We start from the raw sequence: 56,643 nt of genomic DNA, 5'->3' as shown, positions 1-56,643 counted from the left end.
GGCAACGCCGCCTTTGGCAACCCGTTTGGCCAGGGTCGCTTCCAGCTCCAGATTGGGGTAGACGTCGAACTCGATCACCGGGCTGAAGCGCTGGAACTCGCCAATGGTCAGCTCTTCCAGCGGCTTCTTCACCTGGATCGCGTAGACCACGGTCTCGCCGACGATATGGTGGGCCTCACGGAACGGAATCCCTTTGGCCACCAGATAGTCCGCCAGCTCGGTGGCGTTGGCGTAGCCGCCCTGGGCCGCCGCCATGGTGCGCTCGCCATTGACCTTCAGATCGATCAGCACCAGCGCCGCCATGTCGAGGCAGTCGTGCCAGGTATCGAGGGCGTCGAACAGCCCTTCTTTGTCTTCCTGCATGTCCTTGTTGTAGGCCAGCGGCAGCGCCTTCAGGCTCATCAGCATGCCCATCTGGGCGCCGACCACCCGGCCGGTCTTGCCACGGATCAGCTCCAGTGCATCCGGGTTCTTCTTCTGCGGCATCAGCGACGAGCCGGAAGTGACCGCATCGGAGAGCTCGACAAAGCCAGCCTCGCCGGTGTTGTAGAAGATGAGATCTTCGGCAAAGCGCGACAGGTGGGTCATGGAGAGGGACGCCACGTGCATCAGCTCCACCACGTGATCCCGATCGGAGACCGAATCCAGACTGTTGCGGGTGGCGCCGGCAAAGCCCATGTCGAGCGCCAGGGCTTCGCGGTCGATGGCGTAGGCGGTGCCCGCCAGCGCGCCGCAGCCGAGCGGGCTGGTGTCGAGGCGCTTGAGGGCATCCTGCAGCCGGGAGTAATCCCGCTCCAGCATCTCCACATAGGCCAGCGCCCAGTGGGCGTAGGTGACCGGCTGGGCCCGCTGCAGGTGGGTGTAACCGGGCAGCACCGCAGCCTGATTGGCACGGGCGGAGGCCACCAGCCCCTGTTGCAGGGCAGTGATGGAACCGAGCAGCAGCTCGCCCTGCGCCTTGCACCAGAGTTTCAGGTCGGTGGCGACCTGATCGTTGCGCGAGCGGCCAGTGTGCAGTTTCTTGCCCAAATCGCCGACGGCGGCGATGAGCTGGCTCTCGACCCAGGAGTGGATATCTTCGGCGTCCGAACTCAGGATCTGCTGGGGATCTTGCTGCACCGAGGCGAGCAGCACTTCCATCGCCTGCTGCAACTTGGCCTGTTCACCCTCGGTCAACACGCCCACCTTGACCAGCGCTTTGGCCCAGGCCATGGAGCCTTGAATATCCTGCTCCGCCAGCCGGTAATCAAACCGCAGCGAATCGTTGAACTGCTTGAACCGGCTATCGGCTCCCTGACTGAAGCGTCCACCCCAAAGTGCCATACTGCTCTCCTTGAATGCGTTGTCGGCAGCGCCCTGGCGCCTGCCATATTGGCGCGGCCCCTTGGCCTGCGCGCAAAAATCTTGCTCTGTATTTTTCTGCATAACAGTGCGGTGGTGAGCGACGCTGTTGCCGTTAAACATGTCACATCCAGCAACTACGAACCGACCCCCTCTCCCTCTGGGAGAGGGCTAGGGTGAGGGTAATACCCCCTCATCCCCGACCCTTCTCCCCTTGTTTTTCCAGTAGGCGGGAGAAGGGAGAAAATACGTCAGCATCATATTCACACAGCCCCTGTTATCGCACAGAAGCGGCCGGGGCGCTGCCGCTCTTGTCACACCGCCGATGATGGCTCAGGGGCCATACCCTCGGCCTATAGAAGAGGGGGCCATGCCCCCTCAACGGAATCAACGGGTTATCGCGCTTGCTTAGCCGTGGGTGTGATCGCCACCGATGGCCTGATGCTGCTCCTTCATGGCGCGGATCCGGCTGGCCAGGGTGTAGAGACGGATGAAGCCTTCGGCATGGCTCTGGTCGTACACTTCGTCGGCGCCGAAGGTGGCGAAGTCTTCGGAGTAGAGGCTGTTCGGCGACTTCTTCTGCACCGCGGTGACCTGCCCCTTGTACATCTTCAGCACCACTTCACCGTCGAGATCTTCGGCGATGGCGTTGGCAGAGGCGACGATGGCCTTGCACAGCGGGGTGAACCAGCGACCGTCATAGACCAGGTGGGAGAACTCGGCACCCAGCTTTTCACGCCAGGCGCGGGTCGGGCGATCCAGTACCAGCTCTTCCACGGCGCGCAGTGCGGCGACCATCACGGTACCACCCGGGGTCTCGTAGCAGCCACGGGACTTCATGCCCACCATCCGGTTTTCGGTGATGTCGATGCGGCCCACGCCGTGCTTGCCGGCACGCTCGTTCAGGGTCATCAGGATCTGGTGCGGGCTGAGCGGCTGGTCGTCAACGGCCACCACTTCACCCTGGGCCACGGTCAGCTTGACGTACTCCGGCTGATCCGGTGCCTGCTCGGCGGGCACGGTCCACTGCCAGACCGCTTCGGACGGCTCGTTCCAGGTACTCTCCAGCTCGCCACCCTCGGTGGAGATGTGCCAGGCGTTGGCGTCGCGGCTGTAGATCTTCTTCAGGGTCGCCTTGCAGGGGATGTTGCGGGTCTCCAGGTAGGCCAGCAGATCTTCCCGGGAGCGCATGTCCCACAGACGCCAGGGGGCGATCACTTTCAGCTGGGGCGCCAGCGCGGCCACCGCACCTTCGAAACGCACCTGATCGTTGCCCTTGCCGGTGCAACCGTGGGAGATGGCATCGGCCCCTTCCGCCAGCGCCGCCTCGACCATCGCCTTGGCGATCACCGGACGGGCCATGGAAGTGCCCAGCAGGTAGGTGCCCTCATAGACGGCGCCGGTCTTCAGGGTCGGGTAGACGTACTCTTTGACGAACTCTTCCCGCAGATCCTTGACGATGCACTTGGTAGCACCGGAGGCGATGGCTTTTTGCTCGATCCCTTCCAGATCATCACGCTCCTGACCGACGTCGGCGACGAAGGCGATGATCTCCGCATCATAGTTTTCCTTCAGCCAGGGAATGATGGCCGAGGTATCCAGTCCGCCCGAGTAAGCCAGTACGATCTTGTTGATTCCGCTCATTTACTTCTCTCCATGATGATTCGATAAAAGGGTGTTATTTGGGGTCGGTTGCCGTTATTTGTGCCCAAGCAGGGTCAGCAGCACGGCGTTCTGGATATGCATCCGGTTTTCTGCCTCGTCCATGATGAGGGAGCCAGGCCCGTCCATGACCTGAGAGGTGATCTCCAGCTCCCGGTGCGCCGGCTGGCAGTGCAGCACGTGCTGGATGCCGGTACGGTCGAGCAGGGCCTGGTTGATCTGATAAGGCATAAAGATATCTTTTACCTGCTCCATTGGCGTGTTGTCACCCATGGAGACCCAGGTATCCGTGTAGGCCACGTCAAACCCTTCGATGGCCGCCACGTCGTCGCTGATGTGGATGGTCGCACCGGACTGGGCCGCCAGCGCCTGGGCCTGCAGGAAGATCTGGGTATCCGGGCCGTGGCCTTTCGGGCAGACCAGGGTCACGTCAGTGCCGAGGGTCGCCCCCAGCAGCAGCAGGGAGTGGCTGACGTTGTTGCCATCGCCGAGATAGGCCAGCTTCACCTTCGACAGATCGGCGTAGTGTTCGCTGATGGTCATGAAGTCCGCCAGCCCCTGGCAGGGGTGGTAGAGGTTGCACAGGCTGTTCACCACCGGCACTGTGCCGTGCTCCGCCAGCTCGACCAGGGTCTGGTGATCGAACACCCGGGCGACGATGGCATCACACCAGCGCGACAGGTTGGCGGCGAAATCCTTCACCGATTCGCGCTTGCCGAGCGCGCCGTTCTGCTGATCCAGATAGACGCTGTGGCCGCCCAGCTTGGCGATGCCGATGTCGAAGGTGACCCGGGTGCGCAGGGAGGGTTTCTCGAACAATGTGACCACGCTCTTGCCCGCCAGTGCCTGGCCGTACTTTTTCGGATCGGCCTTGACCGATTTGCCCAGGGCGATCAGCGCCTCAATCTGGGCTTTGTTCAGATCACTGTCTTTCAGAAGATGTTGCATCGGATGTTCCTTGTTCCGGTGGAGATCAGAGGGTGACCTGGGTGCCGACCGCGCCGCCGGCCAGCAGCTTGAGCAGCTGATCCGGGTAGCGCCAGCTGGCGACACAGACCGGCTTGCCCAGGGTCTCGGCGGCATGCAGGGCGGCTTTCACCTTGACCGCCATGCCGTCGCTGATCACCCCCTTCTCCATCAGATCCAGCGCCGTCACCTTGTCGAGCTGGGGCACCAGCTTGCCCTTGCCATCCAGGATGCCGCTCACATCCGACAGCATCACCAAATCGGCGCCAAGGGTCTCGGCAATGGCGGTGGCCGCCTGATCCGCATTGACGTTCATCAGCTGCCCCTGGGCGGTGATGCCGATGGAGCTCACCACCGGCAGGAAGCCCTGAGCGAGGATCCCCGCCACCAGCGCCGGGTTGCCCGGCTGGCAGTCACCCACGGCGCCGAGCGCGGGGTCGAGCTGGGTCACCTGGCACAGACCGCCGTCCGCCAGACAGAGTCCCACCGCCGAGATGTCGGTGGCGATGGCCTTGGCCATCATCATCTTGTTGGCGGTACCGGCCAGCGCGCCGACGATGAAGGGGATCTGCTCGAACGGGGTCACCCGCAGACCGTTCTTCTTGGTGGAGGTGAGACCCAGCCCCTTGAGCAGGTCATCCACCAGGCAGCCGCCGCCGTGCACCAGCACCAGGGGTCTGTGCTGCTCGTCCAGAAAGGTCTTGAGGGTGGCGAACAGGGCGGTCAGCGCCTCGTCGTTTTCGATCAGTGCGCCGCCCAACTTGATTACCAGAGTCTGCTTGTCCATCGTTGCAATCCTTCCTTGAGTCCTTAAATCAGGCCGGTGGCCGGTTCAAATCCAAATTTGATATTTATGCACTGCATGGCCTGCGAGGCGGCGCCTTTGAGCAGGTTGTCGATGGCAGCAACCACCACCAGCATGTTGCCCTGCTGTTGCCAGGCGAGATCGCAGTACGGGGTGCCCGCGACACCACGGATGGAGGGCATTTGCCCGGTGAGGCGCACCAGCGGCTTGCCCTCGTAGGCCTTGAGGTAGGCCTGATCCACCTGGGTCGGCGTCACGCCGTCCGCCAGCTGCACATAGATGGTGGCCAGGATGCCGCGCACATAGCTGCCAAGGTGGGGCTGGAACAGCACCTCCTTGCCGAGGTGGTGACTGATCTCCGGCTGATGCCGGTGATTGAAGGTGCCGTAGGGATTGAGGCTCACCTCGCAGAAGCTGGTGTTGATGGCCGCCTTGCGACCGGCCCCGGAGACCCCGGAGACGGCGTTGATGATGGGCTGCCACCCCTTGGCAATCAGTCCTGCCTGCTGCAGCGGCTTGAGGGCACACAGAGAGGCGGTCGGGTAGCAACCGGGCACCGCAATCAGCTGGGCCGCCTTGACCGCTTCGGCATTCCACTCGGCCAGGCCATAGGCGGCCTGATCCAGCCACTGCTCGCTCTCGTGGGTGAAGCCGTAGTAGGAGGCGTAGAACTGCTGATCCCTGACCCGGAAGGCACCGGAGAGATCGAACACCGGCAGCCCCTTGGTCAGGAACTTCGGCGCAAGCTCGGCGCTCACCTCGTGGGCGGTGGCCAGCAGCACCAGATCGGCCTGGGTCAGGATCCGGGTCATGCCATCCTCGTCCAGCGGCAGCAACGGCTGATCGAGCGAGCCTACCCACTGGGGATGCAGAGAAGAGAAACGCTTGTGGGCGTCCTGGCTGCCGGCGGAAACATAGAGGCCGAACAGCTTGAGTTGTGGATGGTTCTGGACCAGGGCGGCCAGCTCGGCTCCCGCGTAGCCACTGGCACCGACGATAACGGTGTTAAGCATGTTGAGTATTCCAAGTCAGAGTTCGAGATTCACAGCATGGTGCTGCGGTGCACAAGGGGGTTCGCTGCCCCATGCACAAGTGCGGAGGGGCAATTCAGGCGGGTGTGTGTCGTCGGTTATAGATCAGGTGACAGAACATTAACTTTCCCTTACAACTAGAAGCCTTGTCGATGAGCCACGTATTCAGGCAAACTTACAGAATATTCATGCATTCACTTTGCATTTGTATTTTCTAACAGAAACACTCCGGGGACGCAAGGAGGAGCTGATGGCCAATCTGGATTTTTTTTCACTTTATAAGAATATTATTGCGATTCCCTCTATCAGCAGCACGGATCCCCGCTGGGATCAGAGCAATGAGGCGGTGATCCGGCTGCTGGCCGACTGGTTCGGTCAGCTCGGCTTCCAGTGCGAGGTAACCGCCCTGCCCGATCTGCCGGGCAAGTTCAATCTGGTGGCGACGATAGGTCAGGGCGAAGGGGGGCTGCTGCTGGCGGGCCACACCGATACGGTGCCATTCGATGAAGGTGCCTGGCGCAAGGATCCCTTCAAGGTGACCGAAGAGGGCAACCGCCTCTATGGCCTCGGTACCATCGACATGAAGGGCTTCTTCGCCTTTATCGTCGAGGCGCTGAAAGAGATCGATCTCAAGACGCTCAGCAAGCCGCTGCGCATCCTGGCCACCGCCGATGAAGAGACCACCATGGCGGGGGCCCGCGCCATCGCCGCCGCGGCTGAGCTGAAACCCGACTACGCGGTGATTGGCGAGCCGACCGGACTGGTGCCGGTGGTGGCCCACAAGGGGCACATGTCGGAAGCCATCCGCATTACCGGCAAGAGCGGTCACAGCTCGGATCCTGCCAACGGCGTCAACGCGCTGGAGATCATGCACCAGGCCATGGGCCAGGTGCTCAAGCTGCAGCACAGCCTGAAGGAGAAGTACGCCGACCACAGATTCGCCGTGCCGCAGCCGACCCTGAACCTCGGCTACATCCAGGGAGGCGACAGCCCGAACCGCATCTGCGGCTGCTGCGAACTGCACATCGACATGCGCCCCACCCCGCAGGTGGGCCCCGACGAGCTGATGGGGATGTTGAAAGAGGCGCTCTCCCCCATCGAAATTCACCAGCCGGGCTGCCTGCACCTGCAGCACCTGCACGAGCCGATCCCCGCCTACGCCTGCGCCGATGACTCCGAGCTGGTGCGCGAGGCCGAGCGGGCGAGCGGGCGGGCCGCCGAATCCGTGAACTATTGCACCGAGGCCCCCTTCATCCAGCAGCTCGGTTGTGAAACCATAGTGCTGGGCCCCGGCCACATCGCCCAGGCCCACCAGCCGGACGAATATCTGGATCTGTCGTTCGTCAAGCCGACCACCCGCGTATTGCAGCACCTGATCCGCCGTTTCTGTCTCTGAATTGACGGGAATGTAAGTAAGTTACATGACATCGCACCTCGGGACAGGTGATGGAAATACATGTTCTGAATCGGCCTGTTATTTGACCTTGCGCAGACAATCTGGGTAGATTGTCACCCTAAGATGACGGAGCATATGTTGTAATCGCACAACAATAAGTGAGGTCGTCTCTCACCCCGGATGGGTGTCAGGCACCAACAAGATAAGGATGTGGAATGAACGAAAAGTACGCCGCACTACGCGCCAACGTAGGCATGCTGGGTCAACTGCTGGGCAAGTCCATCAAGGATCATCAGGGACAGGCCTTCCTCGACAAGATCGAAACCATTCGCCAGCTGGCCAAATCCTCCCGCAAAGGCAATGAGACAGACCGGGAACGTCTGCTCGATACCCTGCGCAACCTGAGCGATGACGAGCTGCTGCCGGTGGCCCGCGCCTTCAGCCAGTTTCTCAACCTGGCCAACGTGGCCGAACAGTTCCACACCATCTCCCGTCGCTGCGAAGAGCAGGTCTGCACCCCGGATCCGCTCGAGCAGATGTTCGACAAGCTGAAAGCCTCCAACCTGTCGCAGGAATCCATCATCCAGGCCGTGCGCGAGCTGGACATCGATCTGGTGCTGACCGCTCACCCCACCGAGGTGACCCGTCGCACCCTGATCCACAAGCACGTGCAGCTCAACGACTGCCTCGAGGCGCTGGAACTCTCCGATCTGCTGCCCCGCGAGCGGGACAAGATCCTCAATCGCATCGAACAGCTGGTCAATCAGGCCTGGCACACCAACGAGATCCGCGAACAGCGCCCGACCCCGGTGGACGAGGCCAAGTGGGGCTTCGCCGTGGTGGAAAATAGCCTGTGGCCGGCCATCCCCGAATTCATGCGCAATCTGGACGAGCGGCTGCAACACCACCTGGGTGTGCGGCTGCCGCTGGATGCCGCGCCGGTCAAGTTCACCTCCTGGATGGGCGGTGACCGCGACGGCAACCCCTTCGTCACCGCCAAGGTAACCGCCGAAGTGCTGGAGCTGGGCCGCTGGATGGCGGTGAGCCTGTTCTACAAGGACATCAAGGAGCTCACCTCCGAGCTCTCCATGTCCGACTGCACCGACGCCGTGCGCGAGCGGGTCGGCAATCACCCCGAGCCTTACCGCGCCCTGGTACGCGAGCTGCGCGAACAGCTGCGCGAGACCCAGGAGTTCCTCACCGCCAAGGTACAGGGCCAGGCGAGCGAGAGCCGGGATCTGGTCAAGACCACCGCCCAGCTGCGCGAGCCGCTGGAGCTCTGCTACCACTCCCTGCACGCCTGCGGCATGGGCAACATCGCCGACGGCATGCTGCTGGACGTGCTGCGCAAGCTGGCCTGTTTCGGCATCCACCTGGTCAAGCTGGACATCCGCCAGGATGGCGAGCGCCACGGCCAGGTCTTCTCCGAGCTGACCCGCTACCTCGGCATGGGTGACTACGCCGAGTGGAGCGAAGATGACAAGCAAGCCTTCTTGCTGAGCGAACTCAACTCCCGCCGCCCGCTCATCCCGACCGACTGGGAGCCGAGCGACGAGACCCGCGAGACCCTGGATACCTGCAAGGTCATCGCCCAGCACGATCCCGATGCCTTCGGCATCTACATCATCTCCATGGCTGGCGCACCGTCCGACGTGCTGGCGGTGCAGCTGTTGCTCAAAGAGGCCGGCTGCAAGTTCCGCATGCCGGTCGCTCCCCTGTTCGAGACCCAGGAAGACCTGATGGCGGGCACCGCCGTGATGGAGCGCCTGCTGTCGGTGGACTGGTATCGCGGCTACATCCAGGGCCGTCAGTACGTGATGATCGGCTACTCCGACTCCGCCAAGGACGCGGGCATGATGGCCGCCGGCTGGGCCCAGTACGCCGCCATGGAATCCCTGGTGGCGCTGGCCGAGGCCAACAACCTGCGCCTGACCCTGTTCCATGGCCGTGGCGGTACCGTCGGCCGCGGTGGCGCGCCTGCCCATCAGGCCATCCTGTCGCAACCGCCGGGATCCCTGCGCGGTGGCCTGCGGGTGACCGAACAGGGCGAGATGATCCGCTTCAAGTTCGGCCTGCCCAAGGTGGCCATCCAGAGCCTCAACCTCTACACCAGCGCCGTGCTGGAGGGGAACCTGCTGCCGCCGCCCAAGCCCAAGGAGTGCTGGCGCGCCGTGATGGAGCAGCTGGCGTCTGTCTCCTGCGATCACTACCGCAGTATTGTGCGCGGTCATCCGGATTTCGTGCCCTACTTCCGCGCCGCCACCCCCGAGATGGAGCTCGGCAAGCTGCCGCTCGGCTCGCGCCCCTCCAAGCGCAAGCCCAATGGCGGGGTTGAGAGCCTGCGCGCCATCCCCTGGATCTTCGCCTGGACCCAGAACCGGCTGATGCTGCCGGCCTGGCTCGGTGCCCACAAGGGGCTGCAGCAAGCCATCGCCGACGGTCAGAAAGGCGTGCTGGAAGAGATGAGCCGTCAGTGGCCCTTCTTCCGTACCCGCCTCGAGATGCTGGAGATGGTGTTCCTCAAGGCTGACGTCTGGCTGGCCGAGTACTACGACACCCGGCTGGTGCCCAAGGAGCTGTGGGGCCTCGGCAAACAGCTGCGGCAGGAGCTTGCCGACTCCATCCAGGTGGTGCTGGAGCTGCGCCCGCAGGGCGACTTGCTCGACGACCAGCCCTGGATCAAGGAGTCCATCAAGCTGCGCAACCCCTACACAGACCCGCTCAACGTGCTGCAGGTCGAGCTGCTGGGCCGCTCGCGCAACCATGCCGAGACCCTGCATCCCGAGCTGGATCAGGCGCTGATGGTCACCATCGCCGGCATCGCCGCCGGTATGCGTAACACGGGTTGATGGCTGACAGGCTGCAACGCAAAAATAAAAAGGGCGCCAGATTGGCGCCCTTTTCACGGGTATTTGATTGCCGCATAATCGCCTCATCTTCAACGGAGGACACCTGTCCATGCGCCTGCTCTGTCTGCTGGCTCTCTTCGCCTCTTTCACGGCGAGTGCCAATAGCGCCGATACCATCGCGGTCTGTGATGGGCTGATAACCAAAGCCAAAACCTATTCTTCCATGCCGCCGGCCACCCTCAAAAAGCTCAGGGACTTGACCATGGAGGCAACACTGGAAGATTTTCGTCAGGAGTATGGTTCCGCCGTCGATGATGCTATGACTCAGCTGCTGGCGACCAACCTCTCTCGGGAGCAGGCGCAATTCCAGCTGCTCCGTCAGCTGCGCATCTTTCAGGGCATGTTGATCAACATGGGGTTGAACCTGAATGGGGTTGAAGATCCCGCCCCATGGGAGAAGTTTCGTCAGGACTGCATCGCCTCAAACGGCCAGTGGCCTGCCATGTGATTGCCTGCACTGCACTTATTGCTCCCCCTTGCCCCTCGTGTCTACTTCAGGTCGTCACTTAAGGGATATCCTCTCGCAAAATGACTGACCCGCAATGAGAAGAGGCGCCACTGGCGCCTCTTTGACTGAACGGCTTGTCTGCTGTTACAGGCTGGCACAGATCTGCCAGAGGTCGTACTGGATGGCGGCGGCCGTCACTTCCCGCCCGGCGCCCGGCCCCTGGATGACCAGCGGGTTGGTGCGATAGCTGTCGCTCTCGATGGCGAAGATATTGTCGCACGGCAGCAGGTTGGCAAACGGGTGGTGGGGCTCCAGCGCCTCCAGCCCCACTCGCGCCTTGCCGTCGTGCTCGAAGCGAGCGACGTAGCGCAGCACCTTGCCAACCCGGCGCGCCCCCTCGAAAGCGGTCTGGATCGGGTCATCCAGCTCTTTCAGCCTGTCCATGAACTGATCCGTGCTCACCTTGCGCAGGGAGACAGGCACCAGGTTCTCCAGCTCGATGTCGGCGGAGTCGAGCTCGAAACCCGCCTCTCGCGCCAGAATGAGCAGCTTGCGGCGCACATCCTGGCCGGAGAGATCCTCGCGGGGATCCGGCTCGGTCAGACCGTGCTGCCACGCCTCGTCCACCAGCTCGGAGAAGGGACGACTGCCGTCATACTGCTGGAACAGCCAGGAGAGGGTGCCGGAGAAGATGCCGGAGACCCCCTGAATGCGGTCGCCGCTCTGGCGCAGCATCTGGATGCTGGACTGGATCGGCAGCCCGGCGCCCACGGTGGCGTTGTAGCGCCACTGCACCTGATGGTCGCGGCAGGTCTGCTTGATGCGCTGGTAGAACTCGCTGTCGGCGGCGCCGGCAAACTTGTTGGCAGCGATGATGTGAATGCCGAGCTGGGCAAAGTCCGGGTAGTAGCGGCTCACCGTCTCGCTGGCGGTCATGTCCAGCGCAATCAGGGTATCGAAGCCGTGCTGTTCCAGCTGGGCCAGCAGCTCGGGCCAGATCAGCGGCTTGGGATTGAAGTTGTCCTGCACCTTGAGCGGATCCAGCCCCTCTTCATCGAGCAGGCCCCCTTCCGAGCTGAACACCCCGTAGAGGGTGAGCGCCAGGTTCAGTTCATGCTCGAGCCGCGCCTTCTCGCGGGCATAGAGGTTGAGCCAGTGGCCGCCGATGTTGCCCTTGCCGAACACCACCAGCCCGACCCGGTTCGGGCGGCTGAACAGGGCGCTGTGCAGGGCGATCAGCAGTGGCTCCAGCACCACCTGGCGCAGCACGGCCACCAGGCTCAGGCCGTCTTTGGCCACCTGCACGAACTCCAGCGGCTGATCCGCCAGCAGCTGGTAGAAACGGTGGCACTGCTCGGCGTTGTCGGTGACGCCAGCGCCCACCAGCGCCACCAGGCTGTAGCCTTCGCGCTGGATAAGACCGGTGAAGCTGCCTTGCAGCTGGAAGTCGCGCAGCAGCTCGAACGCCCCCTGTGCCACCTCAAGGGTGTAGGCGAGCCGCAGGATCCGGCGATCCGGCTGGCGCTGCAGGGTGAGCGGGTTGAGGCGATGGCGGGCCAGATGGGCCTCGATGGCCGCCACCGTCTGCTCATAATGGGTCTGCGGCAGCACCTTGAGCTCGATGAGGGCAATCTGATCCACCGAGGAGACGATGCGGGCGCCACCGGATCGCGGGGCTCGGCGCAGAATGTGGGTGCAGCCCTCGTCCGGGTTGTAGCTGCAACGCAGAGTGAGGCGCTGCCGGCTGTCGGCCACCGGCTGCAGGGTGCGCGAGTGCAGCACCGAGGAGCCGAGGCGGGCCAGCTCGTTCGCCTCGGCGAGGCTCAGACGCTCCAGCAGGCGAGCTTCCTTGACCCGCCGCGGGTCGGCGCTGTAGACCCCGGCCACGTCGCTCCAGATGGTGGTGGATTCGCCGTCCGCCAGCAGGGCCAACAGGCTGGCGCTGTAGTCGGAGCCGTTGCGACCGAGCAGCAGGGAGCGACCCTCCATGTCAGCGGCGATAAAGCCGGTCACCACGATGCGCCCGGCGTGTTCCGCCAGCCGCGCCTTGAGCAGTTCACTGGACAGCGCGGTATCCACCTTGACCAGAGCGCCATCCTCGGCGCGCAGGAAGCTGCGGGCATCGAGCCAGATGGCCTTGTCGCCGCGGCTGGTGAGCAGGGCCGCCAGCAGGCGCGCCGACCACACCTCGCCAAAGGCGAGCAGGCCGTTGCGCTCGAAGCGGTCAAACTGCCCCTCCAGGGTCTTGGCGATCAGCTGCATGTCGTCGGCCAGCTGCTGGCTCAGCTCGAGGTGAAGCTCCCCTTCCAGCAGGCCGTCGATCAGGCTCTGTTGATAGGCCTGCAGGGCCGAAATGGCCTCACCGGCGGCTTCATCCCCGGCCTCGGCCAGCTCCACCAGCTGGATCAGCCGGTTGGTGGTCTTGCCGGCGGCGGAGACCACCACCAGCTCTCGTCCGCCCCCCTGCTGCTCGGCTTGTTGTTCGAGAATGCTGGCGACCCGGCGATAACAGACCGGATCCGCCAGACTGCTGCCACCGAATTTGTGGACGTGACGTCGCTTCAAGCCTGCTTCTGTTGCCACCGCGATCTCTCCTTGTTGCTGCTGTTCCATTACTTCGCCACCTGCTGTGCCTGTGCAAACGCTGCGGCCAGATCGGCCACCAGATCCTCACCGTGTTCGATACCGACTGACAGACGCAGCAGTTGGCTGCTGATGCCTGCCGCCTGCTGGGCGGCCGGGGTCATGGCTCTGTGGGTCATGCTGGCCGGATGGGCAACCAGACTCTCCACTCCGCCAAGGGATTCGGCCACCGAGAAGAGGGTGAGGGCCGCCAGGAAGGCGCGAATGCCCGCCTCATTGCAATCGAGCTCAAAACTTAGCATGGCGCCGAAACCGGACTGTTGACGGCGCGCAATATCGTGGCCCGGATGGTTCGGCAGGCTGGGGTGATAGATGCGTTTGACCAGCGGCTGCTGCTGCAGGAAGGCGAGAATGCGATCGGTGTTCTCCTGATGGGCGCGCAACCTGGGGGCCAGGGTGCGCAGACCGCGCAGGGTGAGGTAGGAGTCGAACGCCCCGGAAGTGAGCCCCAGACAGTTGGCCCACCACACCAGGGAGTCAGCCAGCTCGGGATCCTTGGCGATCGCCACCCCGCCCACCACGTCGGAGTGGCCGTTGATGTACTTGGTGGTGGAGTGCACCACCAGGTCCGCCCCCAGCGCCAGCGGCTGTTGCAGCAGTGGCGAGAGGAAGGTGTTGTCCACCGCCACCTTGGCGCCCGCCGCGTGGGACGCCTCGGCGATGGCGGCGATGTCCACCACCCGCAGCAGCGGGTTGGAGGGGGTCTCCACCCACACCAGCGCCGGCTCCTGGGCCAGCGCGGCGGCCAGTGCCGCCGCATCCCCCTGATCGACGAACTGCACCCGGTAGTGGCCCTTGGCCGCCAGGTACTCGAACAGGCGCCAGGTACCGCCGTAGCAGTCGTGGGGGGCGATCAGCAGATCCCCCGCCTTGAGCAGGGCGGTGGTGACCAGATGAACGGCCCCCATGCCGGTGCCGGTCACCACGGCGCCGGCGCCCCCTTCCAGCGCCGCCAGCGCGTCCGCCAGATTGGTGCGGGTCGGGTTGCCTGAGCGGGCATAATCGTATTGACGGGGCTCGCCAAAGTCGGCAAAGGTGTAGTTGCTGGAGAGGTAGATGGGCGGCACCACGGCACCGTGTTGCTGGTCAGTCTCAATCCCGGTGCGCACTGCTTGGGTGGCCTTGTGGGTCATGTCACTCTCCTTGATGTCTCTTCACACGCTGGCATGCTGTTTCTGCCACGCGCCATCCCGCCATTGCAGGCTCATGGTGAACCACACTACGCCAGCTTAAAAAGGCCGTCAACACTTCTAGACGTCTAAATGGCTTTGCTGTTGGATTGCCATTAAATTCCTTAAGGGTTAAAATCCGCGCTCACGGCTAAATGAGAACAGGTGGATCATGGGTACAGAGTGGAACGGCGACTACGTCAGCCCCTACGCGGAACACGGTAAGAAGAGCGAACAGGTCAAGAAGATTACCGTCTCGATCCCGCTCAAGGTGCTGAAGGTGTTGACCGATGAACGCACCCGTCGCCAGGTGAACAACCTGCGTCATGCGACCAACAGCGAGCTGCTCTGCGAAGCCTTCCTGCACGCCTTCACCGGTCAGCCGCTGCCCTGCGACGAAGATCTGCGCAAGGATCATCCGGACAGCGTCCCCGCCGAGGCGCGTGCCATCATGGAAGCGCTGGGCAAAGAGATCGAAGATTTCGACGCCGAGTAATCCTGCAGCAGATGCCAAACAGCAAACCCCCTTCGATGACGCGGCCCCAGGCCGCGTCATCGCTATCCGCCCCTTTCAGCCTGCGTCGCTACCAGAGCAACGTCTGCAGCCACAGCCACGACCATGCCCAGCTGGTGATCCCCCTCGACGGTCCCATCGAGATCGAGGTGCAGGGCCAGGGGCGGCGGCTCGCGCCCGGCTTTGCCTGCATCATCGCCCCCGGTGAGCGGCACGACTACGCCGCCGATCCGGCACTCTCGTTTCTGGTGCAGGAGAGCCACTGGCTGCCCGGCGAGCTGGGCGAGCGCCCCTTCATCGAGCTGGACCAGGCCCAGCGCCACTACCTCGCCTTCCTGCACCGCATGGTGGCCGAGGGGCGCCACGTGGCCGGCATGGAGCAGGTGTGGCTGGGTCTGCTGGCAGAGGCGCAGCAGGCAGGCTCGCGCGGCCGTGCCCGCCTCGCCCTGCGCATCGGCAAGGTGCAGCGCCATATCGAGGCGCATCTCGCCGAGCCCCTCAGCAACGAACGGCTGGCCGCCATCGCCTGCCTCGGCCAGAGCCAGTTCAAGCACGCCTTTCAGCAGCAGGTGGGGATGAGCGTCTCCCACTACATCCGGGCGCGGCGCATGGCGCTGGCGCGTACCCTGCTCGCCCACACCGCCCTGCCCGTCGGCAACGTCGCCAACCGCTGCGGTTACCAGAATCAGGGGGCCTTCGGCGAGCGCTTCCTGGCCGAAACCGGACTGACCCCTTCCCTCTGGCGCCAGCAAAAACGGCCGCTTGCCGTAACCGGGCGGCCGTTTGCCGAAGACGGCGCAGGTGGTTTCGAGGCATGCTGAGGCTCATGCAAGGTAAGGGCAACGAGGAGCCAAGATGCAGACCATAAGCTGGCAGGATTTCGAGATGGTGGAGCTCAGGGTGGGCACCCTGGTGCGGGTCGAGCCCTTCCCCGAGGCACGCCGCCCGGCCTACAAGGTGTGGGCGGATTTCGGCCCCGAGCTCGGGGTGCGCAAGAGCAGCGCCCAGATCACCGACCTCTACCAACCGGAGGAACTGGTGGGCCGCCAGATCGTCGCCGTGGTGAACTTCCCCCCCAAGCAGATAGGGCCGATCCAGTCGGAGTTTCTGCTGACCGGTTTCTACCGGCCGGACGGCGCCGTGGTGATCGCCATCCCCGAGCAGGCGGTGGAGAATGGCGCCAAGCTCGGCTGAGGCCGCAACCGGACAGATACAAGAGAGGCGACCCTGGGGTCGCCTCTCTTTTTTGCGGCTGGTTGCTCGCCGTTACTTCAGCAGGCTGAAGATCAGCGCCGACACCGCCAGCGCGCCGGTCAGCAGGATGAAGCCGTTGGCCCAGCGGTGGCGGAAGCGGGCCAGTGCCTCCACCTTGTAGATGGCCACCACCGGCATGATGAACAGGATCATGGCGATCACCGGGCCGGAGAGGGTCTCCATCAACCCCAAGATCCCAGGGTTGATGATGGCGGCGCCCCAGATGGAGAAGAACATCAGGGCGATGCCGAGCCGGTCCGCCTTGGCCAGCGACAGGCCGGTGGGCTTGGCGATCAGGCTTTTCAGGCTCTCGCGGGCACCAAGGAAGTGGCCGAGGAAGGAGGAGCTGATGGCGATGAAGGCGATGAGCGGCCCCAGGGTCACGATCACCGGGTTGTCAGTGATGTTGGCGAGGTAGGAGAGCACGGAGACGTTCTGGGCCTTGGCCTCGGCCAGCTGGGCCGGCGAGAGGCTCAGCACGCAGGAGAAGACGAAGAACAGCACGAAGCCCACCAGCATGACGGTGGTGTTGCGCAGGATCAGGCTGCTCTTGGCTTCCGCCTGCTCGCCGTACTCCCGGCGCTGCACGTTGGCAAATCCGGAGATGGCGGCGGCGTGGCTGAAGGCGAACACGGTGACCGGCAGCGCCAGCCAGACGGTGTTGAGGAAGCTGCCGCTCTCCAGGCTACCCAGCTGCGGCCACTGCCACTGGGGGATCAGGTAGCAGGAGAGCGCCGCCAGGATGGCCGCCAGCGGATAGACCATGACGGCAAAGGCGCGCAGCATCGCCTTCTCGCCGGCCAGCATCACGGCGATCATGGCGAACACCAGCAGACCGGAGAGCATCACCCGGTTCGGGGCATCCATGCCGAGCTGATTGATCATGAAGCTCTCCACCGTGTTGGTCAGCCCGACCCCGTAGATGAGCAGGATCGGGAAGATGGAGAGGAAGTAGAGCGCCGAGATGAGGCGGCCGGCCATCTTGCCGAAGTGCTCCTGTGCCACCTCGGTGAAATCGGCGTGGGGGCGCGACGAGGAAAGCACGAAGCGCGCCAGCCCGCGGTGGGCCAGGAAGGTCATGGGACCGGCCAGCACGGAGACGATGATGAGAGGCCAGATCCCGCCCAGACCCAGATTGATGGGCAGGAACAGGATGCCGGCGCCGACGGCGGTGCCAAACAGACTGATGACCCAGTGGGTGTCGTGGCGACGCCAGGGGGTGGCGCTGACGGTGGTGGAGCAGGAACCGGACAGCTCCTTGGTGACGTCTACAGATAAACTCATTACTAATTCACTTTTTGTCAGTGTTTTAATCTGAGTTCATTGTGGTTTATCGGGATTTAATACTCAAAAATCAATCCTGAAACATATCACTACCATTACGGGCTTCAGCCAGTGAGATTGGGAATGGAATCGGGATCACATAAATGAGTAAAACTGAATTTTGTTAAATTTGCGAAATTTAAAACCAAAATTTAACTCTCGATCAATTTTTTATTTTGGCCAAATGATCGTTTGCAGAATTACCTGAAAAATCGTGCCATTCCGTCGCCCTCTCTTGTGATGATTCACTGTCATTCCCGCGCTTTGCCAGCGGATATTTCTGTTCATCCCCGATGAAACCAGCGGATCACACCATGCAATCAGGCGGCCATGGAGCCGCCTGATTGCCGTCAATGATGACCTGTTCACCCGCTCAGTGCGCCAGAATGCTGCCCCAGGCGAGATCCGGATCCCCCATCACGATGAAGTCCGGGTTCTCCAGCGACTCCGTCTCGTTGTAGCGCAGCGGCTGCAGCGCCAGGCTGAGGATGCGACCACCGGCCGCCTCGACGATGCACTGGGCGGCGGCAGTGTCCCACTCGCCGGTGGGGCCGAGCCGCACGTAGCAGTCGGCCGCCCCTTCCGCCACCAGACAGGACTTGAGCGAGCTGGAGCCGAGCGGGATCAGCTCGTAGTTGATGGCCGGGTTGAGGCGACGGGTCAGGTTCTCCAGCTTCTGGCGGCGGCTGATGGCCACCACCAGTGAATCGGGCTGATCGTGCTCGTGGTGCATGGCGCTGATGGGGTGCACCTCGCCGTTCGCCTCCTTGAAGGCACCATGACCGCGCACCGCCCAGTAGAGCACGTTCGACTCGGGAGCGTAGATGACGCCGAGCACCGGCACGTTGTCCTGCACCAGGGCGATCAGGGTGGCGAAGTCGCCGCTACCGGCGATGAACTCGCCGGTGCCATCGAGGGGATCCACCAGCCAGTACTGGCGCCAGTTGGCGCGCTGGCTGAAGGGGATGTCGGCCGCCTCTTCGGTCAGCACGGGAACGTGGGGAGTGAGCGCCGACAGCGCCTGTTTGAGGTAGGCATCGGCAGCAAGATCGGCACTGGTGACCGGGGTCGCATCCTCCTTCAGCTGACGCTCGAACTGACCGCCGTGATAGATTTCGTGAAGGATCCTGCCCGCTTCGCGCGCGATCTCCTTGACCCCCGGCACCCAGGCCAACAACTCCTGCATCTTGTTATCCTCTGTATTCAAACGGCCCGTCTGCGGGCTACTCTGCCTGCTCCGCCAGCCAGCGTTGGGCCAGCAGCAGCGCACTGATGCTGCGCGACTCGGTGAAATCGGGTCGCGCCAGCAATTCGTCGATCCGGTTCAGCGGCCAGGGGATCACCTCGAGGGGCTCGGGCTCGTCCCCCACCCGCTGCTCGGGGAAGAGATCCCGCGCCAGCAAGATGTCCATCCGGCTGGAGAAGTACCCCGGCGCCAGCGACACCTGCTTGAGCAGGGTCAGGCTGTTGGCGCCGAAGCCCGCCTCTTCCATCAACTCCCGGTTGCCCGCCTCGAAGGCATCTTCACCCGGGTCGATCAGCCCCTTGGGGAAGCCCAGCTCGTAGGAGTGGGTGCCCGCCGCGTACTCGCGCACCAGCAGCAGGGTGTGGGCATCGAACAGCGGCACCACCATGACGGCGCCCCGGTTGCCGCCGCGCATCCGCTCGTAGACCCGCTCCTCGCCGTTGGAAAACTTGAGGTGGAGCGACTCCACCTTGAACAGCCGGCTCTCGGCCACGATCTCGGCCTTGAGGATCTCCGGCTTGCTCTTATCATGCGCCATGGTGTCGACACTGAGGTGGACGGGTTTGCGTTGGTGGAGGTCACTCATCGGGGCTGGCTGCTCGTTAAAAAATCGTGTTTCAAGAGTAAACGACTCCCCTCTCGAACACCACGGGGCAAGGGTGGGAAAGCAGCGGGAAAAATCCGTTATAATGCCCGCCCGTTTCGACCCGACCACCGAGGCCCCATGCCGACCCCACTGCCCTGGCACCAGATAGACACTGTCCTGCTCGATATGGATGGCACCCTGATCGATCTCCATTTTGACAACCACCTCTGGCAACAGCTGGTACCCGAGCGCTATGCCGAGCGACTCGGCCTGCCGCTGGCCGAAGCCAGAGTGCAGATCGAGGCGCACTACCAGGCCGTCAGCGGCACCCTCAACTGGTACTGCGTGGACTACTGGAGCGAGACGCTGGGGCTCGACATCCGTGCCCTCAAGCAGGAGATCCTGGCCAAGATCCAGTGGCGGCCTCACGTCATCCCCTTCCTGGCCGCGCTGCGGGCTGCAGGCAAGCAGCTGGTGCTGTTCACCAATGCCCACCCCGCCAGCCTGTCGGTGAAGGATGCGCAGCTGGGGCTGGCCGGCCACCTCGATCTGATGGTGAGCACCCACGAGCTGGGCTGGTCGAAGGAGAGCCAGCACTGCTGGCAGGCACTGGCCGAGCGGCTGGCGTTCGACCCGGCCCGCACCCTGTTCGTGGATGACAGCGAGCGGATCCTGCGCGCCGCCGCCGATTACGGCATCGGCTATCAGCTCGCCATCCAGAACCCGGACAGTTGCCAGCCCGAGCAGCACATCACCGCCTTCCCGGCGATCCGTGACTACGCCGAGTTATTGCCGCTGGCCGTGTAAGCCGAGAGGCAGGGGAGCATCTGGGCAACCAGACACCGCCTCCCCCATCGCTTCCGCGATGACGCCGAGTTGCTGCCGCTGACCCAGCAGGCAGCGGATAAACAAAAGGGCTGCCCAGGCAGCCCTTGTCGATCCCGAGTCGCTCACCCCTGCCACGTCACCAGCCGGTACTGCTTCTTGCCCCGGCGCAGCAGCAGGTAGCGGCCGAACAGCCGGTCGGCCGCCGTCAGTGGCTCATCCCGGCGGATCTCGCCGTTGAGGCTGATGGCGCCTGCCGCCAGCAGCTCGCGGGCGATGCGCCTGGAGTTGGCCAGACCGCTCTCCACCAGCAGGGTCACCAGGCTGGTTTCCCCCTCGATTCGGCAGCTTGGCATGCCATCCTGCGCCAGCTGGGCGAGATCGCTCTCGCCAAGGCGGGCCACCTCGCCACTGAACAGCAGTTCGCTGATACGCTGCACTGCCGCCAGCGCCCCCTTGCCATGCACCAGCTCGGTCAGCTCGTCGGCCAGCACCTGCTGGGCCAGCTTGCGCCCTTGCCGCTTTGCATCCTCCGCCTCCAGCGCCTCAATCTCGGTCAGCGCCATAAAGCTGTAGTAGCGCAGGAAGCGGTAGACATCCTCATCCGCCGTGCCGAGCCAGAACTGGTAGAAGGCGTAGGGCGAGGTGAGCGCCGGATCGAGCCAAACCGCACCACCCTCGGTCTTGCCGAATTTGGTGCCATCGGCCTTGGTGATAAGCGGCAGCGTCATGCCATAGACCTGAGCCTGATGGAGGCGGCGGGTGAGATCCATGCCGCTGGTGATGTTGCCCCACTGGTCGTTGCCGCCGATCTGCAGGGTGCAGCCGAGGCGCTGGTTGAGCACCGCGAAGTCCTGGGATTGCAGCAGGGCGTAAGAGAACTCGGTGAAGGAGATGCCCTGATCCGGGCGGGCCAGCCGCTGGCGCACCGATTCGCGGGCCAGCATGGCGTTGACCGAGAAGTGCTTGCCGATGTCGCGCAGAAAATCGAGGGCGGACATCTGCCCCATCCAATCGGCGTTGTTGACCAGCAGCGGTGCCGCCAGCCCTTCGCTGGCCGGCAGCAGCGCTTTTATCTGGGCCGACAGGCTGGCTACCCAGCCCTGCACCGTCTCGGCGCTGTTGAGGTTGCGTTCGGTCGCCTTGAAGCTGGGATCGCCGATAAGGCCGGTGGCACCGCCCACCAGTGCCACCGGGGTGTGGCCCGCCAGCTGGAAGCGGCGCAGCATCAAGAGCGGCACCAGATGGCCGATGTGCAGGCTGCCGGCGGTGGGATCGAACCCGCAATAGACGGTGCGCGGGGTGGCGAGGTGAGAGGCGAGCGCCACCGGGTCGGAATTCTGAGCCACCAGGCCGCGTCGGGTCAGCTCATCGAGCAGGTGTGGGTTGATCATGGGGTCTCCAACAGCAGGGGGAAAAGGCCACATCCTCGCCGCTCTGGCTCGCCCCGAATATGTCCCCCAGGGGACAGTTTTGCCACTCTCGTGCTAGCATTCGTCCATTGTGGGAAGCCTGCCCGCCACCCGGAAGCCATCGCCATGACCCAACCCCTCACCGCAGATACCCTGACCCGCAGCATGACTGAGGTGGTCGATGCCCTGCACGGCAGCGCCTTTCCGGCGGCGCTGGTGCGCCTGATCCAGCAGCAGGTGGCGTTCGACTGTGCCCTGCTGCTCGGGGTGGGGCTGCGCCCCGTCTACCTCTACGACAACCTGCACCACCAGCGGGCCCTGCTGTTCGATCGCTATCTCACCCGCCACTTCAGTCAGGATCCCTTTATGCAGGCGCTGGAACAGGGTCTGGAGGCCGGGGTCTGGACGCTGGCACAGGTGTCGCGCGGGCGGCTCGACCCCGAGTACCGCCACCACTTCTATCAGGCCACCGGCTGGCAGGAGGAGGTGGGGCTGATCCTGCCGGTGCGCGGCGGCCTCACCCTGATGCTGTTTCTGGGCCGCCTCGACAAGCGCAGCCCCCTCAGCCGTGATGAGCTGGCCCGGCTGGAGGCGCTGTTTCCGCTGGTGCATTCGCTGTGCCGCCAGCACTGGCGGGAAGAAGCCGCCCTGCTGGCCCAGAGCCCGATGCTGCCGGGTGGCGCCGATCTCAAGGCGACGGTGGAGCAGGCCATCGCCAGCGTGGGAGGCGCGAGCCTCACCCGTCGCGAGCGTCAGGTGGCGGGATTGCTGTTGCAGGGGCTCGACACCGAGGCGATTGCCGCGGAGCTCGGCATCGGCAGCGGCACGGTGAAGAATCATCGCAAGCACCTCTACGCCAAGCTGCACCTGCGCTCGCGGGCCGAACTATTCCGCTTCTTCCTCAATCACCTCATCACGGCGCCAGCCGGCACGCCTCCATAACGACACCACCCCGCCGGGGCGGGGCGGGGTGGTGTCGATGCATGCCAGATCAGACAGCAAGGCCGTCAGATGCGGCCCTGGTAGCGCAGCGGGAAGCGTCCCTGACCGTCGGGCTGGCCGAGGAAGGGCAGCCCCTGCTTCATCTGCTCCGGCAGCTCGGGCCCGGGTTTCAGGGTGCCCTGGAACAGGTACTGGCGATTGGCCTGCAGCTCCAGCTTGCCCTGTACCTGCACCGCCTCCGAGCCCTGCTTGAGCTCGGCCACCAGCCGGGAGTCGATGCAGGTCAGCTTGATCTCGGGATCCCCCAGCACCAGCTTGCCGGCCGGGGTATCGGCATCGGCCCCGTACCAGTAGAGGTTGCCGTAGAGGTTGTCGCACCAGGGGTTGCCCTGGGCAACCTGATCGAGCTTGAGCTGCAGCTGGCCAGCCACCGTCACCGGCACGGGCAGTTGCATCGGCACCCGCGCCAGCAGCCAGGGGGCCGGCACGTTGAGGGTAATGTCGCGGCCAAAGGCGGCGCCGCTCCAGCCCACCACCCCCTGCCCGTTGAGGCCGCTGCGCTCGCCAAAGCGCAGGGATACCTCAGGGGCAAAGCGCAGCAGCGACCAGCCGTTGAGCTCCCAACGCAGCTGGGTCAGCGACTCGCTGGCATATTGCAGGCGGGCAACCTGGCCGCTCCAGAGGGTGCCGCTCACCCCTTCCAGCTGTACCAGAGGCGGCAGCGGCAGGTAGCGCACCACCAGAGACGCCGGCAGCTTGGCCAGCAGGAAAACCAGATAGGCCGCCAGAAACAGCACGGCAATCAGCACTCTTTGCTTCATAGAAAACGACTCGACTGCAAGCGCCCGCTCAGGCGCATGGCCCTGCTCGGGACGCGTGGTTTCATTGGGGGCGGCTCAGCTGCAAGCGGCGTACCTTGACCAGACCGGGCGCCAGATTCTCGCGGGCCACCTCGATCACCTGCACCTGCACGCCATGGCGATCCGCCAGGGTCGCCAGCCAGATCAGCAGGTCATCGAACGCCACCGTGTCGATCCACACCTGCAGCTCCTGGCCCTGGGGCTGCAAGCGGGCAATCTTGATCTTCTGGTTGAAGGCAGTGCGGTTGACCACCCCTTCCAGGGTGCCGCTGGTATCGAGCTGGCGGCCCTGGCCACCCTGCAGCGCCAGCACCTCTTCACCCTTCTCTTTCAGCCAGGCGAGGGTCTGCTGCTGGCTCAATACCTGCCGCTCGCGCTCGTCGATGCGATTGCCGATGGGCTGCCAGATGACCCAATAGCAGAAGCCGATCAACAGTACGCTGCCGCCCACCGCCACCAGCCGCTGCTCGCGGGCGCTGATGCCGCGCCACCAGCCTTGTAGTTTGTCCATCATGATGATTTACCCTTCAGCACCAGTGCCCCTTCAACCTTGCCTTCGGTGCTGCGCACCTCCCCCTGCTGCACGTCGAAGCGCTTGCCAGCCAGCTCGCGAAAACGCTCGATCTCAGCAAAACCGGGAGCCGTCACCTGCAACCTGAGCTCGCCGCGAGCCGCGTCGAAACGCAGCACCTCGGGCTTGAGGCCGGGTACTTCGGCGAAGGTGGGGGCCAGCTCGGTCAGCACCATCAGCACCCCGTCCTGCGGCGTTTGTCCCAGTTGCTGGAGGTGCTGGGTCATCTGGCTGCGCACGTTGACGATGCGGCTCTCCCCCGGGAAGATCCGGGTGTAGACCTGCCGGATCTCCGCCTTGAGCGCCTTGTCCTGCTCCGCCAGCTGATAGAGCTGCAAGCCGCGCTGGGCAAACGCCACCACCAGCAGCGCTCCGGCCACCACCGCCACCTTGCGCCACTGCTGCCAGTAGCGGGAGTATTCGGTCTGCGGCCGGTAGGGCCCCTGCAGCAGGTTGGCCTGACTGGCCAGCGCCCCCCGGGCCAGCAGCAGCATGGGCAGCTCGGGATCGGCCGCCTGCCAGCTGGCCGCCGCAATGGCCGGCGGCGGGGTATGGCTGTGAATGGTCACCGGCGCCGGCTCCGCCGCCAGCAGCATGGCCAGCAGCGGCTCGTCGGCGACGATGCCCTGACAGGGGCCCTGACGCAGCAGCCACTCCTTGCCCAGTTGCAGCGCCGACCAGCCCTCGCTCGCCTGCGGCAGCGCCAGCACGTCCGGCAGCAGTTGCCGGCTCTTGAGGCCGGCCTGCTCCAGCCAGCCGAGCCAGGTCTGCATCTTCTCCTTGTCGACCGCCATCAGGTCCACCTCGTGACCCTGATGACCCAGCACCACCAGGTGCAGCTCATCCACGTCGGAGGCGATTTGCTCCTCCAGCAGATAGGGCAAGGCGGCCGCAGACTGGCGGCTGTATTTGCCCGGCAGGCTCACCCGCCGGAAGATAAGATCGCTGCCGGGCACCAGCACCACCGCCGGGCGGCCACCGGCCCGCTCCTGCAGCTCGCCAAGGGCATGGGCCGAGGCCAGGGTACCGGAGGCGATCACCTCCTCTTCCCCGCCCGACCACACCAGCCACTCGACCGGCTGCTGCGCATTGGTCCCCAGACGGATGACCAGACTCTCGCTCACTAATGTCTCTCCTGCCATGCTCGCTCGCATCCCTCGGGATGGGCGGGCGCGCAGCCATGGGCTGCAGTCCAATCGGGGGATAGCGCGGGCCGGCCAACGGCCGTCGCCCGCCTCCCTTGTTATTCGGCGCCGCCATTCAGACGGCGCAGCATCACCAGCTTGTTGTCCTTGCCGCGCACGAAGACGCTCTCCAGCCGAGCCCGGGTATCACCCACCTCGGCAATCAGCCTGGCCTCGAAATAGCTGCTCTTGACGTCCAGCGCCGCATCCAGCCCCTGGATGTTGCTCACCTGCACCGGCATCTGGTCCGTCATCTCCTTCTTGTTCTTCCACCCCTTCTGGGGGCGGCTGGTCAACACCCGCTTGGCATCGTCCAGCCCCACCTTGTCCAGATAGAGCGCCACCAGCAGAGCCGACTGCTCCGGCCGGATGGTGTTGACGTTCACCACCAGCTTGTCGTTGGGCAGGGCGCACACATAGGGTGCCAGCCGGGCGTACAGTTTGGCGCTCACCCCGCGCACCGCTCGCAGCTCGTCGGTGCCGAGCATCCACTGGTTGGCGGTCAGATAAGGGGGGGTGAGCCCTTCGTAATAGGCATCCTCGGCGCCGTAGCTCGACACCAGCACGGTATCCTTGTCGGTCCAGTCGCGGATGGCATCGGTCAGCTGCACCGCCTCGTAATCTTCCACCTCGAGCTGCTTGAGCAGCGCCTTGAACACCTTGACCGGATAGGGCTGCTTCTCCAGATCGTCGCCGCTGATCCCGTCCTTCAACGGCACGCTCAGGCTGTTGAGGTTGAAGCAGGATTGCAGATCCCGCACCCGGCCGGTGAGCTTGCCGTCATCCACCGGGAAGACCGCATCCTGGCGTGCCCAGTTCTGCCCCAGGCTGACCACGTTGGGGTCGTCCTTGAAATCCTGGGCCAGCACCTTGCTCACCAGCGCCTCCGCCGACATGGCATACCACCAGGCCTGCTTGCCGGCGGTGAGGTTGGCGGTACGGCGCAGCTCCAGCTGCAGGCGGCCGCTCATGTTGCTGGCGATGATCACCATCACCGACAGGATGAGCAGCACCACCAGCAGGGCCATGCCCCCCTGGCGGCCAGGTGTGGTGCGGGATCGGCCCCGGCCGCGCTTAATTGCCATTGTCCGCTCGCTGGCCGCCAGCACCGTTCAGGAACTGGCGACGTCGAATAGTGCCGTCATCCTCCGTGACGGACAGGGGAACATGACGATCAGTTACCATTCTCTGCCCTCTGACCACCGGCCCCGATCAGGAACTGGCGACGGATGGTGCCGTAGTCTTCCAGATCCAGCTCCACCGCCAGCCCGTAGGGCAGCACGTTGCGCTGGGTCCACTCCTCTTTCCAGGTGCCCTTGTCGTAGAAATAGAGCCGCAGCGCCGTCACCCGCTCCAGCATCGGCTGGATGCGCGGCTCGGTGCCGATCACCGGATCCGGGTAGAGGTAGCTCAGCCGCTCCAGCTTGTGATCCTTGAGCCGCCAGCCAACCCGCTGCAAGCCGGAGCGTGGCAGCATGCCGTCCGGGTTGAGCCAGCCGCCGCGCATGAAGGCCATGCCCCAGTCGTCGCTCTGCTGGCCGAAGCGGGAGGCCGCCAGCAGCACCTTGTTGTTCTCGCCGTCGATGCGGCCGCTGCGCGGCACCATCTGGGTGATGTCCCGCTCCAGCACGGAGAAGGCCAGTTGCAGCTCGGAGAGACGAGCCTCCTTGCGCTTGGCCACCTCGTCGCTGGTGAGCACCCCTTGCAGCACCTGATAGGCGCCCAGGCTCAGGCCGGCGAAGATGGCGATGGCCACCAGCATCTCCAGCAGGGTAAACCCCGCCTGACGCAGGTGCCGGTGCGTGGGGAAAAGCGGATTCAGGTTCATCGGCTGATATAGGTCCGGATCATGGCCACCGAGCTGTCGGCCTTGGGCGCGGTACGCACTTCCATGTCCAGCGCCTTGAAGTTGCTGTCGGCGGTAGCGACGCCGCGATAGCGCCAGTACCAAGTCTGGCCCGCCATCTGCTCGTCCCCTTCCACCCAGCTGTCACCGGGCCACTTGGCTTCGAGCTTCTGCTGCACCAGCTGGTTCTCCACCACCCAGGTCGCCAGGGTCTTCTGTTCCAGATAGTTGAGGCCGGAGAGGTGCTCGCTGGCGGTCTTCATCACCGCCAGCCCGGCGATGGCGAACACCGCCAGCGCCACCATGACTTCCAGCAGGGTCATGCCGCGGGCGTTCATTCCTCTTCCTCCTCGTCCTGCAGCAGGCGCAGGCGGCCAAACTCGTCCGCCTTGACCGTGCGCACATAGCGCAGATCGTCGTCCTGCTGGGTCAGGGTCAGCACGAAGGGGGTCAGCTCGCCACCGGGAAAGATGAACACCTGCGGGGTGCGCTCCTTCTCGTCGCGCCCCTTCTCGTACTTCTCGTCGGATTCGGTCCGCCAGCTGAAGCCCTCGAGCTCGATGGCCAGCCGCATGTTGTCGGGCAACTCGACCCGATCCAGCAGCTTGTCACCGCTCATCACCTGCCACTTGCGATCCTTGGCCGCGCGCTGCATGAACTGCCAGCCGTTGTCCTCGACACGCAGGCCCACCAACCGGCCATCCATCACCGAGTACTCCTGCGCCTGCTGCAGCACGGCCATGAAGCGGCGCGCCTGCTTGTCGAGCTCTCTATCGCCCCTGGCGCCGCCCATGCTGAGGGTGACGGCAGTGGCCACCAGCCCCATCAACATGGCGACCAGCAACACTTCCAGCAGAGTAAAACCGGCCTGGCGACTATGTTTCATGGCGCCAGCCTCAACTGCATGGCAGTGGCCTCGAGCCGACCCATCAACATGGCGACCAGCAGCACTTCCAGCAGAGTAAAACCAGCCTGGCGACGGGCAGAAGAGGCCACCTTCATTCAGGCAGCCCCGGCATGACTCTGTGAGCGCGACGCGGCGGGATCACTTATTGGAAATCCTTCAGGTTCCAGTTGCCGATGTCGTCATCGGTACCGGCTTCGCCATCCAGCCCCATGGAGAAGATGTCGATCTTGCCGAACTGGCCCGGGCTCAGCATCTGGTACGGGTTGCCCCAAGGATCCTGCGGCAGGCGCTTGATGTAGCCCCCTTCCCGGTAGCTGCGCGGCTCAGGTGCGGCGGTCGGCTTGTTGACCAGCGCGTCCAGCCCCTGCTCGGTGGTCGGGTAGCGGTTGTTGTCCAGCTTGTACATGTCGAGGGCGTTTTCCAGCGCCACTATGTCGGAGACCGCTTTCTGCTGGTCGGCCTTCTCCTTGTTGCCCATCAGGTTGGGCACCACCAGGCTGGCCAGGATCCCCAGGATCACGATGACCACCATCACTTCCAGCAGGGTAAAACCCGATTGACGACGCTTTTGCATGACTTACTCCCTCACGAAATGAGATGGCATGAACCATCAACGATAAATTGCTAAACCTCGATCGTTCGATGACGCCTGTCGGCTAATCGAACCTACGGAGTTGATTGGATTGGTAGGTTCGAATAGCGAAGCGTATTCGAACGTCCGAACCTTACATATTCACCATATTGTTGAGCTCAAGGATCGGCTGCAGGATCGACATCACGATAAACAGCACCACCCCGGCCATGGAGACCACCAGCATGGGTTCGAACACCCCGAGGGCGATGTTCACCTGGGTTTCGAACTCCCGATCCTGGTTGTCCGCCGCCCGCTCCAGCATGTTGTCGAGCTCGCCGCTCTGCTCGCCGGAGGCGATCATATGCAGCATCATGGGCGGAAAAATTTTGGTTTCATCCAGCGACTTGCGCAGGCTGGTCCCCTCCCGCACCCGCTCGGTGGCCTCACCGATGCGCATGCGGGCAAAGTCGTTGGAGAGCACTTCCCCGGAGATCTTCATCCCCTCCAGCAGCGGCACGGCGCTGGCGTTGAGGATGCTCAGGGTACGGGCGAAACGGGCGGTGTTGAGCCCACGGCTGACCCGGCCGATCACCGGCAGGCGCAGGATCACTTGGTGCCAGTGACGGCGACGCTTGTCGTCAGTCAGCCACCAGCGCCAGACAAAGCCACCCACCAGCAGCAGCAACAGAAACCAGAGGCCATAGTGCTGCATCAGCTCGCTGGTGCCGATGAGGAAGCGGGTGGTGGCCGGCAGTTGCTGACCCATGTGTTCGAACTGGGCCACCACCTTGGGCACCACGGCGGTGAGCAGGATGGAGATGACGCCGATGGCGACGCAGGTCAGTACGATGGGGTAGATCATCGCCTGCAGCAGCTTGGTGCGCATGTGCTGACGCTGCTCGGTGTAGTCGGCAAGGCGGTTGAGCACCTTCTCCAGGTGACCGGACTTCTCACCGGCCGCCACCATGGAGCGGAACAGCTGATCGAACACATGGGGGAAGGCCGCCAGCGAATCGGCCAGCGAATAGCCCTCCACCACCTTGCTGCGCACCGTGGCCACCATGCTGCGCAGGTGAGCCTTCTCGCACTGCTCGGCGACGGCCTTGAGCGCCTCTTCGATGGTGAGGCCGGCCCCCACCAGAGTGGCCAGCTGGCGGGTGATCATCGCCAGCTCGGCGGTGCTGGCACCACGGCGGAACAACACGAAGCGGTTCGCCTCGCGCTTGGCCTTCTCGGTGGTCTCGTTCACCTCGAGCGGGGTCAGCCCCTGTTCGCGCAACAGCTGGCGTACCTGGCGGGCGGAATCCCCCTCCAGCACGCCGCTCTTGTTGCGTCCCTTGCCGTCGAGGGCCTTGTATTCGAATGCTGCCATCTCAGTCTTCCCGGGTCACGCGCAGCACCTCTTCGAGGCTGGTCTGCCCCTTGAGTACCTTGTCGATGCCGTCGCGGCGGATGCTGGGGGTGTGACCCCGGATCAGCCGCTCGATGGCCAGCTCGCCGCTGGCGCTGTGGATCGCCTCGCGCACCGCTTCGTCGATCACCACCAGCTCGTGGATGCCGGTCCGGCCGCGATAGCCGGTGTGGTTGCACTGCTCGCAACCCACTGGCCGCCACACCTGCTGATCCGGCGCCAGCTCGATGCCCATGGCAATGCGCTCCTGCTCGGTGATGGGGCGCGGCGCGCGGCAATCGGGGCAGAGGGTGCGCACCAGCCGCTGGGCCAGTACCGCCAGCAGCGAGGAGGAGAGCAGGAAGGGCTCGATGCCCATGTCCCGCATCCGGGTGATGGCACCGATGGCGGTGTTGGTGTGCAGGGTCGACATCACCAGGTGACCGGTCAGCGACGCCTGCACCGCGATCTGAGCGGTCTCGAGGTCACGAATTTCCCCCACCATCACCACGTCCGGATCCTGACGCAGAATGGCGCGCAGGCCGCGGGCGAAGGTCATGTCCACCTTGCTGTTGACCTGGGTCTGGCCTACCCCTTCGAGGTCATATTCGATGGGGTCTTCGACGGTCAGGATGTTGCGATCCCGCGAGTTGATCTCGGAGAGGGCCGCGTAGAGGGTGGTCGACTTGCCCGAACCGGTCGGGCCCGTCACCAGAATAATGCCGTGAGGCTTGCGAATGAGTTCGCTGATGATGTTGCGGTTGGCCAGCGTCATGCCGAGCTGCTTGAGCTCGAGCCGCACGTTGTTCTTGTCCAAGAGACGCAGCACCACCCGCTCGCCGTAGCTGGACGGCATGGTGGAGACCCGCACGTCCACCGCCCGGCCGCCGATGCGCAGTGAGATGCGGCCATCCTGCGGCACCCGCTTCTCGGCGATGTCCATCCGCGACATGACCTTGATGCGCGACACCAGCAAGGAGGCGAGCTTGCGATGGGGGCGCAGGATCTCCCGCAGCACCCCGTCGATACGGAAGCGGATCACCAGGGCGCGCTCGAAGGTCTCGATGTGGATGTCGGACGCCTCTTCTTTTATCGCCTCGCTCAACATGGCGTTGATGAGGCGGATGATGGGGGCATCGTCGTCGGCGTCCAGCAGGTCTTCACTCTGGGGCAGCTCTTCGGCCAGCGCGAAGAAGTCCATCTCGTTGCCGAGATCCTCCATCAGCTGGCGCGCCTCGGAGGAGTCGCGCTGGTAGTGGGCCATCAGCAGCTCTTCGAAGGCTTCGCCGTCCATCTGCTCCACCGTGAAGGCGCAGCCCGCCACCCGCCGCACTTCCAGCAGGGTTTGCGGCGTCACGCCCTGGCGGCAGAGCAGCACCGGGGCCCCCTGCCGCTCGGTCAGGATCACCCCGAAGTTGCGGGCGAAGGCAAACGGCAGCTCGGGCAATGCTGCCGGCATGTCGACGCCATCCAGCTGGTATGCCGCCATTACTTGTTACCCACGAATGGCTGGGACCCACCGCTCGTCTGCGGGGCCGACTGTGTCTGCTGGAGCTGCTTCTGCGCCTCGGGCGACATGGTCACGTCCTGGCCGTACTGGGGCAGCACCTGGCGCTTGGGCGAGGTGAGATAGCCCTCCTGCGCCGCCGCCTCCTGCTGCTCGGAGCGGAACTGGGAGTACTTGTTGCTGGAGAGGCTGGTGTAGATGTCTGCATCCCGCAAAATGGTCGGTCGGATAAAGACCATCAGATTGCGCTTGGAGGTGGTATTGGTGGTGGAGCGGAACAGATAGCCCAGCACCGGGATGTCGCCGAGCAGCGGCACCTTGGAGACCTTCTCCTGATTCTGTTCGTCCATCAAACCGCCCAGCACCACGGTCTCGCCGCTCTTCACCAGCACCGCGTTCTTGATGGTGCGGGTATCGAAGGTCGGGCCCAGATCAGCCGTACCGGTCGCCTGTTTCTGCGCCACGCTGGAGACCTCCTGCTCGATGTTGAGCAGCACGGAATCCCCCTCGTTGATCTGCGGCGTCACCACCAGCTTGGTACCCACCGTCTTGCGCTCGATGGTGTTGAACACCTGATCGCTGGTGGTGGAGCTCTGGGAGCCGCTCTGCACCGGCACTTCCTGGCCAACGTTGAAGGAGGCTTCCTTGTTGTCCATGGTGACGATACTCGGCGTGGAGAGAATATCGCTCTTGGTATTGGTCGACAGGGCCGTCACCAGCGCGGCCCAGTTGCCCTTGTAGAAGCCGGCCGCCATGCCGTTGAAGCCGCCAGCCAGCTTGGACAAGGAGTCCGTATTGCCGTTGTCCTTGTAATCTTTGGCCGCGATGGCCACCGAACCGATGGGCAGACCGGTGTCGGTGAACTGGGTGCCACCGCCATTGGTGTTGGCCCACTGCACCCCGAGGTTGAGACCGTCGCCATCGGCGATCTCGACGATGATCGCCTCCACCAGAACCTGGGCCCGGCGGATGTCGAGCTTGGCGACCACCTGCTCCAGCTCGGCCATCACGTCCGGCTGGGCGGTGATCACCAGGGCATTGGTGGTTTCGTCGGCGGAGATGGCCAGCTTGCCGCCGCCGATGCTGGCACCGCCACCCCCTGTGGTGGTGGCCGCGCCGCCCTTCTTGTCCGCCTCGATGCTGGAGCTGACGCCCTTGAGCACCTCCACCAGATCCTTGGCCTTGCCGTATTTCAGATAAAAGACCCGGGTGTTGCCCTGGCTCTGCAGGTCACGGTCGAGCTGGTGCACCATCTGGATGATGCGGGCGCGGGCCTTGGGCTCGCCGCTCACCACCACCGAGTTGGTGCGCTCGTCGGCCACCACCTTGGGTGCCAGCAGCAGGGAGGTGTTGCCGCCCTGGTTGTTGCCATCCTTGTTGAGGTTGGTTACCAGCCGCACCATCTCGCCGGCGGAGGCGTACTTCAGCTTGACGATGTCCACTTCCTGGTCGCCCGCCTTGTCGACCCGGCGTACCACTTCCACCAGCCGGTTGACCACGGCGGCACGGCCGGTGATCAGCAGCACGTTGGAGGGGTCGTAATGGACCACGTTGCCGCCACCGGCGTTGTCGTTGAGCTGGCGCAGCAGCGGCGCCAGTTCACGTACCGAGACGTTGCGCACCGGTACAACCCGGGTCACCATCTCGTCGCCGCTGCCGGGGTTGCTCTCGTCCACCACCGGGATGGCGGAGGTCTTGGCGTCCTTGGAGCGCACCACCTTGAGCACGCCGTTGTCCATCGGGACCACGGCGAAGCCATAGACGTCGAGCACGCTCAGGAAGAACTGGTAGTACTGGTCTTCGTTGAGCAGGTCATAGCTGCGGACGTTGATCTTGCCGCGCACCGAAGGCTCGATGATGATGGTCTTGTTCAGGTTCTTGCCGACCGTGTTGATGAACTCTTCGATGTCGGCATTCTTGAAGCTGGCGGAATATTCGGTGGCCCAGGCAGAACCTGCCATCATCAGCGCCGCAGCCACGGTGGCCAGACGCCAGCCCTTCCCTTTATTTATCATTCTTGGTGCTACTCCAAATCATTATTCTGACAAGCCGACATAAACGTCGTAGAGCTGTCCTTGCCGCTCGACGGTGACGGTCATTTCCGTTGCGCCAGCCACCTGCTGCATCGCCTGCATGGCCTGAGCGTTATCCCGCAGATCCAGCCCATTGATGCTGACCGCCATGTCGTTGGCGACCAGCCCCAGTTGATTGAACAGTTCCGGATTGCTGCCCGGATTGAGGCGATAGCCGACCATGCGACCATCGACCCGGACCGGGGAAATATTGAGGTAATCGGTGATCTTGCCGGGGTTGCCCATCAGCTCGTTGCGTACCGAGGAGAGCTTGCCGTCCTGGTTGCCCGGCTTGGGCAGCGGCTTGCCGTACTCCTCCCCGTCCAGCATCAGGGTCTCGTCACGGCCGTCCCGCTCGATGATGACCCGATCCGGGAACACCTGGCGGATCTTGGCCTGGGTACCATCGATGAGATCACCGATGCCGTAGGAGTTCTGCAGCCCGTTGTGGGCGATGATGGCGATGGATTTGGCGGGATCCGAGCTCGCCAGCACGCCGTTGAGCTGGGCATTGAGCTGGGTCTTGGGAGCATCGGCTGCGACAACATCGGCCGCCTGGGCCTGCTGTTTGGCCTTGCCAAACAGTGCCAGCCGGCTGACGCCGCTCAGGTCGAGCCGGTTTGTACCCTGGCTCTGATTGGCGACCACCGACGGTTGCCAGGACTGGCTGACGGGCCGGCTGCCGAGATCCAGCAGACGCCAGGTGAGACCGGCACACTGGTGGGCCAGCAACAGCAGCAGAAGCCAGAACAGAGGCTGGCTAAATCGGGAGAGTGGCACGGTTTTACAACGGGCCAGAAGGGAGCTCAACAAGTCATCCCTGAACGGTAGCGTCATGTTTATCAATATTTTCTGGCATCCAAATCGGTTGGCTATTGTGTACGGCAATGGACCCAGAGACAACCGACCGGATGGGATGAAGCTGCGAAAATTGACATTCCGTCACACCATCAGCCCCCCTGTTTCTATCCCGGGGCCCGCCTCTGGTATAATCAGGCACCCCTTTCAGCCATTCCGGAGTCGATTCATGCCGAACCCCGCAGAAACCCCAGCCCTGGTCCGTCTCGACAAGTGGTTGTGGGCGGCGCGTTTTTACAAGACCCGCAGCCTGGCCCGCGACCAGATTGAAGGGGGCAAGGTGCATTACAACGGCCAGCGCAGCAAACCGGGCAAGCATGTCGAGGTCGGTGCCCTCATTCGCTGCTGGCAGGGTCAGGACGAACGGGAAGTGCGGGTGCTCGAGGTGAGCGAGCAGCGCAAATCCGCCCCGCTGGCCCAGCAGCTCTATGAAGAGACCGAGGCCAGCCTGAAAAAGCGGGCTGAAAACAGCGAGGCACGCCGCTTCAACAGCCAGTTTGCGCCAAGCCCCGAGCGTCGCCCCGACAAGCAGGAGCGGCGCCAGCTGATCAAGGTCAAGCAATATTGACCCGCCAAGATGGCCCTTTTATGACGACAGTTGCCGGAATAAGTTCCTAACCAGCTGTTTATTAATGTTTTTATCTATTTACCCCACCGAAGAACCCAGGAATGCATGATGAGTAACCAAGATCTCCTGTATCGCTATCTGTTCGAAGAGTACGAAGTCCGGGGCGAGCTGGTCCAGCTGGACCACACCTACCGCCACGTGGTTGAGGCCCAGAACTACCCGGTACAGGTGCAAAAACTGCTGGGTGAACTGCTGGTCGCCACCAGCCTGCTGACCGCCACCCTCAAGTTCGAAGGCTCCATCACGGTGCAGCTGCAGGGCAACGGCCCGGTACGGCTGGCCGTCATCAACGGCGACAACAACCAGCAACTGCGTGGCGTGGCCCGCTATGAAGGGGAACTGCCGAGCGACGACAAGCTGCAGAGCCTGATCGGAGAAGGCCAGCTGGTCATCACCATCACCCCGGAGCAGGGTGAACGCTATCAGGGCATCATAGCGCTGGACGCCGACACCCTGGCCGGCTGCCTGGAGCACTACTTCGCCCAGTCAGAACAGCTGGCGACCAAGCTGTGGATCCGCACCGGCTACCACCAGGGTGAGCCGCGCGCCGCCGGCATCCTGCTGCAGGAGCTGCCCGCCCAGAGCGAGGATCACAGCGACGATTTCGAACACCTGACCCAGCTCACCAGCACCATCAAGGATGAAGAGCTGTTCGGTCTGGAAGCGGAAGAGATCCTCTACCGCCTCTACCACCAGGACAAGGTGCGGGTGTTCGATCCGCAGGCCGTCGAGTTCCGCTGCACCTGCTCCCGCGCTCGTTGCGAAGGGGCTCTGCTGCAGATAGAGAAAGAAGAGGTGATGGAGATGGTGCAGGAGCTCGGCAAGATCGACATGCACTGTGATTATTGCGGCGCCCAGTACCAATTTGATGGGATCGACGTCGAAACCCTGTTCAGCAGGGCTCCCGGTAATGATGCAAACAAGTTACACTAATTGAAGGCGGGCAAAACCCGCCTTTAACTTAAATAACAAAAAAATACCCTATTTTATAAAGTTTGATGGCGATCGCTAAACTCTACCACCTAAGTGATAGGATGAACGCCAGATAGAACCCTACCAACCTCTGAACCCAGGAGAATACAATGACAATCGTGGCAGAACCCACCCTGGCCAAGCAATTAGGACTGGACCAGTACGGTATCAAGAACTCCACTGAAATCCTGCGCAACCCTTCCTACGACCAGCTGTTCGCGGAAGAGACACGTGCCGACCTGGAAGGGTTCGAGCGCGGCGTGGTGACCGAACTGGGCGCCGTCAATGTCAATACTGGCATCTTCACCGGCCGCTCCCCTAAAGATAAATATATCGTCAAAGACGCCACTACCCAGAATACTGTGTGGTGGTCTGACCAGGGTAAAAACGATAACAAAGCCATCAGCCCGGAAGTGTGGTCACATCTGAAATCCCTGGTGACCAAACAGCTCTCCGGCAAGCGCCTGTTCGTGGTCGACGGCTTCTGCGGTGCCAACCCGGACACCCGCCTGGCCGTGCGCATCATCACCGAGGTGGCCTGGCAGGCTCACTTCGTGAAAAACATGTTCATTCGTCCGAGCGATGAAGAGCTGAAAACCTTCAAACCGGACTTCGTGGTGATGAACGGTGCCAAGTGCACCAACCCGAACTGGAAGGAGCAGGGTCTCAACTCCGAGAACTTCGTCGCCTTCAACCTGACCGAGAAGATCCAGCTCATCGGCGGCACCTGGTACGGTGGTGAGATGAAGAAAGGGATGTTCTCCATGATGAACTACTTCCTGCCCCTGCGCGGCATTGCCTCCATGCACTGCTCCGCCAACGTGGGTCAGGACGGTGACGTGGCCATCTTCTTCGGCCTGTCCGGTACCGGCAAGACCACCCTCTCCACCGATCCCAAGCGTCAGCTGATCGGCGATGACGAGCACGGCTGGGACGACGACGGCGTGTTCAACTTCGAAGGCGGCTGCTACGCCAAGACCATCAAGCTCTCCAAGGAAGCCGAGCCGGACATCTACAACGCCATCCGTCGCGATGCGCTGCTGGAGAACGTGACCGTGGCGGCCGACGGCACCATCGACTTCGATGATGGCTCCAAGACCGAGAACACCCGGGTCTCCTACCCCATCTATCACATCGAGAACATCGTCAAGCCGGTCTCCAAGGCGGGTCATGCCAACAAGGTGATCTTCCTGACTGCCGATGCCTTCGGCGTGCTGCCCCCGGTCTCCAAGCTGACCAAGGAGCAGACCAAGTACCACTTCCTGTCTGGCTTCACCGCCAAGCTGGCCGGTACCGAGCGCGGCATCACAGAGCCGACCCCGACCTTCTCCTCCTGCTTCGGCGCAGCCTTCCTCTCCCTGCACCCGACCAAGTACGGTCAGGAGCTGGTGAAACGGATGGAAGCCGCCGGCGCGGAAGCCTACCTGGTCAACACCGGCTGGAACGGCACCGGCAAGCGCATCTCCATCAAGGACACCCGCGCCATCATCGACGCCATCCTGGATGGCTCCATCGAGAAGGCCGAGACCAAGGTGCTGCCGATCTTCAATCTGGAAGTACCGACCGCCCTGCACGACGTCAACCCGGCGATCCTCGACCCGCGCGACACTTACGCCAACAAGGCCGAGTGGGATGCCAAGGCGCAGGATCTGGCCCAGCGCTTTATCAAGAACTTCGAGCGCTTCACCGACAATGAAGAGGGCAAGCGTCTGGTAGCGGCAGGTCCGCAGCTGTAACAGCCAGCCCGTTTACTGCCAATCTCATACCGGTCAGCCCAGCTGGCCGGTATTTTTTTGAGCAGAGCGCGGCGTTTGACTCCCGCCAAACCTTGCCTTGTGGGCCCTTGCGCGTTAGATTCAGCCCAACTTTATACAATATACAATTTTGTAACGATTCCCCTGTGACCCGACCATGACCCTACCCTACAAGACCCGTACCCAAATGGTGATGGAAAACCTCCGTGGCCGGATCCTGCGCGGTGAGTTTCCCGCTGGCGCCCCCCTGCGCCAGGACGCCATCGCCAAGGAGCTGGCGGTGAGCCGCATTCCGGTGCGGGAAGCCCTGATGCAGCTGGAAGCGCAGGGGCTGGTGAAGTTCGAGGCACACCGTGGCGCCGTGGTCACCATGCTGGACGCGGCGGCCATCGAGGAGCTCTTTTATTTGCGAGCCCTGCTGGAAGCCGATACCCTGTTCCACGCCGTCGACCTGATGACGGAGGAGACCTTCGCCAGGGCGCAGGCGATCCTCGCCCAGTTCGACCAGGCCCTCGAGTCGGGCACCCAGATCGAACGCTGGGCCGAACTGAACCACAGTTTTCACGCCACCCTCTATCAGGCCGCCGGCCGCCCCCAGGCACTGGAGCTGATCGCCCAGATCAATCTGAGCTGTGACCGCTATGTGCGCTTCGAGCTGCTGTTCGCCAGCGATGGCGTCGACAAGGCCGAGCGCGAGCACGCCCAGCTGCTGGAGCTGTGCCGCGCCCGTCGCAAGCACGAGGCGGTGGTACTGCTCAAGCAACATATCGAGGCGGCTGGCCAGTCCATCAAGCGGATCCTGGACAGCGGCCACAACCACTGAACACTCACATCACAACAATCTGGCATTAACGACATGAATCATTTCGAGATTATTGAAACCCGCGTCGCCCAGGTCAGGGCCGAACTGGCCATGATGGAGCTGGACGCCTTCATCGTCCCCCACGACGACGAGCACCTGGGGGAGTACATTCCCGCCTACGCCGAGCGACTGGACTGGATCACGGGTTTCAACGGCTCCGCCGGCCTCGCCATCATCCTGGCGCAGCGGGCGGCCCTGTTCATCGACGGTCGTTACACGGTGCAGGCCCGCATGCAGGCACCGGCCGAGCTCTTCGAGTTTCTCCATCTGGTGGAAGATCCCCATGTGCAGTGGCTGGCGGATCAGCTGCCGTCCGGCTCCCGGGTCGGCTTCGACGCCCGCCTGCACAGCCTGGCCTGGTATCAGAACGCCAAGGCGGTGCTGACCGAGCGCGGCATCGAGCTGGTGCGGGTCGAGCAGAACCCCATCGATCTGCACTGGAGCGATCGCCCCGCCCCCACCAAGAACCCGGCCATCCTCTACAGCGAAGCGCTGGCGGGCCAGTCCAGCCAGGCCAAGCGCGAGATGCTGGCCAGCGATCTGCGCAAGCGCGGGCTGGATGCGGTGCTGCTGACCCAGGCCGAGCCCATCAACTGGCTGCTCAACCTGCGCGGTCGCGACGTGGAGCGGCTGCCGGTGGTGCTGGGCTTCGCGGTGCTCTACGCCAACGCCACCATGGATTTCTTCGTCGACACCGACAAGATCGACTGCTTCGCCTTCAGCCAGCACGTGGGGCAGGATGTCTCCGTCTACCCCATCGACAAGCTGGGTGACGTGCTGCAGCGCATCGGTGAAGACCAGCAGAAGGTGCTGGCCGATCCCAACACCGCCAACGCCTGGACCCAGCTGGTCATGGAAGAGGCGGGCGCCATCCTGGTGGCCGGTCAGGACCCGACCATGCTGCCCAAGGCATGCAAGAACGAGGTGGAGCTGGCCGGCATGCGCGCCGCCCATCTGCGCGACGGTGTCGCCGTCACCCGCTTCCTGGCCTGGCTGGATCGGCTGATCGCCAGCGGCGAGTTCGACGGGGTGGATGAAGGGACCCTGGCCGATCAGCTGGAAGCCTTCCGCCGCGAGCAGGAGCACTATGTCGAGCCGAGCTTCGACACCATCTCCGCGCTCGGCCCCAACGCAGCCATGTGTCACTACCGCCACACCAACGGCACCCCGCGTACCTTTGGCCAGGACAGCATCTATCTGGTGGACTCCGGCGCCCAGTATCTGGACGGCACCACCGACATCACCCGTACCCTCAAGGTGGGTGAGCTGACCGACGAGCACAAGGCGATGTTCACCCGGGTACTGCAGGGTCACATCGCGCTGGATCAGGCCCGCTTCCCGCGCGGCACCGCCGGCATCCAGCTCGACGTGCTGGCCCGCCAACCGCTGTGGCAGGCCGGTTACAACTACGACCACGGCACCGGCCACGGCGTCGGCCATTTCCTCAGCGTGCACGAAGGCCCGCAGCGCATCGCCCCCAAGGGCAGCCTGGTGGCCCTGCAGCCGGGCATGGTGCTCTCCAACGAACCTGGCTACTACCGGGAAGATGCCTTCGGCATCCGTTGCGAGAACCTGGTGGTGGTCACCGAGCAGGAGCAGATCGGCGAGCTGCCGATGCTGGGCTTCGAGCGGCTGACCTATGTACCGTTCGATACCCGCCTCATCGATCGCAGCCTGCTGAGCCCGGCCGAGTTCCGCTGGATCAACGAGTATCACGCCGAGGTCTACCGCCGCCTGAGCCCGCTGCTGGAAGGCGAGGATCTCGCCTGGCTGGAGCAGGCAACCAGCCTCATCTAAGCGCAGACAAGCAGAGCTGTCTGATGAAACAGGGCCCGCGGGCCCTGTTTTTTTGCCCGCCGGTTTGACCTGTATCAAGACCCCGTCGCCCAGGTCCGGACAATGCCCTGCATGACGACCCATCACTCCCACCCCGCGCGCCCGGCCCGTGCCGACAAGGCGCCCGTGCATCCCAGGCTCAAGCGGGAGCAGCAGACGGTCAGCGCCATGATCCGCCTCTACTGCGACCACCATCATCAGGATCCCGCCTGCCGGCACTGCCAGCAGTTGCAGGAGTTCGCCCACCAGCGGCTGCGCCGCTGTCGCTATGGTCACGGCCACAAGCCCACCTGTGCCAACTGCCACATCCACTGCTATGCCCCGGCCATGCGCAAGCAGATCCAGCTGGTGATGAAGTGGAGCGGCCCGCGCATGCTCTGGCATCACCCCTGGCTGGCCCTGCGCCACCTGCTGGACAGCCGTCGCAAGGCCCCCAAACGACCGGGCAGCCGTCCCCTGCCGCCCTGAGCCGGGGCGCCCTGCCGCTCAGCGCCCCAGACCCGCTTGCATCAGTCCCGCGGGCCCACTACCCTGTGGCTCCTTTTTGACTGCCGCCCGGCAGCACGTACGACACCACAGGAGCCCGGATGCACCAGCCCCCCGTTTTGAGAGTGGCGCGCCACACCGACATGCACGCCATCTGGCAGATCGACGTCAATGTATTCGGGGAGGATGTCTATCCCGGCTTCTTCTTCCGCCAGGCCATGGATCTGTGGCCCGAGCTGCTGCTGGTGGCCGAGCTGGACGGCAAGCTGCTGGGCTATGCCCTGGGCGGACTGGGACAGGATCGGTCGCAGGGCTGGCTGCTCTCCTTGGCGGTGCTGCCGGAGGCGCGCGGCTTCGGCCTGGCCGAACGCATGATGCTGCAGGTGGAGCAGTCACTGCTGACACTGGGGATCGAGCGGGTCAGACTGACGGTGGATCCGGCCAATCCGGCCCAGCGCCTCTACTTTCGACTCGGTTATCAGCAACTGGCCGGGGAGCGCGACTATTTCGGCCCGGGCGAGGATCGCCTGCTGCTGGAAAAACGGCTCGGCTGAGCCGGCGGTGACGGGGTTTGCAGGGCTCGGGCCTTATAATTGGTTACACTTTGCTGGTTTCATGCTCAATCCGGTTGGCGTAGAGTTGAATCACTGACCGAACAAACCAGATTAGATGCCAGCCCAGGAGGCCCATCATGTTGAAACGCATTACCCTCATCGCCCTGTTGGCCACCACCACCGCCACCACCCTCAGCGGCTGTGCCAACAGCGACGTCTACTCCGGTGACGTCTACACCAAGGATCGCGCCAAGCAGGTGCAGACCGTCAGCTACGGCACCATCCTCTCCACCCGCCCGGTCAAGATCCAGGCCGATGAGAACTCGCTGATCGGCACCATCGGCGGCGCCGTGGTCGGCGGCCTGCTCGGTAGCACCATTGGCGGCGGGCGCGGCAGCGACATCGCCGCAGCCGGTGGCGCCATCGCAGGTGCGGCAGCCGGCAAGGCGGCCGGTGACAAGCTCAACCAGGTGGACGGCGTCGAACTCGAGATCAAGAAAGAGAACGGCGAATCCATCGTGGTGGTGCAAAAGGCCAGCCCCACCTTCGTGCCGGGCGCCCGGGTCCGCATGACCCAGGGTAACGGCACCATCAACGTGGCCGTGGTCAACTAAGCCCTCGGAACCCTCCACCCATGAAAAAGCCCTCGCAGTGCGAGGGCTTTTTTATTGCCATGTCGGCCGAGAATTACTGACGGATCAGCCGGAAGATGGCGTAGCCAGGGTGCTGGGCGTCATCCATCGGCAGGGTGGACTTGTACTCCAGATCCGCACCGGCCAGCTGCTTGGCCTCCTCGCGGGGCGAGGAGTAGAGCCGCACGTCCACGTTGGCCGGCAGGGCCTTCATGTGCCAGTTGTTGTTGGCCGCCGGGCTGAAGCCGGCCGGGTTGTCGGCAGACTGGGCCTTCAGGTACTGGGCGATGATCTCGCGCGTCTCGAAGGGGTCTTCATGCACTATGTTGCTGCCGTCGATGCCCGGGAAGTGGCCGCCGCCGCTGGCGCGGTAGTTGTTGGTCACCACGTAGAACTTCTGGGCCGGATCGATGGGCTGGCCGTTGAAGGTGAGGCTGCTGATGCGCTGGCCGTCGCTGACCTTGGCCCCTTCCTTGTTGTAACGAGCCGGCTGGGTGATATCCACCTCGTAGTTGACCCCGTCGATCACGTCAAAGTTGTAGGTGGGGAACTTCTCGTTCACCAGCCACTGCACCTCGGTCTTGCCGGTGTCGATCTGGTTGAACTGACCGGCACTCATCTCCAGCCACTCCTTGACGGTGGCCCCGTTCACCTCGACCACCTGCAGGGTGTTCGGATAGATGTAGAGGTCGGAGACGTTGCGCAGGGAGATGTCGCCCTGAGCCACATAGGTGAAGTCATTGATGCCGTTGCGGCCGCCACGGAACGGGGCCGCCACCGACAGGATGGGGTAGGACTCCTTGAGCAGGCCGTCTTTTTGCAGCTGTTCGGCATGCTTGCGCTGGGCATCGCTCACCAGCTGCACCGAAGGATCATCCTGCACCAGGGCGAAGAAGCTGTGGATGGAGGAGGTGATCTTGCCGAGTGGCTCGTCCAGCCACTGGTTGGTGGCGTCGTGATCGGCCTGTACCAAGTCTACCACCCGTTGATCCACCGCACTCCCCTCGCTGGAGTCGATCTTGCGCAGGCTGGCCTGGCTCTGTTTCACCTGCCACTTGCCGTCCACCTGCTCCAGCTTGAGGTCGATGATGCCGAGGTGGTTGCCCCAGTAACCTGGCATTACAGTCGGAATGCCGCTCAGGGTGCCGGCCTTGTTGTCCACCTCCGGCAGATCCGGGAAGTCACCCGGGAAGTTCTTGTGGGCGTGACCCAGCATCAGGGCATCGACCCCCTTCACCTTGGCCAGGTGCCAGGCGGAGTTCTCCATCATGGCCTCGTAGCTGCTGGCGTTGATGCCGGTGTGGGCCACCACCACCACGATATCGGCGCCCTTGGCGCGCAGCTCGGGCACATAGTGGTTGGCGGTCTCGACCATGTCGGCCACCACCACCTTGCCTTCCAGATGGCGCTTGTCCCACTGCAGCACCTGCGGCGGGGTCAGCCCCAGGATGCCGACCTTGACGGTCTGCAACTGGCCCTTGTCATCCTTCACCTTGCGCTCCAGCAGCAGGTAGGGGGTGAACTTGTTGCCGCTCCAGTCTATTTGCCCCTTGGCATCGCGTTTGAAAGCGCCCGCCTCGAACACGTTGGCGTTCACATAGGGGAACTTGGCTCCCTGCAGGGTCTTGGTGAGGTAATCCAGCCCGTAGTTGAACTCGTGGTTGCCCAGGTTGCCGGCATCGTAGCCGAGCTCGTTCATCGCCTTGAACACCGGGTGGGCCTGCTTGTCGAGGTAACCGGCACCGGACTGCTCGAAGATGTAGTCCGCCAGCGGCGTGCCCTGGATCAGGTCGCCGTTGTCGAGCAGCAGGTTGTTGGGGTTTTCTGCGCGGGCCACGCGGATCAGCAGCGCAGTGCGGGAGAAGCCAAACTTGCGATCTTCCTTGTTCTGGTAGTAGTCATAGCCCAGCACGTTGGAGTGGATATCGGAGGTCTGGATCAGACGCAGGGCAACCTCACCCGGTTGCGCCTTGCTGTCGTTTTCATTGCTACAGGCAGATAACAGCACGATGGCTGCAATAGCACCCAGCTTCATGGTTTTATTCACTGTCTTGTCCCTTTTATTATGAGTGTCGCTTTACCAGCGACGGGAATTTAACAGACGAATATGTCAGTGCATGAAGCCGGGATTAATTTTTATGAGGTGCGGCACAAAAATAGCCTTATGACGCCAGCAGAGCCCCGCTTGCCAGTTGCAACGCCAGCCCCAGCATGATGAAACCAACAATAGTATCAATAGCTTGCTGAACCCTGCCGCGCGCAAGCCAGGGCGAGAGGGCAGCCGCCCCAAACGCCAGGCTGTAGAACCAGACCAGCGAGGCCAGCATGGCCCCCGCCGCAAAGGCCGGCCGCAACTCTTCGGCAAACTGGCTGCCGAAGGAGCCGAGCAGCATCAGGGTATCCAGGTAGACGTGGGGGTTGAGCAGGGTCACCCCGAGGGTCATGGCCAGCACGCTCTTGACCCCCATCAACTGGGGCGAGTCCGCCAGCTTGGCTCCCTGCCCGCGCCAGGCACTGCGCAGGGAACGGATACCGAACCAGCCGAGAAACAGCACGCCGCCCCAGGTCAGCAGGGCCAGGCCGATCGGGCTGGCCGCCAGCAGGTTGGCCCCGCCAAACACCCCGATGCCGATCAGCACGAGATCGCACAGACAGCAGAGGGTCGCCGTCAGCAGATGGTGGTTGCGGTGGATGCCCCGACTCAGCACGAAGGCATTCTGGGCACCGATGGGAATGATCATGGCAAGGCCGAGGGTGAAGCCTTGCAGGGTGGTAGCAAACATGGATGAACCGTCCAGCAGAGTGATTGGACGGCACTATAAGGGGACAGTTCTATTTAGAGAAATTCATTGATCTGCTGAGCCATTGGTTTTGCTAATGACCGTGCAGCAGGCATAACCCCTTCGGGGCAGAAGGGCCGCCATTCGGCCATGACTGTCAATTGCAGGATCTGACAATTGTTAGCCAATCACTCTGCCCCGAGAATCATCGGGTTTTATTGCATCAGCTTGGGGAAGTTGGTGACCACGACCTGCTCGAGATTGGGCAGCAAAATGCCACTGCTCACCCCCTTGGCGATGGCCTGGTAGCGATTCATCGACCCCGTTTTACGGGTGACCTGATTGAGGTGGTAGTTCACGGTTCGCTCCGTGATCCCCAGGATGCAGGCGATTTCACCCGACGTTTTCCCTTCACTGGCCCAGAACAGGCATTCGGTCTCCCGGTCAGTCAGGGCCTCCTGAGGGTCATCTTCCCGCAGACTGACCCGCACAATCCGGATCGCCGCCTCGAAGATGTAGTTGGACATCCAGGAGAGGATGGGCGAGGACTCCAGCAGTAGATCGCTCGATGCCCGCTCGGCGGTGATGAACGACAGTATGCCGTTCTCCCCTGCCGCACCGTGCAACGGGAACGAAATTCCGTTGCGCAGCCCGAACTCCGCCGCCAACCCCATCACGTCAAGACTGCCCTCTTGCAGAAAACGCGCCCGCTCATCCAGCCGGTTCCAGTAAATGGGCAAGGTCTGCTTGCGGGCCAATTGAATGATGGGATCACAGGCCAGCATATGGTTGGCCGTGTAGGCCTGCACCCAGGAGTCTGGGCACTGGTTGAACAGCACCACCTTGGGTCTTTGCATCGACATGGGAATGATCAGCGCAAACCGGTAGTAGTCGTAACCCATACCGAGCGTGAACCGACCGATCAACTCGGCCAAACGATCCCCGTCCGTTACCGAAGTGAAATGTTCGAGGTACTCAAGCAGTTGGTCTTGTTTCATATGCTAGCCCCCCTGGCCAGGGCCTCGATTATAGCGCCGAACACTGAAATGGAGACATCTGAATGCTTGTTTTCAAAGGAAAATTAAAAGAACACCCCAGATGGGAGGTAGAAAACGAGCTTTATCGCTTTCGCAATCGCGTCTTCTCCGATCGCCTCGGCTGGGATGTGGAATCCCACCGTGGTCTGGAGCAGGACAGTTTCGATACCCCTGACACCCACTGGGTGCTGATCGAAGACGAGGAAGGCCTGTGCGGCTGCATCCGTCTGCTCAGCTGTGCCCAGGATTACATGCTGCCCAGCATCTTCCCTACCGCCCTCGCCGGTGAAGCCCCGCCACGCAGCAACGACGTGTGGGAGCTGACCCGCCTCGCCATCGATGCCGAACGGGCTCCCCGGCTCGGCAACGGCATCAGCGAACTGACCTGCATCATCTTCCGCGAGGTCTATGCCTTCGCCAAGGCGCAGGGGATCCGCGAGCTGGTTGCCGTGGTCAGCCTGCCGGTAGAGCGGATCTTCCGCCGTCTCGGCCTGCCCATCGAACGGCTCGGTCACCGCCAGGCGGTGGATCTGGGCGCCGTGCGCGGGGTCGGGATCCGCTTCCATCTGGATGAGCGGTTCGCCCGTGCCGTCGGCCAGCCCCTGCAGGGTGCCTATGACGAGACGCGCGAACTGGTCACCGAATAAAGGCGACGCAAAAAAATCCCGGGGTAAGACCCGGGATTAAAAGTTCTCGCTATGGCCCGTTTCCACCCCATGCAAAAACGGACGCAAAAGAGTATCTCCTGAATGCCTTTTGACCACCACTGTCACATCTCACAGTGACAAATCCGCTTTGACCCCACAGCCCTTGTCACGCCTGGTCTGCCGACATTTTCAGCGATCCCCGGTTGTTCTCCCGCCACCACTTGAGTAGCATCCCTTCTCAATTCCCTCCGTTGATAAGGCGTGCTGATGAAGGCGTTGGATTACAAGCTGCTGCTGGCGCTGGATGCGGTGATGCAGGAGCAGAACTTCGAGCGGGCCGCCCAGCGGCTGCACATCACCCAGTCCGCCATCTCCCAGCGCATCAAGCAGTTGGAGCAGCAGTTTGCCGAGCCGCTGCTGATCCGCAGCCAGCCGCTGCAGGCCACCCCCTCGGCCAGAAGCTGCTGAGCCACTACCGCCAGGTGCGCCAGCTGGAGCTGGAGCTGGCCGGTGAGCTCTCCCCCGCCGAACCCCAGGCGCCGATCCGCATCAGCATCGCCGTCAACGCCGACAGCCTGGCAACCTGGTTCCTGCCCGCCCTGGCCCCGCTGCTGGAGCAACACCCCATAGAGCTGAACCTGCTGGTGGACGACGAGAGCCGCACCCTCGACAAGGTGCGCGAGGGGCAGGCGTTCGGCGCCGTCAGCCTGCAACCCCAGCCGCTGGCCGGCTGCTGCGTCGACGAGCTCGGCGAGATGCGCTACATGCTCACCGCCAGCCCCGCCTTCGTCGCCCGCCACTTCCCCCATGGACTCAACGCGGCGGCGCTGGCCAAGGCGCCGGCGGTGGCCTTCGATCAGCGGGACGACATGCACGTCAGCTTCATGGCCCGCCACTTCGGGCTGGAACCCGGTGGCTACCCCTGCCACACGGTGCGCTCGTCCGAGGCCTTCGTCGCCATGGCCGAGCAGGGGCTCGCCTGCTGCCTCATCCCCGAGCTGCAGATCCGCCAGCAGCTGGCAGAGGGGCGGCTGCTCGATCTCAGCCCGGACCATCACCTGATCGAGCGCCTCTACTGGCACCGCTGGGTGCTGGAGCGGGGGCTGCACAAGCAGATCTCGGCGCGCCTGATCCAGCAGGGGCGCCAGGCACTGCAACCCCGCTGAGCAGGCCATTCACCTTGGCTTTGGGGGGGTAAAAACGTATAGTGCTGGGCGATCCTTCATCAGGTCTCCACCCAGGTTTTCCACTTCAGGTTCCTCACTTATGTTTCAAGACAATCCGCTGCTGGCTCAACTCAAACAACAGATCCGCGAGAACATCCCCAAGAAAGAGGGTGTGATCCGCGCCTCCGATCGGGGCTTCGGCTTCCTGGAGGTCGATGAGAAGACCAGCTATTTCGTGCCGCCTCCCTACATGAAGAAGGTGATGCACGGTGACCGGGTGAGCGCCCTGATCCGCACCGAGAAAGAGAAGGAAGTGGCGGAGCCGGATGCCCTGCTGGAGCAGGCGGTGACCCGCTTCGTCGGCCGCGTGAAGATGTTCCGCGACCGCCTCAACGTGGTGCCGGACCACCCCCTCATCAAGGACGCCATCAAGGCCCGCGCCAAGAAGGGGCTGGACGAGAAATCCTTCAAGGAAGGGGACTGGGTGGTCGCGACCCTCAAGCGCCACGCCCTGGTGGACGGCAACTTCTCCGCCGAGATCACCCAGCTCATCGCCACCCAGGACGATCACAACGTGCCCTGGTGGGTGGTGCTGGCGCGCCACAACCTGGCCCAGATTGAACCGGCCGACCTGCCGGAGTGGAAGGTGATCGAGGAAGAGGAGCTGCCGCGCACCGACCTGACCGCGACCCCCTTCTTCACCATCGATGGCGCCAAGACCAAGGACATGGATGACGCCCTGGCCATCCGCAAGCTGGACAACGGCTGGGAGCTGCTGGTCGCCATCGCCGATCCGACCGCCTTTGTTGCCGAAGGCAGCGAGCTGGACAAGGAGGCCGCCCAGCGCGCCTTCACCGTCTACATGCCGGGCCGCAACGTGCCCATGATCCCGCGCACCCTCTCCGACGAGCTCTGCTCCCTGAAGGAGGGTGAGGAGCGCAACACCCTCTGCGCCCGTCTGCTGATCGCCGAGGACGGCCTGCTGCTGGAGGAGACCGAGTTCTTCGCCGCCCGCATCTGCTCCCACGCCCGCCTCAGCTATGACGACGTCTCCGACTGGGCCGAACACGGCAAAGAGCTGAACATAGACGCGGGTGTCCTGGCCCAGTTGCCGCTGATGAAGGCGATGACCGAGGCGCGCATCGCCTGGCGCACCGAGCACGCCCTGGTGTTCCCGGACCGTCCCGACTACGACTTCGAGCTGGGTGAGGACGGCGAGGTGCTGGCAATCCACGTGGAGCCGCGCCGCATCGCGAACCGCATGGTGGAAGAGTCGATGATCGCCGCCAACATCTGCGCCGGCCGCGTGCTCGGCAAGCAGGTCGGCTACGGCATCTTCAACGTCCACACCGGCTTCGACGAGGAGTCCCTCGACGGCGCCATCGAGCTGCTCAAGAGCGCAGAGGCCCCGTTCGAGAAGGAAGAGATCGCGAGTCTCTCAGGCTTCTGCGCCCTGCGCCGCTGGATCGACAGCCTGGACACCCGCTGGCTGGACGGCAAGATCCGCCGCTTCCAGAGCTATGCGCTGATGTCCGCCGAGCCGGGCGCCCACTACGGCCTGGGGCTGGATGCCTACGCCACCTGGACATCGCCCATTCGCAAGTACGGCGACATGGTCAACCATCGCCTGCTGAAGGCCGTCATCGCCGGCAAGACCCCGGGTGAGCGCCCGAACCTGGAGCTGACCGAGCACCTGACCGCCTGCCGCCGCCTGCACCGCATGGTGGAGCGCGACATCGGCGACTGGCTCTATGTCCGCTACCTCAAGGCCGATGCCGGCACCGACAAGGTGTTCAACGCCGAGATCATCGACGTAATGCGCGCCGGCCTCAAGCTGCGTCTGCGCGAGAACGGTGCCGTGGTGTTCATGCCCGCCCGCCATATCCTCGACAACAAGGATCGGCTGGAGTGCAACTGGGACAACGGCCGCGTCTATCTGGACAAGACCGAGGTGGTCTACGAGCTCGGCCAGATCATCGAGGTCAAGCTGACCGAAGCGGTGGAAGAGACCCGCTCCCTCATCGCCAAGCCGGCGGTGGAGCTGGTACCTGGCCCGGCGCCGGTCGCCCCGACCAGCGAGGCCGATGTCGCGCCTGCTGACGAGGCGCCCAAGGCCGAATAAGCCAAGTATCCCCACCTTGCAAAAGCCCGCACTCTGCGGGCTTTTTTATTGGGCCATGCCACCCGCCGAGTCCGCCGATCACTTTTTGTACGCCCCGAGCTTGCCAGTTGCTCGCCACGAGCATAGAGTGAACCCATAAATGAACGAACGTTCGCTCATTGTAAATTTTCTAGCAAAAGGCATCCCCATGACCACCAACAACCTGCGGCTGGAGCAGCGGCGCGAGCAGATCATCCAGGCGGCGCTCGGCTGCTTCATCGAACGGGGCTTCCACCAGACCGGCATGCGCGACATCGCCGCCGCCGCCGGGGTGAGCCTCGGCAACCTCTACAACCACTTCGCCCGCAAGGAGGAGCTGATCGCCCTGATCGCCTCGCTTGAGGCGGCCGAGCTGCAACCCCTGCTGGATGAGCTGGTCCAGGGGCCGGCCCGAGCGGCGCTGGCCCGCTTCGCCGCCGGCTACCTCGCCTGGTCGCTGACCCCGGAGAACCTGCTGCTCGGCACCGAGATCCTGGCCGAGCTGACCCGCCATCCGGAGATGGCCACCACCTTCGCCAGCAACCAGCGCCAGCTGTGCGATGCCCTGGCGGCGACGGTGCGCCGTGGCCAGCAGGCGGGGGAACTGGCCGCACATCTGCAGTCAGATCTCACCGCCCAGCTGCTGCTGGACGCACTGGAGGGGCAGGCGGTGCGCCACGCCCTCGCCCTGCATCCAGAGCAGGCACCGGTGGAACAAAGGTTGCCGTCCCTGCTGGACCAGCTGCTGGGCCCGGCCCGCTGATCACCCCAAGGAGTCACCACCATGACGACCCCGCACAATCGACTGGAAGGACTGGATCTGGCCCGTGCCATGGCCCTGCTCGGCATGGTGCTGGTGAATTTTCGCATCGCCATGGGGGTGTTGGCGGGGGGGCCGACATGGCTCAAGCCCCTGCTGGATGCACTGGAGGGGCGCTCCGCCGCCAGCTTCGTGGTACTGGCCGGCATCGGGCTGGGGCTGTCGACCCGCAAGCTGGCGTGGTCGGCGGCCATGAGCCATACCGCCAGGCGGGCCCTGTTCCTGCTGATCGTGGGGCTGCTCAACTACCTGGTTTTTCCGGCCGACATCATCCACTACTACGCCGTCTACTTTCTGCTGGGGGCCTGCTGTCTCCGGCTTCCCTCCCCCTTGCTGCTGGCCCTGATCCCGCTGCTGGCGGCAAGCTTCGTCGGCCTGCTGTTCCTGCTCGATTACGATCGGGGCTGGCAGTGGCACAGCTTCAGCTATCCCGAGTTCTGGACCCTGGCCGGCTTCATCCGCAATCTGCTGTTCAACGGCTGGCACCCGGTGGTGCCCTGGCTAGGCTTTCTGCTCTACGGCCTCTGGCTGAGCCGCCAACCTCTGGCCAATCCGGTCACCCAGCGCTGGCTGCTGGCCGGCGGGGTGAGTGCCATGGCGCTGGCCAAGGGGCTGTCGCTCTGGTTGCCGACCCTCTTGCCGAACCCCGAGCTGGCGCCACTGCTGGCGACCCAGCCCATTCCCCCGGCGCCGCTCTACCTGCTGTTCGGCATGGGCGCGGCCAGCACCCTGATCGCGCTCTGCCTCTGGCTGGGACGCGCCCTGCCCGAGGCCCGCTGGTGGCGAGTGTGGCTGCCGGTCGGCCGGCAGACCCTGACCCTCTATCTGGCCCACATCATGCTCGGCATGGGGGTACTGGAGGCCATCGGCTGGCTGCAGGGGCAGGATCTGCCCGAGGTTGTGCTGGCCGCCGGCCTCTTCGCCCTGGCGGCACTACTGTTTGCCAATCTCTGGAGTCAGCGCTTCGAGCGAGGCCCGCTGGAGTGGCTGATGCGTCGACTCTGCGGCTGAAGGGCATCATGAAAAACTGAAAGTGGGTTACAAAATAATTAATTCATTTGTTATTTGAATATGGATTCAAGCAATCCATCGTCAATACCCTCACTTTTCAGGTCAGGCGAATTGCTCCAATTGAATACAAATAATGAAAGTGAGAAATGGATCACATTGACATCAGATTTGCGCAAATAGCAAAGAGTGATTCGTGTCACATAAAAACGATGCTGGCGGCAGAAAAGATCGAAATGTAGCCGAAATACAGAGAGTGAATGTGATCGACATCACTATGAAGGGAGGGGGGTGGCCGGGGTATTTGAGAGATGCATCACAAGACACCCCGTTTTCAGCCTAATTTGATCACAAGCTGGTAGATTGAAGTTGCTTAGACGACAGGGATGGCGGTTCGGCAAAACCGGCCAGCCCGACTACCACTTTTAATCAAACAGGCTTAAAACGGGGTCCCGACATGTTATCACCGGATACCAAAGTCAAGATACAGAATTTTGGACGCTTCCTGTCCAATATGGTCATGCCCAACATAGGCGCCTTCATCGCCTGGGGCTTTATTACCGCCCTCTTCATCCCCACCGGCTGGCTGCCGAACGAGACGCTGGCCAAGCTGGTCGGGCCCATGATCACCTACCTGCTGCCGCTGCTCATCGGCTACACCGGCGGCAAGCTGATCGGCGGTGAGCGTGGGGCCGTGGTCGGTGCCATCACCACCATGGGCGTGATCGTCGGCACCGACATCCCCATGTTCATGGGCGCCATGATGGTCGGCCCGCTCGGTGGCTGGGCCATCAAGCGCTTCGACAAGGCGATGGAGGGTCGCGTCAAGAGCGGCTTCGAGATGCTGGTCAACAACTTCTCCGCCGGCATCATCGGCATGTTGCTGGCCATCCTCGCCTTCTTCGTGATCGGCCCCTTCGTCAAGGTGCTCTCCGGTGTGCTGGCGGCGGGCGTGGGCTTCCTGGTGGACAACAGCCTGCTGCCGCTCACCTCGATCTTCGTCGAACCGGCCAAGATCCTGTTCCTGAACAACGCCATCAACCACGGCATCTTCTCGCCGCTGGGCATCCAGCAAGCCACCGAACAGGGCCGCTCCATCTTCTTCCTGATCGAGGCGAACCCGGGTCCGGGTCTGGGCGTGCTGCTGGCCTACATGGTGTTCGGCCGTGGCGCCGCCAAGCAATCCGCCGCCGGTGCCTCCATCATTCACTTCTTCGGCGGTATCCACGAGATCTACTTCCCGTACGTGCTGATGAACCCGCGCCTCATCCTGGCGGTGATCGCCGGCGGCATGGCCGGGGTCTTCACCCTGACCCTGTTCAACGCGGGTCTGGTCTCCCCCGCCTCGCCGGGCTCCATCTTCGCCGTGCTGCTGATGACGCCGAAAGCCTCCCTGATCGGGGTGCTGCTCTCAATCATCGCCGCCACTACCGCCTCCTTCCTGGTCGCCGCCGTCTTCGTCCGTGCCCAGCAGCCGGAAGCCGACGAGGCCGATGCCCTGGACGAAGCCACTCGCAAGATGAAGTCTATGAAGGGTGCCAAGCCCGCAGCCGCCGCGGCCAAGAAGCCGAGCGGTGAGCTGATGGCGGTACGCAACATCGTCGTCGCCTGCGATGCGGGCATGGGTTCCAGCGCCATGGGTGCCGGCATGCTGCGCAAGCGGGTGCAGGCCGCCGGTCTCGACATCAGTGTTACCAACCGGGCCATCAACAACCTGGACGATCAGGTCGATCTGGTCATCACCCACAAGGATCTGACCGACCGTGCCCGTCGCCACGCGCCGCACGCCCAGCACATCTCCCTGACCAACTTCCTCGACAACGCGCTCTATCAGGAGCTGGTGCAGAACCTGAGCCTGGCCGGCGCGGCCAACGACGACGTGGCCAACCCGCAGCTGCTGGTGGCCGCCAACGACGACAGCTATGAACCGCAGGCCGGTGAAGTCTTCACCCTGAGCCTGCAGGACGTGCACCTCGGCCTCAAGGCCGACAACAAGGAGGCCGCCATCCTGGCCGCCGGCAAGCTGCTGGCCGAGCGTGGCTACGTGGCGCCGGACTATGTCAACGCCATGCTGGAGCGCGAGCGCCTGGTCTCCACCTACCTCGGCGAGTCCATCGCCGTGCCCCACGGCACCATAGCCGCCAAGGAGCACGTGAAGCGCACCGGCATCGTCATCTGCCAGTACCCGGCCGGGGTCGCCTTCGGCGAATCGGCCGACGAGGTGGCACGGCTGGTGATCGGCATCGCCGCCCGCAACGACGAACACATTCAGGTAATAACCAGACTGACCAATGCACTGGATGAACCGGGTCTCATCGACCGGTTGGCCAGCACCCAGGATCCCCAGGAGTTCCTGAACCTGCTGGGCGCCGAACAGGCCGCGTAACTCATCATCATCTTTGGTTATAGAGGTTAATATCATGAAAACATTGCATTTTGGTGCCGGCAATATCGGACGTGGTTTCATCGGCAAGCTGCTGGCGGATGCCAGCCACCAGGTCACCTTCGCCGACGTCAACGAGACCCTGATCGATCAGCTCAACCACCGGCAGGAGTACAAGGTGCACGTGGTGGGGACGGATCAGAAGCTGGACGTGGTGCGCAACGTGGCCGCCGTCAGCTCCGCCGGCCACGAGGTGATCGCCCGTATCATCACCGCCGATCTGGTGACCACGGCGGTGGGTCCCAACATCCTGGACAAGATCGCCAGCACCCTGGCCAAGGGGCTGCAGGCCCGCTTCGATGCCGGCAACCTGACGCCGCTCAACGTCATCGCCTGCGAGAACATGGTGCGCGGCACCAGCCACCTCAAGCAGGAGGTACTCAAGTACCTGCCGGTCGCGTATCATGCCACCCTCGACGCTTGCGTCGGCTTCGTCGACTCGGCGGTGGATCGCATAGTGCCGCCCGCCGCGGCCAACGACGATCCGCTGGAGGTGACGGTGGAGAGCTTCAGCGAGTGGATCGTCGACCAGACCCAGTTCAAGGGCGAGCTGCCCCAGGTGGCGGGCATGGAGACCACAGACAACCTGATGGCCTTCGTCGAGCGCAAGCTGTTCACCCTCAACACCGGCCACATCGTCACCGCCTATCTCGGCAAGCTGAGGGGCTACCACACGGTGCGGGAGGCGATCGAGGATCCGCTGATCCGCAGCAAGGTGCGCCGCGCCATGGAGGAGAGCGGGGCCGTGCTGGTGAAACGCTACGGTTTCGATCCCCGGCTGCACGCCGCCTACATCGAGAAGATCCTGGCCCGTTTCGCCAACCCCTATCTGGTGGACGAGATCGACCGGGTCGGCCGTCAGCCGCTGCGCAAGCTGGCGGCGGGGGACAGGCTGGTGAAACCCCTGCTCGGCACCCTGGAATACGGCCTGCCCAATGAACACCTGCAGGAGGGGATCGCCGCGGCGCTGCACTATCGCAACGCCGACGACCCTCAGGCGGTGGAGCTGCAGGCGCTGCTGGCCGAGCTCGGTCCGGCCCGGGCCCTGGCCCAGGTGACCGGTCTGGATGCAGACAGTGACATCGTTGCCGCCATCGTTGCCCGTTATGGCAATTTGAAGTGACCTGATGAGGCGCCGTCGCCGCCGGCCCACTAAGGCCGGCCACCAAAGCGCCTCATACGATAAAAACCGGGAGAGAGGCCCACTCTCTCCCTGTCAGCTGGACCCAATGCACTTATGACCACACACCAGGAAGATGAAGTACTGGAGCGACTGAACGAGCAGGATGGCCCTCGCGGCTTCTTTCTCGAGGTCGTGACCATCCTGGAAGAGGCGGTCGACTCCCTGATGCGACGCGCATTCCGTCAGGAGGAGTATGCCGTCAAATACGCCATCGAACCCCTGCTCAACCAGAGCGGTCCCCTCGGCCAGCTGGAGGTGCGCCTCAAGCTCATCTTCGCTCTCGGCCTCATCTCCCTCGAACGCTATCAGGATCTCGAGGCTTACCTGAAGATCCGCGATTTTCTGGTGCGCGACCCCAAGGATTACCGTTTCAGCGACAAACCGATCCGCGATCTGCTGGCACGCCTGCACGGCGTCAGCCAGGGCGGCATGATGCCGCAGGAGGCCCCCGCCAACGAGGAGGACTGGCCCTTCTACCAGATGCAGCTGAACCGGCTCGATCAGGTGGTGCGCTCGGCGCTGGTGCTGGCGGTGGCCGACTGCGTCACCGAACTCCACAAAGAGAGTCCCATCTAATCCGGCTGGTGGCCGCAGCCAGCGGCCACACCCCGATCCTCTCCCGCGGCCATGCCCCCGTGACGCCCGCTGTCGCGCGATCCGCTCCCCCCCTTGTTCCCGCCGCCGGCTGGTGTCAATCTGACCATCTTCCCCACTACACTTCCTCCAGGTTCATCGCCTTAATCGAGGTCTGCATGATTGCTCTCTCCCTGGCCGGGATCGCCCTGGTCTCAGTGCTGGCCCAGTGGCTGGCCTGGTCGCTGCGGGTGCCCGCCATCCTGTTTCTGCTGCTCACCGGCCTGCTGCTGGGCCCGGTCAGCGGCCTGCTCGACCCCGACGCCCTGCTCGGCGACCTGCTGTTTCCGCTGGTCTCCCTGTCGGTCGCCATCATCCTGTTCGAGGGGGCGCTCACCTTACACCTGGCCGAGCTGAAAGGGATCGGCAAAGTGGTGCGCAACCTCTGCTCGGTGGGCATGCTGGCCAGCTTCGCCGTCATCGGCAGCGCCGGTTACTTCCTGCTGGGACTGGACTGGCGGGTCGCTATGGTGCTCGGCGCCGTGCTGGTGGTGACCGGCCCCACCGTGGTCGCCCCCATGCTCAACGTGATCCGCCCGACCCGGGAGGTAGACCGCATCCTGCGCTGGGAGGGGATCGTCATCGATCCCATCGGCGCCCTGTTTGCGGTGCTGGTGTTCGAGGCGGTGCGCCTCGGCAGTCAGGGGGATCTCATCGGCCACACCCTGCTGGCGCTGGCCAAGACGGTGGGGGTGGGCTCGCTCATCGGGGTCGGCGCCGGCTGGCTCACCACCCTGCTGATCCGCAAGGACTGGCTGCCGGTCAGCCTGCACAAGTTCGGCGTGCTGGCGCTGGTGCTGGTCACCTTCAGCCTCTCCAAC

50 protein-coding genes and 3 pseudogenes (2 of these 53 running past the window's edge) are annotated in these 56,643 nt (G+C 63.5%); 25 read left to right on the top strand and 28 right to left on the bottom strand.

The window, feature by feature from the left end; genetic code table 11:
- The 5 genes from argH to argC form a co-directional block, all read right to left on the bottom strand.
- Positions 1-1,323, bottom strand: the 5' portion of a protein-coding gene (gene argH / locus E5E97_RS07185) for an argininosuccinate lyase (protein WP_118881968.1). Its footprint begins 60 nt before the window's first position; only the first 1,323 of its 1,383 coding nucleotides appear in the window; it begins with the start codon at positions 1,321-1,323; its stop codon lies off the left edge, out of view.
- Positions 1,324-1,749: 426 nt separating this feature from the next.
- The gene (locus E5E97_RS07180) at positions 1,750-2,985 is read right to left on the bottom strand and encodes an argininosuccinate synthase (RefSeq protein ID WP_016349361.1); all 1,236 of its coding nucleotides are present in this window, start codon (positions 2,983-2,985) and stop codon (positions 1,750-1,752) included.
- Between the two features lie 54 nt (positions 2,986-3,039).
- Positions 3,040-3,951, bottom strand: a complete 912-nt coding sequence (locus E5E97_RS07175; RefSeq protein WP_016349360.1) for an ornithine carbamoyltransferase — start codon at positions 3,949-3,951, stop codon at positions 3,040-3,042.
- 25 nt (positions 3,952-3,976) lie between these two features.
- Positions 3,977-4,756 (bottom strand): acetylglutamate kinase, encoded by a 780-nt coding sequence (argB, locus tag E5E97_RS07170; protein ID WP_130633107.1) that lies wholly within the window; start codon positions 4,754-4,756, stop codon positions 3,977-3,979.
- A 23-nt stretch (positions 4,757-4,779) separates the two neighbouring features.
- Positions 4,780-5,787, bottom strand: a complete 1,008-nt coding sequence (argC, locus tag E5E97_RS07165) for an N-acetyl-gamma-glutamyl-phosphate reductase (RefSeq protein ID WP_171280043.1) — start codon at positions 5,785-5,787, stop codon at positions 4,780-4,782.
- Positions 5,788-6,055: 268 nt separating this feature from the next.
- On the opposite strand from argC, the gene argE reads away from it, so the two are divergent.
- From argE to E5E97_RS07150, 3 genes are all read left to right on the top strand, one after another.
- Entirely contained in the window at positions 6,056-7,201 is a 1,146-nt protein-coding gene (gene argE / locus E5E97_RS07160; protein ID WP_130633109.1) for an acetylornithine deacetylase, read from the top strand.
- Between the two features lie 215 nt (positions 7,202-7,416).
- The gene (ppc, locus tag E5E97_RS07155) at positions 7,417-10,050 is read left to right on the top strand and encodes a phosphoenolpyruvate carboxylase (protein WP_171280042.1); all 2,634 of its coding nucleotides are present in this window, start codon (positions 7,417-7,419) and stop codon (positions 10,048-10,050) included.
- Between the two features lie 109 nt (positions 10,051-10,159).
- Complete coding sequence (locus E5E97_RS07150) at positions 10,160-10,558, top strand: hypothetical protein (RefSeq protein WP_042066175.1); 399 nt, start codon at positions 10,160-10,162, stop codon at positions 10,556-10,558.
- A 144-nt stretch (positions 10,559-10,702) separates the two neighbouring features.
- Here the strand turns inward: E5E97_RS07150 and E5E97_RS07145 are convergent, their stop codons facing one another.
- Together E5E97_RS07145 and metB are read right to left on the bottom strand one after the other, a co-directional pair.
- Positions 10,703-13,171, bottom strand: a complete 2,469-nt coding sequence (locus E5E97_RS07145; protein ID WP_043168164.1) for a bifunctional aspartate kinase/homoserine dehydrogenase II — start codon at positions 13,169-13,171, stop codon at positions 10,703-10,705.
- Positions 13,171-14,334 carry a cystathionine gamma-synthase gene (metB, locus tag E5E97_RS07140; protein WP_118881972.1) on the bottom strand — a complete coding sequence of 388 codons (1,164 nt, stop codon included), beginning with the start codon at positions 14,332-14,334 and terminating at the stop codon, positions 13,171-13,173. Before metB ends, E5E97_RS07145 begins: the two co-directional genes overlap by 1 nt.
- 208 nt (positions 14,335-14,542) lie before the next feature.
- On the opposite strand from metB, the gene metJ reads away from it, so the two are divergent.
- From metJ to E5E97_RS07125, 3 genes are read left to right on the top strand one after another with little or no spacing between them, the layout of a single operon-like run.
- Positions 14,543-14,866, top strand: a complete 324-nt coding sequence (gene metJ / locus E5E97_RS07135) for a met regulon transcriptional regulator MetJ (RefSeq protein WP_005308521.1) — start codon at positions 14,543-14,545, stop codon at positions 14,864-14,866.
- Between the two features lie 35 nt (positions 14,867-14,901).
- Positions 14,902-15,705, top strand: coding sequence for an AraC family transcriptional regulator (locus E5E97_RS07130; RefSeq protein ID WP_238427571.1), 804 nt, complete (start codon positions 14,902-14,904; stop codon positions 15,703-15,705).
- A gap of 34 nt (positions 15,706-15,739) precedes the next feature.
- Positions 15,740-16,078 carry a tRNA-binding protein gene (locus E5E97_RS07125; RefSeq protein ID WP_017787457.1) on the top strand — a complete coding sequence of 113 codons (339 nt, stop codon included), beginning with the start codon at positions 15,740-15,742 and terminating at the stop codon, positions 16,076-16,078.
- A gap of 72 nt (positions 16,079-16,150) precedes the next feature.
- Here the strand turns inward: E5E97_RS07125 and E5E97_RS07120 are convergent, their stop codons facing one another.
- The 3 genes from E5E97_RS07120 to nudE all read right to left on the bottom strand — a co-directional run bounded on the left by E5E97_RS07120 (position 16,151) and on the right by nudE (position 19,293).
- A complete protein-coding gene (locus E5E97_RS07120; RefSeq protein ID WP_043125482.1) occupies positions 16,151-17,422 on the bottom strand; it encodes an aromatic amino acid transport family protein in 1,272 nt (423 codons plus the stop codon).
- 412 nt (positions 17,423-17,834) lie between these two features.
- Positions 17,835-18,647, bottom strand: coding sequence for a 3'(2'),5'-bisphosphate nucleotidase CysQ (cysQ, locus tag E5E97_RS07115; protein ID WP_011704554.1), 813 nt, complete (start codon positions 18,645-18,647; stop codon positions 17,835-17,837).
- Between the two features lie 37 nt (positions 18,648-18,684).
- A complete protein-coding gene (gene nudE, locus E5E97_RS07110) occupies positions 18,685-19,293 on the bottom strand; it encodes an ADP compounds hydrolase NudE (protein ID WP_016349349.1) in 609 nt (202 codons plus the stop codon).
- A 138-nt stretch (positions 19,294-19,431) separates the two neighbouring features.
- Here nudE and yrfG point away from each other — a divergent pair, with 138 nt between their 5' ends.
- Complete coding sequence (gene yrfG / locus E5E97_RS07105) at positions 19,432-20,100, top strand: GMP/IMP nucleotidase (RefSeq protein ID WP_101149822.1); 669 nt, start codon at positions 19,432-19,434, stop codon at positions 20,098-20,100.
- Positions 20,101-20,243: 143 nt separating this feature from the next.
- Here the strand turns inward: yrfG and tyrS are convergent, their stop codons facing one another.
- A complete protein-coding gene (gene tyrS / locus E5E97_RS07100; RefSeq protein WP_171280041.1) occupies positions 20,244-21,512 on the bottom strand; it encodes a tyrosine--tRNA ligase in 1,269 nt (422 codons plus the stop codon).
- 144 nt (positions 21,513-21,656) lie between these two features.
- On the opposite strand from tyrS, the gene E5E97_RS07095 reads away from it, so the two are divergent.
- Positions 21,657-22,472 (top strand): helix-turn-helix transcriptional regulator, encoded by an 816-nt coding sequence (locus tag E5E97_RS07095; RefSeq protein ID WP_171280040.1) that lies wholly within the window; start codon positions 21,657-21,659, stop codon positions 22,470-22,472.
- 65 nt (positions 22,473-22,537) lie between these two features.
- Here E5E97_RS07095 and exeN read toward each other — a convergent pair whose 3' ends face one another.
- The 14 genes and pseudogenes from exeN to exeC all read right to left on the bottom strand — a co-directional run bounded on the left by exeN (position 22,538) and on the right by exeC (position 34,196).
- Complete coding sequence (gene exeN, locus E5E97_RS07090; RefSeq protein WP_017408951.1) at positions 22,538-23,293, bottom strand: GspN family type II secretion system protein ExeN; 756 nt, start codon at positions 23,291-23,293, stop codon at positions 22,538-22,540.
- Positions 23,294-23,354: 61 nt separating this feature from the next.
- On the bottom strand, positions 23,355-23,846 hold the full coding sequence (gene exeM / locus E5E97_RS07085; protein WP_016349344.1) for a GspM family type II secretion system protein ExeM: 492 nt from the start codon (positions 23,844-23,846) through the stop codon (positions 23,355-23,357).
- The gene (gene exeL, locus E5E97_RS07080; protein ID WP_171280039.1) at positions 23,843-25,027 is read right to left on the bottom strand and encodes a GspL family type II secretion system protein ExeL; all 1,185 of its coding nucleotides are present in this window, start codon (positions 25,025-25,027) and stop codon (positions 23,843-23,845) included. Before exeL ends, exeM begins: the two co-directional genes overlap by 4 nt.
- Positions 25,028-25,146: 119 nt before the next feature.
- Positions 25,147-26,172, bottom strand: a complete 1,026-nt coding sequence (gene exeK, locus E5E97_RS07075) for a GspK family T2SS minor pseudopilin variant ExeK (protein ID WP_060390462.1) — start codon at positions 26,170-26,172, stop codon at positions 25,147-25,149.
- Positions 26,162-26,236: pseudogene (locus E5E97_RS07070) on the bottom strand (type II secretion system protein GspJ); the annotation flags it as partial. The pseudogene E5E97_RS07070 and the gene exeK, both read right to left, overlap by 11 nt.
- Before the next feature lie 25 nt (positions 26,237-26,261).
- On the bottom strand, positions 26,262-26,915 hold the full coding sequence (exeJ, locus tag E5E97_RS07065; RefSeq protein ID WP_171280038.1) for a GspJ family T2SS minor pseudopilin variant ExeJ: 654 nt from the start codon (positions 26,913-26,915) through the stop codon (positions 26,262-26,264).
- A complete protein-coding gene (gene exeI, locus E5E97_RS07060) occupies positions 26,912-27,271 on the bottom strand; it encodes a GspI family T2SS minor pseudopilin variant ExeI (protein WP_171280037.1) in 360 nt (119 codons plus the stop codon). The genes exeJ and exeI overlap by 4 nt, the downstream gene beginning before the upstream one ends.
- Complete coding sequence (gene exeH / locus E5E97_RS07055) at positions 27,268-27,819, bottom strand: GspH family T2SS minor pseudopilin variant ExeH (protein ID WP_171280036.1); 552 nt, start codon at positions 27,817-27,819, stop codon at positions 27,268-27,270. Before exeH ends, exeI begins: the two co-directional genes overlap by 4 nt.
- A gap of 5 nt (positions 27,820-27,824) precedes the next feature.
- A pseudogene (locus E5E97_RS07050) lies at positions 27,825-27,935 on the bottom strand (type II secretion system protein); the annotation flags it as partial.
- Positions 27,936-27,982: 47 nt separating this feature from the next.
- Positions 27,983-28,414 carry a GspG family T2SS major pseudopilin variant ExeG gene (exeG, locus tag E5E97_RS07045; protein WP_005308483.1) on the bottom strand — a complete coding sequence of 144 codons (432 nt, stop codon included), beginning with the start codon at positions 28,412-28,414 and terminating at the stop codon, positions 27,983-27,985.
- 151 nt (positions 28,415-28,565) lie between these two features.
- Positions 28,566-29,786: a GspF family T2SS innner membrane protein variant ExeF gene (gene exeF, locus E5E97_RS07040; RefSeq protein ID WP_171280035.1), complete on the bottom strand. Its 1,221-nt coding sequence runs from the start codon at positions 29,784-29,786 to the stop codon at positions 28,566-28,568.
- A 1-nt stretch (position 29,787) separates the two neighbouring features.
- Positions 29,788-31,293 (bottom strand): GspE family T2SS ATPase variant ExeE, encoded by a 1,506-nt coding sequence (exeE, locus tag E5E97_RS07035; RefSeq protein ID WP_016349336.1) that lies wholly within the window; start codon positions 31,291-31,293, stop codon positions 29,788-29,790.
- The gene (exeD, locus tag E5E97_RS07030) at positions 31,293-33,326 is read right to left on the bottom strand and encodes a GspD family T2SS secretin variant ExeD (protein WP_171280034.1); all 2,034 of its coding nucleotides are present in this window, start codon (positions 33,324-33,326) and stop codon (positions 31,293-31,295) included. Before exeD ends, exeE begins: the two co-directional genes overlap by 1 nt.
- 21 nt (positions 33,327-33,347) lie before the next feature.
- Entirely contained in the window at positions 33,348-34,196 is an 849-nt protein-coding gene (gene exeC, locus E5E97_RS07025; RefSeq protein ID WP_301270965.1) for a GspC family type II secretion system variant ExeC, read from the bottom strand.
- 214 nt (positions 34,197-34,410) lie between these two features.
- Here exeC and hslR point away from each other — a divergent pair, with 214 nt between their 5' ends.
- The 8 genes from hslR to E5E97_RS06985 all read left to right on the top strand — a co-directional run bounded on the left by hslR (position 34,411) and on the right by E5E97_RS06985 (position 41,947).
- Positions 34,411-34,809 carry a ribosome-associated heat shock protein Hsp15 gene (hslR, locus tag E5E97_RS07020; protein WP_016349333.1) on the top strand — a complete coding sequence of 133 codons (399 nt, stop codon included), beginning with the start codon at positions 34,411-34,413 and terminating at the stop codon, positions 34,807-34,809.
- 108 nt (positions 34,810-34,917) lie between these two features.
- Positions 34,918-35,802 (top strand): Hsp33 family molecular chaperone HslO, encoded by an 885-nt coding sequence (gene hslO, locus E5E97_RS07015; protein WP_024943636.1) that lies wholly within the window; start codon positions 34,918-34,920, stop codon positions 35,800-35,802.
- Between the two features lie 149 nt (positions 35,803-35,951).
- The gene (pckA, locus tag E5E97_RS07010) at positions 35,952-37,577 is read left to right on the top strand and encodes a phosphoenolpyruvate carboxykinase (ATP) (RefSeq protein WP_139390032.1); all 1,626 of its coding nucleotides are present in this window, start codon (positions 35,952-35,954) and stop codon (positions 37,575-37,577) included.
- Between the two features lie 175 nt (positions 37,578-37,752).
- Positions 37,753-38,418, top strand: a complete 666-nt coding sequence (locus tag E5E97_RS07005; protein WP_139390033.1) for a GntR family transcriptional regulator — start codon at positions 37,753-37,755, stop codon at positions 38,416-38,418.
- Between the two features lie 33 nt (positions 38,419-38,451).
- Positions 38,452-40,254 (top strand): aminopeptidase P family protein, encoded by a 1,803-nt coding sequence (locus E5E97_RS07000; protein ID WP_171280032.1) that lies wholly within the window; start codon positions 38,452-38,454, stop codon positions 40,252-40,254.
- 111 nt (positions 40,255-40,365) lie between these two features.
- Positions 40,366-40,761: a nitrous oxide-stimulated promoter family protein gene (locus tag E5E97_RS06995; protein ID WP_026080215.1), complete on the top strand. Its 396-nt coding sequence runs from the start codon at positions 40,366-40,368 to the stop codon at positions 40,759-40,761.
- Between the two features lie 119 nt (positions 40,762-40,880).
- Positions 40,881-41,333 (top strand): N-acetyltransferase, encoded by a 453-nt coding sequence (locus E5E97_RS06990; RefSeq protein ID WP_171280031.1) that lies wholly within the window; start codon positions 40,881-40,883, stop codon positions 41,331-41,333.
- Positions 41,334-41,470: 137 nt separating this feature from the next.
- A complete protein-coding gene (locus E5E97_RS06985; RefSeq protein WP_005308463.1) occupies positions 41,471-41,947 on the top strand; it encodes a glycine zipper 2TM domain-containing protein in 477 nt (158 codons plus the stop codon).
- Between the two features lie 73 nt (positions 41,948-42,020).
- Here the strand turns inward: E5E97_RS06985 and E5E97_RS06980 are convergent, their stop codons facing one another.
- The 3 genes from E5E97_RS06980 to E5E97_RS06970 all read right to left on the bottom strand — a co-directional run bounded on the left by E5E97_RS06980 (position 42,021) and on the right by E5E97_RS06970 (position 45,743).
- Positions 42,021-44,000: a bifunctional 2',3'-cyclic-nucleotide 2'-phosphodiesterase/3'-nucleotidase gene (locus E5E97_RS06980; protein WP_171281202.1), complete on the bottom strand. Its 1,980-nt coding sequence runs from the start codon at positions 43,998-44,000 to the stop codon at positions 42,021-42,023.
- A gap of 127 nt (positions 44,001-44,127) precedes the next feature.
- On the bottom strand, positions 44,128-44,748 hold the full coding sequence (gene lysE / locus E5E97_RS06975) for an L-lysine exporter (protein WP_011704530.1): 621 nt from the start codon (positions 44,746-44,748) through the stop codon (positions 44,128-44,130).
- 212 nt (positions 44,749-44,960) lie between these two features.
- On the bottom strand, positions 44,961-45,743 hold the full coding sequence (locus E5E97_RS06970; RefSeq protein ID WP_005315931.1) for a LuxR family transcriptional regulator: 783 nt from the start codon (positions 45,741-45,743) through the stop codon (positions 44,961-44,963).
- A gap of 62 nt (positions 45,744-45,805) precedes the next feature.
- Between E5E97_RS06970 and E5E97_RS06965 the strand changes: the two genes are divergently transcribed.
- From E5E97_RS06965 to E5E97_RS06925, 9 genes and pseudogenes are all read left to right on the top strand, one after another.
- Positions 45,806-46,429 carry an acyl-homoserine-lactone synthase gene (locus E5E97_RS06965; protein ID WP_113994599.1) on the top strand — a complete coding sequence of 208 codons (624 nt, stop codon included), beginning with the start codon at positions 45,806-45,808 and terminating at the stop codon, positions 46,427-46,429.
- Between the two features lie 267 nt (positions 46,430-46,696).
- Positions 46,697-47,595: pseudogene (locus tag E5E97_RS06960) on the top strand (LysR family transcriptional regulator ArgP).
- Positions 47,596-47,695: 100 nt separating this feature from the next.
- Entirely contained in the window at positions 47,696-49,717 is a 2,022-nt protein-coding gene (locus E5E97_RS06955; protein WP_171280030.1) for an exoribonuclease II, read from the top strand.
- Positions 49,718-49,904: 187 nt separating this feature from the next.
- Positions 49,905-50,498, top strand: a complete 594-nt coding sequence (locus E5E97_RS06950) for a TetR/AcrR family transcriptional regulator (RefSeq protein ID WP_171280029.1) — start codon at positions 49,905-49,907, stop codon at positions 50,496-50,498.
- A gap of 21 nt (positions 50,499-50,519) precedes the next feature.
- Positions 50,520-51,566 (top strand): DUF418 domain-containing protein, encoded by a 1,047-nt coding sequence (locus E5E97_RS06945; RefSeq protein ID WP_171280028.1) that lies wholly within the window; start codon positions 50,520-50,522, stop codon positions 51,564-51,566.
- A gap of 454 nt (positions 51,567-52,020) precedes the next feature.
- Positions 52,021-53,949, top strand: coding sequence for a PTS mannitol transporter subunit IICBA (locus E5E97_RS06940; RefSeq protein WP_171280027.1), 1,929 nt, complete (start codon positions 52,021-52,023; stop codon positions 53,947-53,949).
- A gap of 34 nt (positions 53,950-53,983) precedes the next feature.
- Entirely contained in the window at positions 53,984-55,129 is a 1,146-nt protein-coding gene (locus tag E5E97_RS06935; RefSeq protein WP_171280026.1) for a mannitol-1-phosphate 5-dehydrogenase, read from the top strand.
- A gap of 114 nt (positions 55,130-55,243) precedes the next feature.
- Entirely contained in the window at positions 55,244-55,765 is a 522-nt protein-coding gene (locus tag E5E97_RS06930) for an MltR family transcriptional regulator (RefSeq protein ID WP_005308438.1), read from the top strand.
- 176 nt (positions 55,766-55,941) lie between these two features.
- Positions 55,942-56,643: the 5' portion of a sodium:proton antiporter gene (locus tag E5E97_RS06925; protein ID WP_171280025.1), read on the top strand. Its footprint extends 1,086 nt past the window's final position; the window shows 702 of its 1,788 coding nt (coding positions 1-702); it begins with the start codon at positions 55,942-55,944; the stop codon falls past the right edge of the window.

Origin of the sequence: Aeromonas sp. 2692-1, from assembly GCF_013085505.1 — a bacterium.
GTDB classification, from domain to species: domain Bacteria; phylum Pseudomonadota; class Gammaproteobacteria; order Enterobacterales; family Aeromonadaceae; genus Aeromonas; species Aeromonas hydrophila.
The sequence above is the reverse complement of the archived record's forward strand: the minus strand, read 5'-3'. Positions and strand labels throughout refer to the sequence as shown.

Bases quoted from the DNA above. Each gene is read 5' to 3' on its own strand.
- E5E97_RS06980 (WP_171281202.1), bottom strand. From the start codon at position 44,000: ATGAAGCTGGGTGCTATTGCAGCCATCGTGCTGTTATCTGCCTGTAGC.
- exeJ (WP_171280038.1), bottom strand. From the start codon at position 26,915: ATGAACCTGAATCCGCTTTTCCCCACGCACCGGCACCTGCGTCAGGCG.
- argB (WP_130633107.1), bottom strand. From the start codon at position 4,756: ATGGACAAGCAGACTCTGGTAATCAAGTTGGGCGGCGCACTGATCGAA.
- lysE (WP_011704530.1), bottom strand. From the start codon at position 44,748: ATGTTTGCTACCACCCTGCAAGGCTTCACCCTCGGCCTTGCCATGATC.
- metJ (WP_005308521.1), top strand. From the start codon at position 14,543: ATGGGTACAGAGTGGAACGGCGACTACGTCAGCCCCTACGCGGAACAC.
- exeN (WP_017408951.1), bottom strand. From the start codon at position 23,293: ATGAAGCAAAGAGTGCTGATTGCCGTGCTGTTTCTGGCGGCCTATCTG.
- E5E97_RS07000 (WP_171280032.1), top strand. From the start codon at position 38,452: ATGAATCATTTCGAGATTATTGAAACCCGCGTCGCCCAGGTCAGGGCC.
- E5E97_RS06935 (WP_171280026.1), top strand. From the start codon at position 53,984: ATGAAAACATTGCATTTTGGTGCCGGCAATATCGGACGTGGTTTCATC.
- exeI (WP_171280037.1), bottom strand. From the start codon at position 27,271: ATGAACGCCCGCGGCATGACCCTGCTGGAAGTCATGGTGGCGCTGGCG.
- argC (WP_171280043.1), bottom strand. From the start codon at position 5,787: ATGCTTAACACCGTTATCGTCGGTGCCAGTGGCTACGCGGGAGCCGAG.
- E5E97_RS07175 (WP_016349360.1), bottom strand. From the start codon at position 3,951: ATGCAACATCTTCTGAAAGACAGTGATCTGAACAAAGCCCAGATTGAG.
- E5E97_RS06930 (WP_005308438.1), top strand. From the start codon at position 55,244: ATGACCACACACCAGGAAGATGAAGTACTGGAGCGACTGAACGAGCAG.
- E5E97_RS06955 (WP_171280030.1), top strand. From the start codon at position 47,696: ATGTTTCAAGACAATCCGCTGCTGGCTCAACTCAAACAACAGATCCGC.
- E5E97_RS07005 (WP_139390033.1), top strand. From the start codon at position 37,753: ATGACCCTACCCTACAAGACCCGTACCCAAATGGTGATGGAAAACCTC.
- yrfG (WP_101149822.1), top strand. From the start codon at position 19,432: ATGCCGACCCCACTGCCCTGGCACCAGATAGACACTGTCCTGCTCGAT.
- E5E97_RS07130 (WP_238427571.1), top strand. From the start codon at position 14,902: ATGACGCGGCCCCAGGCCGCGTCATCGCTATCCGCCCCTTTCAGCCTG.
- exeD (WP_171280034.1), bottom strand. From the start codon at position 33,326: ATGATAAATAAAGGGAAGGGCTGGCGTCTGGCCACCGTGGCTGCGGCG.
- E5E97_RS06950 (WP_171280029.1), top strand. From the start codon at position 49,905: ATGACCACCAACAACCTGCGGCTGGAGCAGCGGCGCGAGCAGATCATC.
- E5E97_RS06995 (WP_026080215.1), top strand. From the start codon at position 40,366: ATGACGACCCATCACTCCCACCCCGCGCGCCCGGCCCGTGCCGACAAG.
- E5E97_RS07125 (WP_017787457.1), top strand. From the start codon at position 15,740: ATGCAGACCATAAGCTGGCAGGATTTCGAGATGGTGGAGCTCAGGGTG.
- pckA (WP_139390032.1), top strand. From the start codon at position 35,952: ATGACAATCGTGGCAGAACCCACCCTGGCCAAGCAATTAGGACTGGAC.
- E5E97_RS07145 (WP_043168164.1), bottom strand. From the start codon at position 13,171: ATGGAACAGCAGCAACAAGGAGAGATCGCGGTGGCAACAGAAGCAGGC.
- exeF (WP_171280035.1), bottom strand. From the start codon at position 29,786: ATGGCAGCATTCGAATACAAGGCCCTCGACGGCAAGGGACGCAACAAG.
- metB (WP_118881972.1), bottom strand. From the start codon at position 14,334: ATGACCCACAAGGCCACCCAAGCAGTGCGCACCGGGATTGAGACTGAC.
- E5E97_RS06970 (WP_005315931.1), bottom strand. From the start codon at position 45,743: ATGAAACAAGACCAACTGCTTGAGTACCTCGAACATTTCACTTCGGTA.
- E5E97_RS06965 (WP_113994599.1), top strand. From the start codon at position 45,806: ATGCTTGTTTTCAAAGGAAAATTAAAAGAACACCCCAGATGGGAGGTA.
- exeM (WP_016349344.1), bottom strand. From the start codon at position 23,846: ATGATGGACAAACTACAAGGCTGGTGGCGCGGCATCAGCGCCCGCGAG.
- E5E97_RS07120 (WP_043125482.1), bottom strand. From the start codon at position 17,422: ATGAGTTTATCTGTAGACGTCACCAAGGAGCTGTCCGGTTCCTGCTCC.
- exeH (WP_171280036.1), bottom strand. From the start codon at position 27,819: ATGAAACATAGTCGCCAGGCCGGTTTTACTCTGCTGGAAGTGTTGCTG.
- hslO (WP_024943636.1), top strand. From the start codon at position 34,918: ATGAGTAACCAAGATCTCCTGTATCGCTATCTGTTCGAAGAGTACGAA.
- E5E97_RS07150 (WP_042066175.1), top strand. From the start codon at position 10,160: ATGCGCCTGCTCTGTCTGCTGGCTCTCTTCGCCTCTTTCACGGCGAGT.
- exeG (WP_005308483.1), bottom strand. From the start codon at position 28,414: ATGCAAAAGCGTCGTCAATCGGGTTTTACCCTGCTGGAAGTGATGGTG.
- nudE (WP_016349349.1), bottom strand. From the start codon at position 19,293: ATGAGTGACCTCCACCAACGCAAACCCGTCCACCTCAGTGTCGACACC.
- hslR (WP_016349333.1), top strand. From the start codon at position 34,411: ATGCCGAACCCCGCAGAAACCCCAGCCCTGGTCCGTCTCGACAAGTGG.
- E5E97_RS06945 (WP_171280028.1), top strand. From the start codon at position 50,520: ATGACGACCCCGCACAATCGACTGGAAGGACTGGATCTGGCCCGTGCC.
- E5E97_RS06990 (WP_171280031.1), top strand. From the start codon at position 40,881: ATGCACCAGCCCCCCGTTTTGAGAGTGGCGCGCCACACCGACATGCAC.
- tyrS (WP_171280041.1), bottom strand. From the start codon at position 21,512: ATGATCAACCCACACCTGCTCGATGAGCTGACCCGACGCGGCCTGGTG.
- E5E97_RS07095 (WP_171280040.1), top strand. From the start codon at position 21,657: ATGACCCAACCCCTCACCGCAGATACCCTGACCCGCAGCATGACTGAG.
- E5E97_RS06940 (WP_171280027.1), top strand. From the start codon at position 52,021: ATGTTATCACCGGATACCAAAGTCAAGATACAGAATTTTGGACGCTTC.
- exeE (WP_016349336.1), bottom strand. From the start codon at position 31,293: ATGGCGGCATACCAGCTGGATGGCGTCGACATGCCGGCAGCATTGCCC.
- E5E97_RS07180 (WP_016349361.1), bottom strand. From the start codon at position 2,985: ATGAGCGGAATCAACAAGATCGTACTGGCTTACTCGGGCGGACTGGAT.
- ppc (WP_171280042.1), top strand. From the start codon at position 7,417: ATGAACGAAAAGTACGCCGCACTACGCGCCAACGTAGGCATGCTGGGT.
- argE (WP_130633109.1), top strand. From the start codon at position 6,056: ATGGCCAATCTGGATTTTTTTTCACTTTATAAGAATATTATTGCGATT.
- exeK (WP_060390462.1), bottom strand. From the start codon at position 26,172: ATGGCAATTAAGCGCGGCCGGGGCCGATCCCGCACCACACCTGGCCGC.
- cysQ (WP_011704554.1), bottom strand. From the start codon at position 18,647: ATGCAGGAGTTGTTGGCCTGGGTGCCGGGGGTCAAGGAGATCGCGCGC.
- E5E97_RS06985 (WP_005308463.1), top strand. From the start codon at position 41,471: ATGTTGAAACGCATTACCCTCATCGCCCTGTTGGCCACCACCACCGCC.